The organism is Mameliella sp. MMSF_3455 (assembly GCF_030733205.1).
Classification (GTDB): Bacteria; Pseudomonadota; Alphaproteobacteria; order Rhodobacterales; family Rhodobacteraceae; genus Antarctobacter.
The window spans coordinates 1-41,202 of sequence record NZ_JASHJL010000046.1 but is presented as its reverse complement, the minus strand read 5'-3'; the positions used below and the strand labels follow the sequence as shown (position 1 = coordinate 41,202).

Below are 41,202 nucleotides of genomic sequence, written 5' to 3'. Positions count from 1 at the left end.
CTCATCCAGTGGGCCCCGGGCCTGCCCAAGACCCGCTCCGGCAAGATCATGCGCCGCATCCTGCGCAAGATCGCCGAGAACGACTACGGCGCCCTCGGCGACACATCCACACTCGCCGACCCTTCCGTCGTCGACGACCTCATCCAAAACAGAATGAACAAGGGCTGATCCGATGATGGACGGAGCAAACACACCCGCCACTGCGCCCGTGCTGATCCTGCTTGGCCCCCCGGGGGCCGGCAAGGGCACCCAGGCGCGCATGCTGGAAGAGAAATTCGGCCTCGTGCAGCTATCGACCGGAGACCTGCTGCGGGCCGCGGTGGCTGCGGGCACCGAGGCCGGGCTGCGCGCCAAGGCGGTCATGGAGGCCGGCGAGCTGGTCAGCGATGACATCGTCATCGCGATCCTGCGCGACCGGCTTGCGGAACCCGACTGCGCCAAGGGCGTGATCCTCGACGGCTTTCCCCGCACCACGGTGCAGGCCGAGGCCCTGGACAGCCTGCTGGCCGAGAGCGGGCAGAAGATCAACGCCGCCGTCAGCCTGGAGGTGGACGATGCGGCGATGGTGACCCGGATTTCGGGCCGCTACACCTGCGGTGCCTGCGGCGAGGGCTATCACGACAGCTTCAAGCAGCCCGCCGAGGCCGGGACCTGCGACAAATGCGGAGGCACCGAGTTCAAGCGCCGGGCCGACGACAACGCCGAGACCGTCGCTGCACGGCTCGAGGCCTACCACGCCCAGACCGCACCGCTGATCGACTACTACGCCGCGCAGCATGCGCTGATCGGAATCGATGCGATGGGCGAGATCGAGGACATCGCGGGGAAACTCGCCGCGATCGTGAAGACGGCCACCGCCTGAGGCGGCGGCCAAAGGAACCGCCCGCCGCGGCCCCAGCGCGGCGGGTTCATGGAGGAAAGAGGAGGACCCGCATCATGGCGGATCAAACAAATCACGGCGCAGAGGCGACCCAGAAGTCCGACGCGGCTTACTGGGCCGCGAACGTGCGCATCATTGTCATCAGCCTCATCGTCTGGGCGCTGGTGTCATTCGGCTTTGGCATCCTGCTGCGCCCTGCCCTGTCGGGCATCAGCGTCGGCGGCACCGACCTTGGCTTCTGGTTTGCGCAGCAGGGATCGATCCTGGTCTTTTTGGCCCTGATCTTTTTCTACGCGATCCGGATGAACAAGCTCGACAAAGAATTTGGCGTCGAGGAGTAACGTCATGGACCAGTTTACCATCAACCTGCTGTTCGTGGGCGCGAGTTTCGCGCTTTACATCGGCATCGCGATCTGGGCCCGCGCGGGCTCCACATCTGAATTCTACGCCGCCGGTCGCGGCGTCCACCCGGTCACCAACGGTATGGCCACAGCAGCCGACTGGATGTCGGCGGCCTCGTTCATCTCGATGGCGGGCCTCATCGCCTTTACCGGCTATGACAACTCGTCCTTCCTGATGGGCTGGACCGGTGGTTACGTGCTGCTGGCGTTGCTTCTGGCGCCCTACCTGCGCAAGTTCGGCAAATACACGGTGTCCGAATTCATCGGCGACCGGTTCTACAGCCCGACCGCGCGCGTCGTGGCGGTGATCTGCCTGATCGTGGCCTCGACCACCTACGTCATCGGCCAGATGACGGGCGTCGGCGTGGCCTTCGGCCGCTTTCTCGAGGTCTCCAACACCGCCGGCCTGCTGATCGGTGCCTGTGTGGTCTTTGCCTACGCCGTTTTCGGCGGCATGAAGGGCGTGACCTACACCCAGGTCGCCCAGTACTGCGTTCTGATCATGGCCTACACCATTCCGGCCATCTTCATCTCGCTGCAACTGACCGGAACGCCGATCCCGGCGCTGGGTCTCTTTGGTGAGCATACCGCCTCGGGTGAACCGCTGCTGGCAAAGCTGGACGCGATCGTGGCCGAGCTCGGGTTTGCCGAATACACCGCGCATCACGCCGACACCTTCAACATGGTGCTCTTCACCCTGTCGCTGATGATCGGTACCGCGGGTCTGCCCCACGTCATCATGCGCTTCTTCACCGTGCCCAAGGTGTCCGACGCCCGCTGGTCGGCCGGCTGGACGCTGGTCTTCATCGCCCTGCTGTACCTGACGGCCCCCGCCGTGGGTGCGATGGCCCGCCTGAACATCACCGAGATGATGTGGCCCGGCGGCACGTCCGGCGATCCGGTCTCGGTCGAAATGATCGAAGGCGACGAGCGGTACAACTGGATGGCCACCTGGGAAAAGACCGGCCTGCTGGGCTGGGAAGACAAGAACGGTGACGGCAAGATCGCCTACTTCAACGATCAGGACGCGGACACCGTGGCCAAGATGGAAGCAGCCGGCTGGGGCGCGGAAAACGAGCTGACCAAGTTCAACCGTGACATCCTTGTCCTGGCCAACCCGGAAATCGCCAACCTGCCCGCATGGGTCATCGGCCTGGTCGCCGCCGGCGGTCTTGCGGCTGCACTCTCCACCGCGGCCGGCCTGTTGCTGGCGATCTCCTCGGCGGTGTCGCACGACCTGATCAAGGGCTCGATCAACCCCTCCATCTCGGAAAAGGGTGAGCTTTTGTCGGCGCGTGTCGCCATGGCGGTTGCCATCGCGGTCGCCACCTACCTGGGCCTCAACCCTCCGGGTTTCGCGGCGCAAACCGTGGCACTGGCCTTCGGCCTCGCCGCCGCCTCGATCTTCCCGGCACTGATGATGGGCATCTTTACCAAGGTGAACAACAAGGGTGCGGTTGCGGGCATGGTCTCCGGCCTCGTGGTCACGCTGATCTACATCTTCCTGCACAAGGGCTGGTTCTTCATCCCGGACACCAATTCCTTCACGGATGCGGACCCGCTGCTGGGCACCATCAAGTCGACCTCCTTCGGGGCCGTCGGTGCGCTGATCAACTTCGCGGTGGCCTTCACCGTGTCGAAGATGACCCAGCCGATCCCGCAAGAAATCGAAGACCTGGTGGAATCGGTCCGCGTGCCGCGCGGTGCCGGGGCTGCCGTGGACGGTCACTGATATGGGGCGGGCTGTCGAAACGGCAGCCCCTCCCTTGCGCATTCGTCCCGTCCGGTGTCATGCCGGGCGGGACCTTTCATTTGCCGATTGTGCTCGACACACCGGTCTGAACGCCGGACCCGGCGCGCCGCCGCGGAACAAGCCCGTGGGGTGCCGCACGACAGACGGGAAATCCCCCCTGAGACCGCCCGCCCCATGTCCTTCCCCCGCGTCCGGCGGTATGCGTTGCGAAACGCGGCGCCGCCTCTTGATCGGAGGACTCGACCAATGACCACCGGGCATGTCTTCATCGCCATGAGCCTCGACGGCTATATCGCCCGCGAGGACGACAGCCTGGACTGGCTGACGCCCTATCATGCCCCGGACGAGAACCACGGGTTCGACGCCTTCATGGACTCGGTTGACGGGCTGGTCATGGGCAGCGGAACCTTTCGCACGGTGCTGGGGTTCGGCGGCGATTGGCCCTATGCTAAGCCGGTCATCGTCCTCAGCCACAGCCTGACCCCGGACGACATTCCCGAGGCCCTGCGCAGGCGCGTCACGCTCAGCCGTGAGACCCCCACAGCCCTGATGCACAGGCTGGACGCGGAAGGCTGGCGGCGCGCCTATGTCGACGGCGGCGCCGTCATCCGGTCCTTCCTGCGCGAAGGGCTGATCACGGACATGGACATCACCCTGGTCCCCGTCCTGATCGGCCGGGGCCGCAAGCTCTTTGGCGAGATGGACCTGAAAGCCGACATCCGACTCGATCAGATCCGGGTGCGCCGGTTCCCGTCCGGCCTGGTCTTGACCCGCTACGCCGTTTCTTCCCATCCTGCCAGCAAGGACGCCTGATGCCCATCGACCACGCCGACCTGCTTCGCTTTCTTTCTGCAGTTCACCCCTATGACGCGCTGGACGCACAGGTACTGGAAGAACTGCTGCCCGCCTTTCGCCCCCAGTCGATGGCAGCCGGAGAGACGATCTACACTCTGGGCGAGAAGCTGGATGGCCTCTACCTGATCCACAAGGGCGCGGTGGAGGTTCGCGATCAGAACGGGGTGCAGATCTCTCTGCTGGGACCCCGCAACTCCTTTGGGGAACGCGGGCTGATGCGGGACGGGCTGGCGGCCACCAGCGCCAGCACGCGCGAGGACACGCTGCTGCTGGTCCTGCCTGCGGACCGGTTCCAGGAACTGCTGGAAACCCAGCCCGCCGCGCGCAAGTTCTTTGATCGCCAGCGCGCCCCGAAACCCCGGCGCGCCGACCTGGCCACCAGCCGGGTCGAGACATTGATGGCCCCGGCGCCGCTGACCTGCCCGCCGGACACCCCTGTGCAGCACGCGGCGCAGCTGATGCATTCCCGTCATATCTCCTCGGTCTGCATCACCGAGGGCAAGCAACTGCGCGGCATCGCCACGATCCGCGACCTCTCGGGCAAGGTCGTGGGTGGCGCCCTGCCCTATGACACCCCCCTGTCCGAGATCATGAGCGCCGATCCCGTCAGCCTGCCGCCTTCGGCCATCGGCTCTGACGTGCTGCACATGATGATGGAACGCCGCATCGGCCATGTCCCCGTGACCGAAAACGGTGAACTGGTGGGGATCGTCACGCAGACCGACCTGACCCGATTTCAGGCGATGACCTCTGCGGAACTGGTCTCGGAGATCGCCCGCGCGAGAGACGCGCAGGACATGGCCCGTATCACGGCCCGCATTCCGCAACTGCTGGTCCAGCTTGTCGCCGCCGGCAACCGTCATGAGGTTGTCACGCGCTTGATCACCGACATCGCCGACACCGCCACTCGCCGCCTCCTGGCGCTGGCCGAGGATCAGCTTGGCAATCCTCCCGTGCCTTATCTCTGGGCCGCCTGCGGCAGCCAGGGACGGCAGGAACAGACCGGCGTGTCCGACCAGGACAACGTGCTGATCCTTTCCGACGATGTAACCGATGACCAGATGCCCTATTTCGAGGCGCTGGCCAATTTCGTCTGCGACGGGTTGAACACCTGCGGCTACGTCTATTGCCCCGGGGACATGATGGCCACCAACGCGCGCTGGCGGCAGCCCCTCCGCGTCTGGCGCCAGTATTTCGACAACTGGATCGCCAAACCCTCGCCCGAGGCGCAGATGCTGGCCAGTGTCATGTTCGACCTGCGCGCCATTGGCGGCACCGCGGCACTGTTCGAGGACCTGCAGGAAACAACGCTTGCAAGGGCGTCCAAGAATTCGATCTTCGTGGCGCACATGATCTCGAACTCGCTGAAACATACACCGCCCCTGGGCCTGTTGCGCGGGTTCGCCACGATCCGCTCGGGCGAGCACAAGAACCAGCTGGACATGAAACACAACGGCGTGGTGCCGGTGGTCGATCTGGGCCGCGTCTACGCGCTACAGGGTAGGTTGACCCCGGTGAACACGCGCGCGAGGCTCGAAGCGGCCATTCCCGCCGGTGTGCTCAGCCAGTCCGGCGGGCAGGATCTGCTGGACGCCTATGACCTGATCGCCGAAACCCGGCTGGAACAGCAGGCCCGCCAGATCAAATCCGGCAACGCGCCGGACAACTATCTGGCCCCCGCCGATCTGTCGGATTTCGAACGTAGCCATTTGCGCGACGCCTTTGTCGTGGTCAAATCGCTGCAATCGGCGGTGGGCCACGGCAAGGGGATGCTGTCGTAACAGCGGCCCGCGCTCCGAAGAGAGCACGGGGGAGGAGGAGAGACTATGTTTCTGGAACTGATCGCCGTCTTTGTCGCGGGGTTCTTCGGCGCCGGCATCATCATGCTGCTGAACTGGCTCTCGGGGCGTCGACTGCCGCGCTGGTTGGTGCCGCTGGGTGCAGGCAGCGCCATGCTGATCGCTGCCATCGCCAGCGAATACAGCTGGTACGGGCGCACGGTGAACAACCTGAGCGACGAGTTGAGCGTGGCGCAAAAGGTCGAAAGCCGCGCGTTCTGGCGGCCCTGGACCTATCTCTATCCGCTGACCGACCGTTTCGTCGCCGCCGATACCGCCAACCCGCTCAGGAACACAGAGCAGGACGGCCTTTACCTGGTGAACCTTTATTTCTACGGGCGTTGGCGGACCAACCAAATCGTGCAGGTCATGGTGGATTGCCGGACGCATAGGCGCGCCGACCCGGTGCTGGGGGACGGGTCAGAGCCGCTGTGGCGCGACGTCGGCCCCGAGGATCCCATCGTCAAGACCGTCTGCGCAGAGGTCTGATCCCATGAGCAAGCTCAGCCTGCGCCTGCGTATCTTCCTCTTCTTCTGCCTGTTGGCCCTCGGCGGCACCGTCCTGACGCTGGGCGCGCTATACGCGGGGCATTCCCGCGCCCTGACGAGCACGCCTGCGAACGGCTTTGTCTTTGCCGGAATCCTGGCCAGTTTCGGGCTGGTGGCGCTGACCACCGGCGTCTGGCTGCTGTTCGACGAAAATGTCGCCAAGCCGATCGAGCGCCTCTCGGGGCAACTGCGTGCCCGTGCCCATGCCGGGGCCGACCTGCAGGTGGACACGGATGCCGCGCGCTACCTGGGCGACCTTGCCCCGGCGGCCAGCGCGATCACCGCCGCCCTGTCGGACAGCACGGTCAGCACCGCAGAGCGTATCGCCGCCGAGACCGAGCGCCTGTCTGCAGAGAAGGCCCGGCTGACCGCGCTCTTGACCGAAATCCCGGTGGCCACCCTGCTGGTCAACGCTGACGATCAGATCGTGCTGTATGACGGACAGGCGGCCGAAGTGCTGGCCCAGCAGGCCCTGCCGCGCCTGAATGCACCGCTGGCCGACTATTTCGACCCCGCCAGTCTGCGCGCCGCCCGCAGCGCGCTGATGAAATGCGGCAAGGAAATCGACCGCACGCTGAAAGGGCTGGACGGCCAGCAAACCTACGAGGCCCGGATGAAACCGACCGAGGGCGGCGGATACATGATGATCATCGACGCCGCCCATATCGAGATTTCTCCCGAGGCCGCGCGCCCGCTGGTTTATGATTTCGACCTGATGCAGGGGCGCGGCGGCGCCAAACTGGACGAAACACCACTGTCCGCTTTGACCTTCACTGTCTTTGACACGGAAACCACCGGGCTGTTGCCGCACAAGGACGAGATCGTACAGATCGGCGCGGTGCGCGTGGTCAACGGCCGGATCGTCGAAGGCGAACAGATCGACCAGTTGGTCGATCCGGGACGCCCGATCCCGCACGTCTCGACCAAGGTGCACAAGGTGACGGATGCGATGGTGGCGGGCCAGCCCAACATCGCGCGCGCCGGTCGGATGTTCCACAGTTTTGCCCGGGATTCCGTGATCGTGGCGCATAACGCACCATTCGACATGGCCTTTCTGCAACGTCACAAGTCACGCATGGGCGTGGTCTGGGATCACCCGGTCCTCGACACGGTGCTGCTGTCGGCGGTGCTGTTCGGCGCCTCGGAAACGCATACGCTGGACGCGCTGTGTGAGCGGTTGGGCGTCACCATCCCCGAACCGCAGCGCCACACGGCCCTGGGCGATGCACGCGCCACGGCAGAAGTGCTGGTGCGGATGCTGCCCATGCTCAATGCGCGGGGGCTAGACACATTCGGAGAGGTCATCGCCGAGACGCGCCGTCACGGCCGCCTGCTGGAAGACCTGAACTAGCGGCCTTGCCCCATGGTCGGCCTCAAGGGCACCTTGCCCTCGTCCTGAACGGCCCTTGTCATCGCGGCCAGACCCGCGGGATCCCTGGCCGCCCAGGACAACACACCACCCTTGTCAGACGGGAACCCCAGCGCCTCGATCGAAACCGCGTCGATGTCACGGGCTGCAACCCCCGCAGCCTGCAATTCACGGGCCGCCGCGACAAGAGCCACCAACAGCCGTTCGCGGATCTCTTCCGGAGTGTAATCCCCCCGCTCCAGCCGATGAAAATGCGCCTCCTCCAACGCCAGGTCCGCGACGATGGGATCGTCCACCTTGCCGTTGCCGCCGGGGTAACGATACCACCCTGCCCCGGTCTTGCGCCCGAGCTTGCCCAGTTCCATCATCCGCACCAGGATCGGCAGGCCCTCGGGCGCCTTCCCGGCCTTGCGCCGCTCCCAGGCCAGGTCCAGCCCGATCCGGTCCTCGATCTCGAAGGGACCGGCCACAAAGCCGAAACCCTCCATCGCCTCGTCCACTTCCCAAGGGGTAGAACCATGCAGGAACACGGCCTCCGCCGCGTCCCGAAAGGGCATCCGCAACCGTTCCGCCAAGGTGCCTTCAGCCAAGGAAACGCTCCTGCGCAATAAGGGCCAGCAGGCGTTCCAGCGTCTCTTCCAGCGTCGCGCCCGAGGTGTCGAGCAGCGCGTGGGCACGTTCGTAAAGCGCCTCTCGCGCCTGGAGGATGGACTTGAGCTGCGCCATCGCCTCGGGCTGACCCGCCATCGGACGTTCGTCGCCCTGGGCGCGCACCCGGGCCATGTGTTCCTCGGGCGCTGCCTTGAGCCATATGGTGTGGAAATGCGCCAGAAGGCGGTTGTAGGTGCCCGGTTCCGCCACGATGCCGCCACCCACGGCCAGGATCACCTGGTCATGGGTTGCAATCACGCGGTCCAGCGCATCCGCCTCCAGCTTGCGATAGCCCTCTTGTCCGTAAAGCGCCATGATTTCGCCCACCGGCATCCCGCCGACCTCGGCGATCTCTCGGTTCAGTTCTACAAAGGGCACGTCGAGCGCCGCGCCCGCCAACCGCCCCAGCGTCGACTTGCCCGCGCCGCGCAGGCCGACAAGGCAGATCCGCTGCGACCGGCGCCCGCCGGGTGCGGCCTCCATCAGTAGTTCGCGCACCTGCGCCTGAACCGGTCCCTCTGCCTGGCGGTACATTTCGGCCATGTGCAACGCCTCCGAGGTCCAGGGGTCGTCTTCGCCCACAAGCCATTCGATCCGCAGGTCCAGCGCATCGGCCACCTTGCACAACAGACCGATCGAGATGTTGCCCGCCCCGCTTTCAAGCTGGGCCAGGTAACGCGGCGATACGCCGGAAGACTCCGACAGAACCCGGCGCGATATATTCCGTTGTTCGCGTGCCTGGCGCACGCGTTGGCCGACACGGGTCAAGAGGTCCGCGACCGTGCCATTTTCCGCCGGTTCCGTTTCCAGGGCCACCCGATCCGACACCTCTGGTCCTTCCGATTGCGCGATCAGTATTGTGAACTATAGTGCATAGCTCAATTCGGATGCGCGGGAAAGAAGCGCATTGATGCGGTGGGACGCAACGTCACGAACGGGACAGGACGGGGATCAGTCGCCGCGACCCAGAACACTGTCGGGAACGACAAGCGCCTCGATCAGCGCGTGACACAGGCCGGTGCATTCCTTGCAGCCGATGCAGGTGCCCCCGGTCTCGTAGAATTTCTCTCCGAAGGCACGGGCGCGCGGGGCATGGCCGATCAGGCGGTCGCTTTGCATGGCATCACTTTTTGTTCGCGGCAGAAGATTCGATTCCCAACCCTAGCGCCTCCGCCCGGGTTCACCTTGTTCCAGATCAAACTAGGGCCGGGTGTGCAGTGCAATCCCGGCCCACATCCCATCATCCGGGCGTTTTCCTACAGGCAGACCACCGCCGGGTCCTCGTCGCTGTAAAGCCGGTCCAGCAAGGATGCCCGGCGCGCCAGGACCTTGCGGTAGTTCAGGTTGCCCTTGGCAGTGATCTCTCCATCACCCAGCGAGGGCGGTTCCGCCAGGACCATCACACGGTTGACCCGGGCCGCAGATCCATGGTCGGTGCGCAGCGCCAGTTTCTCGGCCAAGGCCTTGCGCAGGGCATCGCTCATCAGGGCCCCATCATGGTTGCCCCCCTCCCCGGCAAGGGCAATCGCCTCTGCCGAAGGAAAGATCATCAGTCCCACCTGCGATTTGTCCGCGCCGCAGATCACCATGTCCTGCGCCAGGCTGCCGTATTCCTGCAGAAGTTCCAGCCGCAACGTCGCCGCCCGAACCCAGGTTCCGGTCAACAGCTTGAAGTCCTCGGAAATCCGGCCATCAAACCGCATCCCCTTGTTCAGGTCCGTGTCGTCGACGAATTTCACCGCGTCCCCGGTCCGGAAGAAGCCCTCTTCGTCGAAGGCCTCGGCGGTCTTTTCCGGATCGTGCAGGTATCCGGGCATGATGTTGGGGCCACGCACGCGAATTTCGCAGCGCATGTCCTCGTCCGGGATCAGCTTGACCTCGACCCCGGTCATCGGCACCCCGATGATGCCCGACATATGCGTCGGTTCATGCTGGATCAGGCAAGCGGGCCCGGTCTCGGTCAACCCCCAGGAGGAGTTCATCAGCGGCACCTCGCCGCGCACCTCGCGCGCCATGTCCTCGAGATCGTCCCAGACATCCTGCGGCAGCGAGGCCCCGGCGTAAAACAGCATGTCGAGATCCTTGAAATAGCTCTCGCGCAGTTCCGGGTCCGATTTCATCGCGTTGCGGATCATCGAAAAGCCCACCGGCACATTGAAGGCCAGCGTGCCATTCTTCATCCGGTTGTTCTCGATCGTTTCGGCGATCTTGGCCGGGATCGGTTTTCCGCCGTCGATATACAGCGTGCCGCCGTTGGCCAGCATCATGTTGAAGTTGTGCGACCCGCCAAAGACATGGTTCCACGGCAGCCAGTCGACGATACGGGGTGGGCGTTCGCGCAAAAAGGGCAAGGCGTCGGCAAGCTGGGCCTGGTTGGCACACATCATGCGCTGCGTGGTGATCACCGCCTTCGGGTGCGAGGTAGAGCCGGAGGTCATCAGGTACTTGGCCACCGTGTCGGGCCCGACCTCCGCCGCTGCCGCAGCCACTGCCAGGCCGTCACCGTCGCGCAAAAGATTCGTCAGTTCGGTTTCACCCGCCTGCGGGTTGCGCGCCACGACACGTTCCATGCCGTCGAAAAGCTCATGCGCCAGGGCCGTGGCGAACTTCTTGCCATCGTCGGCAAAGACCATCGTCGGTTTGACCAGGTGCGCGCAGTGTTCAAGTTGTGGCCAGGCGCCGGGGATCAAGGCGTATTGCTCCGCCAGCGGCACCGTGGGAACACCCACGTATTGCGCGGCCAGCGACAGGAGCGCGTGTTCCACACCGTTGCCAGAGATGATCAGGATGGGCGTATCGGCGTTCATGCCCCGCGCCAGAAGGTTGGATGCGATCCGGCGGACAGCGACGCGCGCCTCGGCGTAGGTCACCTCGCGCCAGCCCTCGCCATCGCGTTCCGCGAGAAAAACCGCCTCGGGCGTCTTGCTGGCCCAGTGATCGAGCCAGTCGCCAGTCTTTTTGGCAGGCTCGGTCATCTGATAGCCGGAGCGCAGGATGATGGTGCCGTCGGCCCGGTCCTCGCGGGTGACGGAATGGGCGCGGTACTTGCTCATCTCGATCTCCTCAGCGTTGCGGCATACGCACCGCCGCATCGAGACGGATGGTGGTACCGTTGAGATAAGGGTTCGCGACGATCTGGGTGACCATCTGGGCGTATTCCGCCGGATCGCCCAGACGGTGCGGGAAGGGAATGTTGGCGACGATGCCCGCTGTCACGTCCTCGGGCAGGCTCTCCATCATCGGCGTGTTGAACAACCCCGGTGCGATCGCCATGACGCGTACACCCTGTTTCGCCATCTCGCGCGCGGCGGGGAGGCACATGGCGGCAATCGCCCCCTTGGAGGCCGAATAGGCTGCCTGTCCGAACTGGCCGTCCTGGTAGGCGATGGACGCGGTGTTGATGATCACGCCGCGTTCGCCCGTGTCCAGCGGGTCCAGCGCCATCATCTCGCGCGCGGCATAGGACATGACGAAATAGGTGCCCATCAGGTTCACCCGGATCGTCCGTTCGAACAGATCGGTCGAGAGCTTGCCCTCGCGCCCGACAATCCGCGCGGCCGGTCCGATACCCGCACAGTTGACGGCGATGCGGGGGGCACCCAGCTTGTCCACGATCTCACCCATCGCCGACTCGACCGAGGCCTCGTCGCCCACGTCCGTCTTGACGGCGTGGCCGCCGATCTCGGCAGCGACCGCTGCGCCGCGCTCGGCATCGAAATCGAGGATGCCGACCCGTGCGCCCTCGCTGGCCAGCCGCCGCGCCGTTGCTGCCCCCAATCCGCTGGCGCCGCCGGACACGACCGCAACATGATCCTTGATGTGCATAGCTTACTCCTCCCGCATGACGGGTTGTGTTGGGTTGGAAATTCCGACCGGGGGCCACGGCCCGGCAGGGCCGCGACCGGGGCAATGCCCTAGCCCGGTATGAGGAACAGTGTGATCGCCGGGAACGCCACGAGAATGACGACGCGGATCAGGTCGGAGACGACGTAGTAGAGCACCGCCTTGTAGGTCTCGACCATCGGCGTTTCCGGGTCCATCGCATTGATGACAAAGAGGTTCATGCCCACAGGTGGAGTGATCAGCCCGACCTCGACCACGATCAGCACCAGGATACCGAACCAGATTGCCGCGTGTTCCGGGCTCATGCCGAAATCGAGGGCCATGATCACCGGAAAGAAGATCGGGATCGTCAGCAGGATCATCGACAGGCTGTCCATGAAACAGCCCAGCAGCAGGTAGATGACGAGGATGATCGCCAGCACGGCGATCGGCGACATGCCCAGTTCGACCACCCAGTTCGACAGTTCCTGCGGCACCCGCGTGCGCGCCAGGAACAGGTTGTAGAAGGCCGCGCCGAAGACGATGAAGAAGATCATGGCCGAGGACCGGGCCGTATCGGTAAAGCTGTCCAGCAGGGTCCGCCAGGTCAGCCCGCCGTTGAAAAGCGCGATGACACCCGTGCCCAGTGCGCCCACAGCCGCGCCCTCTGTCGGGGTGAAGATACCACCGTAGATACCACCGACAACGGCGATGAAGACCAGCAACACGGGCCAGACATCCAGGATCGCGCGAATGCGGTCAGCGTATGGAACGGGCTCTCGGACGCCGGCGGCCTCGGGGTTCACCCGAACATAGATCGACACCGCGATCATGTAGCCGATGGCCGCCAGCACACCAGGAATGAAGGCTGCGAGGAATAGCTTGGCGATGTTCTGTTCCGTCAGGATGGCATAGATCACCAGCACCACGGAGGGCGGGATCAGGATGCCCAGAGTACCGCCCGCCGCCAGTGTCGCGGTCGAGAAACCGCCCTGGTAGCCGTAGCGTTTCAGTTCCGGCAAGGCCACACGGCTCATGGTGGCGGCGGTGGCCAGCGAAGACCCGCAGATCGCGCCGAAACCCGCGCAGGCCCCGATGGCCGCCATCGCCACGCCGCCGCGGCGGTGACCCAGCCAGCTTTCCGCGGCCTTGAACAGCGACTGGCTCATCCCGCCGAGGGTCGCGAAGTATCCCATCAGCAGGAACATCGGCACGATCGACAGCGAGTAGCTGGAGAAGGTCGAATAGGAGAGGTCCTTGAGCTGAGCCAACGGCAGCCGCGTGCTGCCCATGACCAGCCAGAACCCGGCAAAACCGGTGCCGAACATGGCCAGCCCGATCGGCACGCGCAGGAATATCAGCAGCAGCAGGGCCGGAAAGGAATAGATCCCGATCTCGAGGTTGCTCAATGATCCGCTCCCACGGCATTCGGCACGATCACGCGCCCGGTCACAAGTTCATACAGCCGCACGATGGCGACATAGACGGAGGTTATGGCCGCAAGGACTGCCCCGAACAGACTGGCCGCATAGGCCCACCAGATCGGGAACTCGAGCAGCAGCGAGGTCTGGGCAGCGCCAAACCCGTTCGGCATCTTGCGCAGCATCCCCTCGTAGAGCTGGAGCGCGATCGTCACCAGCGCGACGGCGAACAGCACCGCAATCAGGAAATCCAAGACGCGGTTCACACCGCGTGACATCATGTTGGTGAAGACATCGACAGAGGCGTGCCCCATCGTCACCTGGCAGAAGGGCAGGAAGGCGAAGATGCAAAAGGCCATGCCTGCCTCGACCAGCTCGTAAGAACCCCGAATGGCCCCGACGCCGACGTCATTGACCAGCCACTCGGCGAGGCCCGGGGCAATCCCCATGACAATATCGGAGTGCAGCCCGGAATTCACGGCGCGCCCGACGATCGAAATGCAGGTGATCAGGATCAGCGTGGTCAGGACAACCCCGCCCAAGAGCGCCATGAAGCGCGCAATTCCCACCACGATGCGGTGCAAACCGGCCATCGCTGACGTCCCCCCTTTGTGTCGCGAAGGGCCGCAGATTTTTCCGCGGCCCAGGGTTTCAAAGGCTTACTTGCCCCAAGTGTCCATATCGGACGTGTATTCCGCCATCAGGGCGCGGGCCTGGTCGATCAGCGCCTGGCCGTCGATGCCCTTTTCCTGCATGTCGGCGACCCAGGTCTCGTAGATCGGGTTCACCAGGGCGTCCCACTTCTTGGCTTCTTCCTCGGTCACGGTGATGATGTTGTTGCCAAGATCCACGGCGATCTGGCGCGCAGGGCCGTCGGCATCCGCCTGTGTACCACCTGCGAAGATCGAGAAGGCGAGGCCGGAGTTGTCGTCGATCACCTTCTGCAGGTCTTCGGGCATGCTCTCGTAGATGTCCTTGTTCATGGCCAGGACAAAGGTCAGGTTGTAGAGAGCGGGACCGTCGAACTCGGTGTGGTTGGTGACCAGTTCCGGCACCTTGAGGGCCGACGTCACTTCCCAGGGGATCGTGGTGCCGTCGAGGACACCCTTGGACAGCGCCTCGGAGACCGCCGGAACCGGCATGCCGATCGGCTCTGCGCCGACACGGGTCAGCAGGTCGTTCACCAGCCGCGACCCGCCGCGGATCTTCATGCCTTCAAGATCGGACGGCACGCGCACCGGCTCGTTGGTGTGGAACATGCCTGGACCGTGCACCCAGGTGCCCAGGATCTTGAGATCGGCAAATTCGCCGTCTTCCATGTGCTCTTCGAACATCTTCCAGTAGGCGTAGGAGGCCGCGCGGGCATCCGATACCATGAAGGGCAGTTCAAAGACCTCGGTCGAGGGATAGCGGCCGGGCGTGTAGCCGACCACGGTCCAGACGATATCGGCAATGCCGTCGATGGCCTGGTCCATGAGTTCCGGCGGGGTGCCGCCCAACTGCATCGAGGGATAACGCTCGATCTGGATGCGGCCGTTCGAATCCGCCTCGACCTTGTCTGCCCAGACGTCCAGCACCTGCTTCGGCACATTGGCCTGCGCCGGCAGGAACTGGTGCAGCGTCAGCGTGACCTCCTGTGCCATGGCCGAAGTGGTGGTCATCATCGCGGCCAATGCGGCCCCGGCAATGCCAAGAACGGTTCTGCGTGTGGTCATGTCTTACCTCCCTGATGACCTCCGCTTTCCTTTTGGGAAGCGGTTTACTTTGCGTATTCCTGCATGAGCGCCTTTGCCTGGTCGATCAGCGCCCGCCCGTCGATGCCCTTGTCCGCCACGTCGGCGATCCACGCATCGTAGACAGGGCGCGCAAGCTCCTCCCAGCGGGCGGCGTCCTCTGCACTGATGGTGATGATATTGTTGCCCCTGTCCACAGCGATCTGACGCGCCGGACCGTCGGCGGCGGCCATCGTCCCACCCGCAAACACCGAGAATTCCAGCCCCGAATTGTCGTCTATGACCTTTTTCAGGTCCGCGGGCAGGCTGTCATAGCGCTCTTGGTTCATGGCCAGCACGAAGGTCAGGTTATAGATCGCCGGGCCGTCGAATTCAGTGTGGTTGTCCACCAGCTCCGAGACCTTCAGTGCCGCGGTCACCTCCCAAGGGATGGTGGTGCCGTTGATCACGCCCTTGGACAGGGCTTCGGGGATGGCCGTCACCGGCAGACCGATCGGCTCTGCTCCCAGCAGTTCCAGCAACTGGTTGACCATGCGCGAGCCGCCGCGGATCTTCATCCCTTCAAGGTCGGCGGGTTCGTCCACCGGGTCCGATGTGTGCAACATGCCCGGGCCGTGCACCCATGTGCCCAGGATCTTGACCTGCGCGAAATCCGTGTCCGCCATGTGTTCTTCGAACATCTTCCAGTAGGCGTAGGATGTCGCTTCGGCGTCATAGGTCATGAAAGGCAGTTCAAAGACCTCGGTGTGCGGAAACCGTCCGGGGGTAAACCCGTTCACCGCCCAGACAATGTCGGCCACGCCGTCGATGGCCTGGTCGATCAGTTCGGGCGGGGTGCCGCCCAGCTGCATGGCGGGATAGCGTTCGATCTCGATCCGGCCGTTCGAGTCCGCCTCGACCTTGTCGGCCCAGACATCCAGGATCAGCTTGGGCACGTTGGCCTGAGCCGGCAGGAACTGGTGCAGGACCAGGGTCACGTCCTGGGCCGCCAAGGGCGTCGCCGACGTGGCCGCAACGAGTGCTCCGAAAATCGCCCCAAGGGCCGCTCTGCGCGTCTTCATCCTGACCTCCCCTTCAGAATGTACCCGGCTCTCGCCAAGGCTGTGCACAATTTTGCACGCGGTGCATTATATCGCAACACATTTCCCGCCCGTGCGGTCGGTTTACGACGTCCAAAGCCTTGTGTCCACAGCCTTGAATGCCGCCCCTACAAGGGAGCAGCTTCGACGTGAATTGTCCAGAATAATCCACTAGGAAACAAATTCTGCCGCACTGAGAGCGCTCACACCTGCGTGAGATCCGGGATTTGGAGAGGAATTATGACCGGTTTCGCAGATGTGCACGGCGGTGGCGCGCCCGGGATTTCCGGACGCGCAAGCAGAATCACGTCAAGGTCACGGCCTTGCCGGACTGGGCCGATTCCAGTGCCGCATCCGCCAGTTGCAGGGCTTTCAGCCCGTCCTCGCCGGTCGTGGGCAGGGCCGTTCCCTCGTTGACCGCCGCGACGAAGGCGGCGATCTCGTTGGCATAGGCAGCTGCGTAGCGATCCATGAAGAAGTTGAGCAGCGGCGGCCGACCGAAACCGCCAGCTCCCGCCACCTCGACAGTGCTTTCGTGCCGGTTCGCCGCGGCGGCCATGCCATCGGACCCGTGAACCTCGATTCGCTGATCGTAACCGTAGGTTGCGCGACGCGAGTTGGTGATCACGCACTGCTTGCCACTGACGGTCTTCAGGATCACGTTGACGCTGTCGTAGTCGCCTAGTTCGCCGATCTCGGGATCGACCAGGACCGAGCCCTGCGCCATGACCGTCACCGGTTCTTCTCCCAGCAGCCAGCGCGCCATGTCGAAATCATGGATCGTCATGTCACGGAAGATGCCGCCCGAAACCTTGATGTAGGAGGCCGGCGGCGGGCCGGGGTCGCGCGAGGTGATGACCACCATCTCGACAACGCCGATGGTGCCATTTTCGATCGCCGCCTTGACCGACAGGAAATCCGGATCAAACCGGCGGTTGAACCCGACCATCAGCTTGGCACCTGTTTCCTCGACCGTGGCCAGCGCCTGTTTCACACGCTCTGCCGACAGGTCCACCGGCTTTTCGCAGAAGATCGCCTTGCCCGCGCGGGCGAATTTCTCGATCAGGTCGGCATGGGTGTCGGTGGGCGTACAAATGGCCACCGCCTGCACGTCGTCGCTGCTGGCGATCTCGTCGATGGTTCGCAGGTCGCAGCCATAGCGCGCCGCCATGTCATCGGCGGCCTGCTGAAACGGTTCGGCCAGCGCGACGAACGTGGCCCCCGGCGTGGCCGAGATCGCACGGGCATGGGCCTGGCCGATGCGGCCGGCGCCCAGAATGGCAAATCCAAGTGTCATGTCTCTCTCCCTAGAAGGGCCGCCGCGGCACAGTCTTCGTGCCCGTGCGGACGAACCGATATGCCGCCGCAGCCCCCCTGTTGGTCAAGCGGTCCGCCTCATGGATGTGCGATTTTCTATCAAACCTGAGACGCGGTGAGCCAAGGCACCTCACCCGCCTGCCACCCTCAAGTCACGACCGCGGTCAGCGCAGGACCTTGGCGAAGGTCTGTACCGACTTGGACAGGACCAGCGGATCGCTTGCCGCATCGAAGCTGATGAAATGAGAGGTGGTCATATGCGCCTCGAAGGACGCCCGGTCGTCGTAAATCTCGTAAAGGAACACCTCTTGCGGGCGATCCGGGTCAATGCAGACATCGAACTGCCGGCAGCCGGGCTCATCCCGCACCGAGGCATGGGCGTTCTGGCTGATCAGATCCAGAAAGGCCGTCTCGGCCCCGGGCTTGATCTCGAAACGGACGGTGACTGCGTACATGGGCGCTCCTCTCTCCGGATCGCAGGTTAGCCGCCCTGCCCGTCTCGGTCCATCTCGCAGGCCAACAGGCAGGAACGACCTGACCATGCGACTGTCAGCGATGCCTTTCATCCGCATGTCCCAAATACGACAAGCGGGCCCCGGAGACATCCAGGACCCGCCAGCCGCCTCAACGCGAGGCCCCCCCTTTACAGGCTGACCCGCTGCGCGCTGCCCCCCTCATCGGCCAGGCGCGCTGCGACAGATGCCACGGCAAGATCCTGCAGACCGACGCCGGTGCCATCGAACAGGGTGATCTCGTCATCCGAGGACCGGCCCGGATGATCACCGTTGATGACCGCGCCGATGGGCGTGATCCGATCCTCGGTCAGCCTGCCCTCCGCGATGGCGTGCTGCGCCTCGCCGATGGTGATCGACTGCGCCACTTCATCGGTAAAGACCGTGGCCGCGGCAACCAGCGCGGTATCGACCTCCTGCTTGCCCTTGGTGTCGGTGCCCATGCAGGCGATATGCGTACCCGGCTTGATCCAGTCCTTCATCAACAGCGGTTCAAAGGCCGAGGTGATCGTGATGATGACATCTGCCTGAGCCCCAAGCTCTTCTTGAGTGACCGCCTCGAAGGGCAGACCCAGTTCCTCGGCCACGGCCCCAAGTTTCGGCAGCATCTCTGGATGCGGGTTCCAGGCGACAACCTTTTCAAAGTCGCGCTGTTCGGCAGCAGCGCGGAGCTGGAACTGAGACTGGTGGCCTGCGCCCACCATGCCCAGAACCTTTGCATCCTTGCGCGCCAGATGCGCGATCGACACGGCCGAAGAGGCCGCCGTGCGCACCGCCGTCAGGTAGTTGCCGCCCACCAGCGCCGCCAGTTGTCCGGTGTCCGGATCGAACAGGAAGACCGTGGACTGGTGATTGGTCAGCCCCTTGTCCATGTTGCCGGGCCAGTAGCCGCCGGATTTCACGCCCAGCACCTTGCCCGCCTTGTCGAACCCCGACTTGAAACCGTAGAGGGCGTCGGCATACCCGATTGCCTCGCGCACGACCGGGAAGTTGTAGGCATCCCCCTTGGCCATTGCACCAAACACGGCCTCGACGGCATCAAAGGCGTCCTTGCGGCCCACCAGCCGTTCGCATTCCGCCTCGCCCACGATGACAAGGCCCTGTGTCTCGGGCATATCCTTCATCTTTCCTGTCCTTCCAGATCGGGTATGAGGCGCCGGGCCTGGGCCCCGCGCTCTTGTCGTTGCATCGTGCCGGGCCCCTGCCCGGCCGCTGCCTCAATAGGCCCGGCCGCGCGCCGAGACCGGCCAGAGCGCCTCGACCTTGCCGTTCCGCACGCCGACGTACCAGTCGTGCACATTGGCGGTGGGATCGCAGTGGCCCGGCACCAGCTTCAGCTTGTCTCCGACGTTCAACACGCCCTTCGGATCTGCGATCACGCCGTGTTCATCCGAACATTTGACGTATTCCACGTCGTCGCGGCCAAAGATCACCGGCAACCCGCTGTCGACCGATTGCGCCTTCAGACCCGCGTCGCAGATCGCCTTGTCCGCCTTGGCGTGGCTCATGACCTGGGTCAGGATGAAAAAGGCATTCTCCCATTCGCCTTGGTCTATGCGCTTGCCATCCTTGTCGAGGATGCGGCCATAGTCGGCGTCCATGAAGGCGTAGGAGCCACACTGAAGCTCGTTGTAGACGCCCGAATTGGACTCGAAATAGTAGGAGCCGGTGCCGCCGCCGGAGACCAGTTCGCATTCGATGCCCTCGGCCTTCAGGCCCTCGACCGCGTCCTTGACCATCGCGATGGCGGTATCGAGCTTTTCCTTGCGGGCCTCGTAGCTGTCGAGGTGCTGCATCGCGCCCTGGTAAGCCTGGATGCCGGTGAATTTCAGCCCACCAGCGGCTTCGATGGCCTTGGCGATCTTCACCACGTCCGCGGTCGAGGTCACGCCGCAACGACCGGCGCCACAGTCGATTTCCACGAAACATTCGATCTGGGTGCCGTGCTTCTGCGCGGCTTCGGACAGTTCCGCCACGTTGGCGATGTCATCGACGCAGACAATGGTGCGGGCGCCCAGCTTGGGCAGGCGGGCCAGGCGGTCGATCTTTTGCGGGTCGCGCACCTGGTTCGACACCAGCACGTCCTTGATCCCGCCACGGGCAAAGACCTCGGCCTCGCTGACCTTCTGACAGCAAACGCCTATGGCGCCGCCCAATTGCTCTTGCAGCTTTGCCACGTCGACGGACTTGTGCATCTTGCCGTGCACCCGGTGGCGCATGCCGTGGGCCTTGGCGTAATCGCCCATCTTCTTGATGTTGCGCTCCAGCGCGTCCAGATCCAGCACGAGGCAGGGCGTCTGAATATCGCCCTCGTCCATGCCGATGGCTGCGGGAATATCAAAGCCGACTTCGTAGTCGTCGAGGTTGGTCGCGTCTTTCATGAAACTCTCCGTTGTCTTGGGGGTGGCGGGGCATTCCCCGCCCCAGATGCGGTCCACGGCGGGCCCCGGCGTCAGGTCTTCATCCACGGCAACCGGTCCAGGTCGACGTTGCCACCGGTGATGACGATGCCCACACGCTGGCCGGCGTAGACCTCGGGGTTCTTCAGGATCACCGCCAGCGGCACGGCGCAGCTGGGTTCCATGACGATGCGCAGATGCTTCCAGATGATCTTCATCGCGTCGATGATTTCCTGCTCGGATACGGTCTGGATATCGGTCACGAAATGCGACACGAAATGCCAGGTGTTCTCCTTCAGCGGCACCTTCAGCCCGTCGGCGATGGTGTCCGGCGCGTCATCCGCGATGATGTGCCCGGCCTTGAAACTGCGGTATGCGTCATCGGCCTGTTCCGGCTCGGCGGCGTAGATCTTCACCTCTGGCGCCAGGTTCGACAGGGTCAGACAGGTACCAGAGATCATGCCGCCGCCGCCGATGGGGGCCACGACCGCGTCCAACCCGTCCACCTGCTCCAGCATCTCGGCCGAGCAGGTCGCCTGCCCGCAGATCACGCGCGGGTCGTTGTAGGGATGGACAAATTCGCCACCTGTCCGTTCCTGCACCTGTGCAAAAACCTGTTCGCGAGAGGTCGTCGAAGGCTCACACTCGGTGATGATCCCGCCATATCGGCGCACCGCGTCCTTCTTGGCCTGCGGCGCAGTGCGCGGCATGACCACGTTACAGGGGATGCCCCGCCGACCCGCGGCATAGCTGAGGGACAAGGCGTGGTTGCCCGAACTGTGGGTGCAGACGCCGCGCTCCGCTGCCTCGTCCGAGAGACCGAACACCGCGTTGCAGGCCCCCCGCACCTTGAAGGCGCCGGCTTCTTGAAAGTTCTCGCATTTGAAGAACAGCTCTGCGCCGGTCAGATCGTTCAGGTACTGAGACTGCAGAACCGGCGTGCGGTTGATATGCGGCCGGATGCGCTCATGCGCGGCGCGCATGTCCTCGATGGTCAGCGCCTCGGCCAGGGTCATCGCGTCAAGCATCTTTGCCTCCTCAGGCTGCGGATTTCAGCGCCGCAACGCGGCTGCTCCGATAATATTCCTGTGCCGCGGCGACACCGCTGCCCAGGGTGATCGGGTAGTTCAGATCAGCCATCGCCATCTCGATCGTGGCAAGACCGGACAGGACCATGACATCGGTCAGGCTGCCCAGGTGCCCGATGCGAAAGGCCTTGCCGTCCAACTGACCCAGGCCCACGCCAAAGGACACCTTGTAAGCGCGGTAGGCGTGATCGGTCAGCGCATTGCTGTCGAACCCCTCGGGGACATAGACCGCGCTGACAGTGTCAGAATACAGGTCCGGCGACTTGGCGACCAGCTTCAGGCCCCAGGCATCAACCGCGCGGCGCACGCCCTCGGCCAGGCGGAAATGGCGCGCATAGACGTTCTCCAGCCCTTCTTCAAAGAGCATGTCCAGGCTTTCGCGCAGGCCATAGATCAACTGCAGCGGCGGCGTATAAGGGAAGCCTCCTGTCGCATTGGCCTTCATCATGTCGCGGAAGTCGAAAAAGGTGCGCGACAGACCGGCGTTTTCGATCGCCGCCAGCGCCTTGGGCGAAACGCAGAGGATCGCCATGCCGGTCGGCAGCATGAAGCCCTTTTGCGAGCCGCTGACAGCGATATCCACGCCCCAGGCCTCAAACTCGAAGGGCATCGAGGCCAGCGAGCTGACACAGTCGACAAAGAGCATGGCCGGATGATCGGTCCCGTCCAGCGCGCGGCGAACGGCGGCAATGTCCGAACGGACGCCTGTCGCGGTCTCGTTGTGCGTGGTCAGGACGGCCTTGATCTCATGCGCCTTGTCGGCGGCCAGGATCTCGGCGAATTTTCCGGCGGGAACACCTTCGCCCCAGGGCGTTTCGACAATCTGAACGTCAAGTCCGTGGCGTTGGCAGAGGTCGATCCACTTGTTCGAAAAGACGCCATAGCGACCGACCAGGATCTTGTCGCCGGGGCTCAGCGTGTTGGTGACCGCCGCTTCCCAGCCGCCCGTGCCGCTGGCCGGAAAGGTGATGATCTTGCCCTCTGTCGACCCGAAGACCTTCTTCGTGTCTTCCAGCACCGGGGCAAAGGTGTCGCCGAAATCCGGCGCGCGGTGGTCGCGGGTCTGGATCTGGATCGCGCGACGCAGGCGGTCGGGCATGTTGGTCGGGCCGGGGATGAAAACCGGGTTCTGGTCGGTCATGGCGAGGTCTCCTTCTTGCCACCCAATATCCGCCAAGTTCTCGAGTCGTTCAATTTTCTTGAAAAGCTTTTTCATTTCTGCAATGATGGAGCCAAATATATGAAAATGAACAACAATACGTTTTTCATTTTTCATCCTCGCAAATGCAGCGAAAAACTTTTTCGAAAGGTACACGCACATGAACAGCCCAAAACGCCCGCGCGGCCGCCCCAAGTCCGCCTTCAAGGAAAGCTCTGCCGGAACGCTGCAGGCGCTGGACCGCGCGCTTGGCGTGCTAACCGCCTTGGCACGGGATGAGGGCACGACGCTGTCCGACCTCTCGCGCGAGATCGACATTCCCACCGCCACCACCCATCGCATCCTGACGACGCTGGAAAACCACCGTTTCGTGACCTTCGACGAGGAACGCCAGGAATGGGCTGTGGGGATAGAGGCCTGGCGCACCGGCACCGCCTTTCTGAAACGCAACAGCGTGGTCGAGGTCGGCCGCCCCGTCATGCGCCGCCTGATGCAGGAAACCGGAGAGACCGCCAACCTCGCGGTTCCCGACGGGCGCGAGGTGGTCTTTGTCGGCCAGGTCGAGACCCCCAACCCGATCCGGGCCTTCTTTCCGCCCGGCACACGGACGGCCATGCATGCCTCTGGCATCGGCAAGGCGATACTGGCTGCGTTGCGCCCACAGGCACAGCAGCGGTTGATCGAGGACATGGACCTGACGCCCTTTACCGCCAGCACCCATGTCACTCTGTCGGGGCTGACCGTCGACCTGCACAACATCGCCGCGCGGGGCTGGTCGCATGACCGCGAGGAACGGCACGCCGGCATGTCCTGCATCGGGGCCGCCATCCTGAACGACCAGGGAGAGCCCTGCGCGGGGATTTCCGTCTCGGGTCCCACCGCGCGCTTCGACGGGGAACGCATCGCCGATCTGGGACGCCGCGTGGCCGATGCCGCGCAAGAGATCACCGACCTCTCCGGCGGGGCGATGCGCGACGTCTGATCCTTCGGGGGCTGGCTATCTTATGCCGCTTGCGCGGACCGTCGCAGCCAGAGCGTCTCAGGTCACGCGGGACTTGACCTGGTATTTCGGATCGCGCCAGATTTCGTTGCCCAGCACATCTTCCATCACGTCGACCGCGGCCACCACGTCGCTTTCGTCGATGTAGAGCGGGGTAAAGCCGAAGCGCATGATGTCGGGTGCGCGAAAGTCGCCGATGACGCCCCGGTCGATCAGCGCCTGCATTGCCGCGTAACCATGTTCGAAGGCAAAGGACACCTGGCTGCCGCGCTGCCCGGCCTCGCGCGGCGAGGCGAGCTTCAGCATCGGACAGCGCGCCTCGACCTCGGCGATGAACCTCTCGCAAAGCGCGACAGAGGCCGAGCGCAACTCTCCCATCTCGACCCCGTCCCAGGCATCCAGCGCCGCGTCCAGCACCGCCAGTTGCAGGATCGGCGGCGTGCCAACGCGCAAGCGTTCGGTGGACATGGCCGGGCGATAGCCCGGTTCCATCGCGAATGGCGCCGCGTGGCCAAGCCACCCTGACAACGCCGGCTCGACCTTCTCGACGATGTCGGGGCGGGCATAGATGAAGGCCGGCGCCCCCGGCCCGCCGTTGAGGTACTTGTAGCTGCAGCCCACGGCGAATTCGGCATTGCAGGCGGTCACGTCCACCGGCACCGCCCCGGCGCTATGGGCCAGGTCCCAGATCATCACGGCACCTACCGCATGGGCGCGCTCCGTGATCGCCTTCATGTCGTGCATCCGGCCAGAGCGGTAGTCGACCTGGGTCAGCAGGACCACCGCCACGTCGTCGGTGATCGCCTCGGCCACGTCCTCGGGCGCGGGCGTGCGCAGTTCATAGCCCTTGTCGATCGTACCGATCAGGCCCTGCGCCATGTAGAGATCGCTTGGAAAGTTGCCCGCGTCCGACAGGATCACCCGTCGGTCCGGGTTCATCTTCAACGCCGCGGCCAGGGCCTGGTAGACCTTGATCGACAACGTGTCGCCGGTGGCCACCGATCCGGCAGGCGCCCCGATCAGGCCTGCGATGCGGTCACCCACTTTCGCCGGCAGTTCCATCCAGTTCGCCGTGTTCCAGGCGCGGATCAGCTCTTGCCCCCATTCGCGGTTCATGACGTCCTGTACGCGTTCGGTCGCGCCTTTCGGCAGCGGCCCAAGCGAATTGCCGTCGAGATAGATCACCCCTTCGGGCAGGTCGAACAGGTCCTTGCGCGGCAAAGTGGTCATAGCTCTCCTCTCAGGTGCCAGAGTTCCGGGAACAGCTCGACGCTCAGCATCCGGCGCAGGTAGGCCACGCCAGAGGTGCCGCCGGTGCCGCGCTTGAACCCGATCACCCGTTCCACCGTGGTGACATGGTTGAACCGCCAACGGCGGAAGTAATCCTCGAGATCGACCAGCTTTTCCGCCAGTTCATAAAGCGTCCAGTAGCGGTCGATATCCTCGTACACGATCTTCCAGCGCGCCTGGATCTCGTCGCGTGCTGAATGGGGACTGTCGAGTTGCGGTGCCGGCATGGCGCCTTCGCCCCCGTCGACAGTGCGAAAGAGCAGCGCGACCACCTCGTCGTAAAAGCTTGGCCGGGCCAGTTCCGCCTCCAGCGCGGCACGCACCTGCGGAAGGTGTTCATGCGGCTTCATCATATGGGTGTTCCGGTTGCCCAGGATGTATTCGATCATCCGGTACTGATAGGACTGGAACCCCGAAGACGGGCCCAGCGCCTCGCGGAACCGGGTATAATCGGCCGGCGTCATCGTGCGCAGCACGTCCCACTGGTTGTTCAGCTGCTCGAAGATCCGGCTGACCCGCGCCAGCATCTTGAACATCTTGGGCGTGTCGCCCGTCAGCAAGGCATCCCGCGCCGCGCCCAGTTCATGGATCGCCAGTTTCATCCAGAGTTCAGATGTCTGGTGCTGGATGATGAACAGCAACTCGTCATGCGCGCCGCTGAGGCAATGCTGCTGGTCCAGCAGGCTGTCAATGTGCAGGTAATCGCCATAGGACATGGCGTCGGCAAATCCCATCTTGGCGCCATCGCTGGACGGGTCAAAGGCGGTATCGGGGTCTTGATCGCTGGATGTGCTCATTTCCGCGCCACCTTTCGCCAGATCGCGGATCTTGGCAAGACCGCGTAATGTCGGATCACGGCCCCACGGGATCGGCACCGGACGAAACGCTGCCCCGGCGAAGTGCCGCGATTACCCATAAAGATTGAATTTCCTTCGATCCAAGCGACGCATTTTCGTCCAAATTCAGACACCGCCCGGCCCGCAACGACTGGTGATTTCGGGTCCGAACGCACCCTGCACCGCACCCGGCCCCGCCCGCAGCCTGTCCCGTTCGAACAGGAGTATCGAGGTATGACATACCAGTCGCAGATTCCGGTTTCCGAACCCGCCGAGACCCTTGGTGACGGGCTGCCGCCGGGCACGACCCTGTGCAACGGGCAATACACGGTCGAAACCTACCTGAATTCGGGCGGCTTCGGCATCACCTACCTTGCCCGCGACAGCCTTGGACGCCGGGTCGTCATCAAGGAATGTTTCCCCAACGCCATCTGCTGCCGCCGCGGCGAGGACGTTCGCCTGCGGTCAAGAAGCTACGACATGGACTTTACCCGCGCGGTCGAGCTGTTCCAGAAAGAGGCGCGCGCGCTGGCACAACTGCAACACCCCAACATCGTCGGCGTGCACCAGATCTTCGAGGCCAACGGCACCGCGTACATGGCGCTGGATTTCGTCGAGGGCACCGATCTCTTCGACCTGCTGGACCAGCATCCCGACGCGCTCACGCCCGAGGCGGTGCGCGAACTGGCAGTCCTGCTTTTGCAGGCGCTGAGCTATGTGCACCGTAACGGCATTCTCCATCGCGACATTTCCCCGGACAACATCCTGCTGGACACGATGGGCACGCCGGTCCTGATCGATTTCGGCGCCGCGCGGCAAAGCGCGACACAGGCCAGCCGCGTGCTGTCGCGGGTCCACACTGTCAAGGACGGCTATTCCCCGCAGGAATTCTACATCACCGGCAGCGCGCAATCGCGGTCAAGCGATCTCTATGCCCTGGCCGCTACCTTCGTGCACCTGATCGAGGGCAGCCCGCCGCCGAACAGCAGCCTGCGGCTGGCAGCGGTCGCCGAACAGCGGCCCGATCCCTTCCGTCCTCTGTCGGGCAGGTTCCCGCAGCACGACCCGCGCCTTCTGGCTGCCATCGACCGCTGTCTGAACCTCTTTTCCAAGGACCGGCTGCAAAGCGCCGACGAATGGCTGGATGTGCTGGCGGGGCGGCGCCCGTCGCTGTTGGCCCCGGACCCTGTCCCCGTTGACCCGGAGATCGAGACCAAGATCGCCGAGATGGTGGCCATCAACCGCGCCGCCATCGCGGAAGACGATGTCGAGCGTGTCGCGCCCGTCAAGCGCGCGCCCCGTCCCGATCCCGAAGAGGCGAAACGCGCCGCCGAGCGCGAATACTGGGCGATCCTGAACGAGGATCCCGCCGACTGGGTCCGCGATGCCGCAACGGAGCAGCCGACAGAAGAAACCGCAAGCGAAGAGCAGGCCCCGCCACCACCGCGCCGCCGCCGTTTCCTGCTGAGCGCGCTTCTGCCCTGGTCGGGCCGTGGCCAGCGGCGGGCGCTGGAAACAAACCTTTGAGGAAAGAGTGAAGGACATGCAGGGTATCAAGAACCTGATCGCGCGGAGACGCCCGGTTTCCGACCCGGCGCTGGACGCGCCTTTGCAAGACGCGCCCGCGCGCGATCCCTGGGACGATCTTGCCGAGCGCTTCGAGGGAGGACAAGACCCGCGAAACTGCGACATCGACAGCGCCCGCGCCGCGCGCAACCATGTGCCCCGCCCGGAACGGCCACAACCGTCGCCGCGGCAGGAATGGGCCGCGCCCGCAGCGCCCGATCCGGTGGATCTGCCATCGCTCGATCCGGAGGCGGACGCCCTTCCCAACCCAAGGATCTGGGACCTGGACCCGGACAGCCCCGAAGACCCCGCTGCGCCGTCACCCGCCAGCCCGGCCCCCTCGGCGCTGGCGCGCAGCGCCTCCGAAATGGGGTCGGATCCTTCCGAGGCGCCCAGGCCCGGTTCGCAGCGGGTCAAGACACGGCTGCTGGGGTTTCATTCCGACCCCGCCGGCCCGGATCCGCTGGCCGCACCCGCCGCAAGCGCGCCCAGCGCCGAACCCTTCTTCCCGATCGGCTGGATCGTCGTGGTCGACGGACCGGGCCGCGGGGCCAGTTTCACGCTGACCGCTGGCCTGTCGACCTTGGGACGCGACCCGGATCAGACCGTGACGCTGGATTTTGGTGATACCGCCATTTCTCGCGACCGCCATGTGGCCATCGCCTACGACGAGGACGACAACCGCAGCTATATCGGCCACGGCGGCAAGGCCAATATCGTGCGCCTCAACGACAAGCCCCTGCTCAGCACCGAGGAACTGCATGATGGCGACACGATCCGCATCGGCAAGACCGTGCTGCGCTTCGTGGCCTTCTGCGGTGACGGCATGTCCTGGACCGCTCCCGACGGCGGGGCGCAGGACAATGGATGAGCTGGCCACCGACGCGGCCTCGGGCCAACACCTGGGGCGCCGCAGCCGACAAGAGGATGCGCTGATCGCACAGTTCCCAGAGGGCGGCTTGCCCGGACTGGCCGTGTTGTCGGACGGCATGGGTGGTCATGATGACGGCGACCTCGCCAGTCGCATCCTGGTGAGCGAGATGTTCGCCGAGATGTACCTGGCGGCGGCCCGTGCACCCGACGGCGGCGACCCCGGTTTTCACGCCGCGCTGGACAGCGCCAATGCCCGCCTGAAACAGCATATCGACGCAGATTGCATCAGTGCCGACACCGGCGGGACGCTTGTGGCGCTGCGCGTGGACGGCGGCTGGCTCCGCTGGCTGTCCGTCGGGGACAGCCCGCTGTACCTGTTTCGAGACGGCGCGTTGCGGCGGCTGAACGTATTGCATTCGATGGGGGCACAACTGGATCTCATGGCGGCACGCGGCGCGATTGCGCCTGAGGCCGCCCGCGAGCATCCGCAACGCCATTGCCTTACCTCCGCTGTCACCGGTCAGAGCGTGCCCTTGGTCGATTGCCCGGCAGAAGCCTTGGCGCTGGAACCCGGGGATATCGTCCTGTTGGCCAGTGACGGGTTGAACGTGCTCGATCCGACCGAGATCGCGCGAATCCTGCGAGGGCGCCCACAGGCGGGCAGCACCGCCTTGACCCGCGCCCTGCTCGCGGCGGTCCGGGACAAACAGGCCGCCCACCAGGACAATGTCTCTTTGGTGGTGATCCGTATGATCCCCGCTCCTGACAGCGCAACCGCCCGCCGAATAGCGCGCCACGCCGGACAATTGGCCGCGCGTCTGCCACTGCTTGGGATCGCAGGATTGACCGGCCGGATCCCCGTCAAACGGAGGGCCGGATCGTGACTCCCCTGCCCTCCGATCATGCGGACACAGTGGCCGGACTGCAGGCGCTCTGCGCTGACGCGCGCCTTTCGGCCAAGGCCCAGGCCAATTGCGCCGCGCTGGCCCGGAAGCTGGCGGCGCCGGTGCGCATCGGCCTGCTGGGTTTGCCCGGCGCCGGGAAACGGGCCGTCCTGGCAGCGCTTGGCGGACTGCCACCCGATCTCGTGGCGCAGCCGCTGCCAACGCTGGAGCTGTCGCAAGGGCCCGCGGCCCGGACCAGTGCCATGCTGCCTGACGGCAGCAGGATCGGGGGCGAGGGCCTGCCAACGCCGGACCTGCTTGCTCAGGGCCCTGTCTTCCTGCAGATCACAACGCCCGAACCTGCCCTGTCGGGCCGTCAGCTATTGTTGCTCGTCACCGATACCAGCGCCTCGGACCTGCGCGCCGGCCTGTCCTGGGCAGCTTCGCGCGTCGACCTTGCGCTCTGGTGTTCCCGCGATTGGAACGATTTCGAACGCGACCTCTGGCAGGCGGCGCCGGATCGCCTGCACAACCACGCGCTGCTGGTCCAGACCGGCGACCGTCCTTCCAAGTCGCCCGGCGCGGGGTTTGACGGACAGTTCCACGTAAACCCCGTCGCCGCAAGGGGACTGGCCCCGCTGGTCGCCCATCTGGACCAGGTGATCGAGGACGCCAGCCTGCAAGACATTCACGCCGCCCAGATGCTGCTGCACCGCTATGGCACGCCCGCGCAGCGTGCCCCCTCCGAAGAGCAGGCGCGGACCGCAGAGGTCATCCCGCATCCCGCCACGCTGCCACCCGAGGCCGCGCGCGACCTTGCCCGCGTCTTTCATGCGGTGCGCGACGCGGCAGACGGCCTCGCCGCGACCCTTGGGGGCGGTTGCGACGACGATACCCTGTTTGGCGCCTTCGATGAGACATTCGCCAATCTGGCCGAAAGAGCCGCCGGGGCCGAAAGCCTGCAGGAACATCTGCCCGACCTCGTGGCGCGGTTCGACGAGGCTCAGGACCTGGCTCTGCTGCTGCGGATCGAGGGCGGGACCGAGCAATTGGCCGATGCGGCGCAGTTGTTGCTGCAGGTCCGGCAGGATGTCGAGCAGCACATGGCCGCCTGACGGCCTCCGAAGATCCCGCAAGAGGATATCCAGGTGAGACAAGACGCATGACACAGGTTTCGACGGATCCGATCGCAACGCCCCCCAAGGCCTTCGACGGCTTTTCCGCCCTTGCGGAACGGTTGGCCGATCTCGACATGCGTTTTGCAGAAATGGCGCAATGCAGCGAGGAGAGCATCGCCCACCAGGCTCGCGAGCACCGCCGCCAGATCCGTGCCTTCGAACCTTCGGTGACCTTCATCGGGCAGGTCAAGGCGGGCAAGACCACGCTGGTCAACGCGCTCACCGGCTGGCCGGACCTCTTGCCCGCGGACGTGAATCCCTGGACCTCCGTCGTGACGTCGCTGCACATGTCGCCGCAGTTGAAACCGCAGGATCGCCGCGCTGCTTTTCGGTTTTTTACCAACGAGGAATGGGACCACCTGATCCGCCAGGGGGGCCGGGTCGGCGAAATCGCCGCGCGGGCCGGGGCGGACACGGAACTGGAAAAGGTCCGCGCGCAACTGGACGAGATGCGCGAGAAATCCAAGGCAAGGCTGGGGCGCAAGTTCCAGATGCTGCTGGGGCAGACCCATGACTACGACACTTTCGACCAGGAGTTGATCCAGCGCTACGTCTGCCTGGGCGACGATTTCTGGGAAGAGGCGGACGGCAGCCCCGACCAGGGCCGGTTCGCCGATATCACCAAGTCGGCGGATCTCTGGTTCGCAGGACCGGACCTGCCTCTTGGCCTGTGCATCCGTGACACGCCAGGTGTCAACGACACCTTCATGATCCGCGAACAGATTACCATCAACGCGCTGCGCGGCAGCCGGCTTTGCGTGATGGTCCTGTCCGCGCAACAGGCCCTGTCCTCGGTGGATCTTGGCCTGATCCGGCTGATCTCGAACGTGAAATCGCGCGACGTCATCATCTTCGTGAACCGTATCGACGAACTGGCGGACCCGGTGAGCGCCGTATCCGAGATCCGCGCCAGCATCCTTGCCACCCTGCGCCGCTTCGATGGTCCGCAGGAGGCAGAGATCATCTTCGGTTCTGGCTACTGGGGCCATCACGCCGTGGCGGGCCGCCTGGACGACCTGGGCACCGACAGTGCCGCGGCGCTGGTCAGCTGGGCCGAAGCACATGTCACCAGCAAACTGGCCCACCTGCCCGCGCAGGAGATTATCTGGCAGCTTTCCGGCCTGCCCACCCTTGGCGATGCCATTGCCCAGCGGGTCGAACAGGGGATGGGCGCACGCCTGGAACAGACCCTGGATGTGGCACTGGACAACCTGCAAACGGGCAAGACGGCCATTGGGTCCCGCAATGGGTGCGATACGTTCGAACCTCGGCAATTGACAATGACCCCGCCGGACATCGCCCACCAGCTCGACCGGATCGAAGATCGCGCCTGTGCGGCGCTGGAGGCCCACCTGGCCCGGATGCACGAGGCCTTTGCCAACCGGTCCGACAATGCCCGCCGCGCCTTCCTCGGGCGGGCAACCGCATCCCTGGTCAAGCACCTCGAACATTATGGCGAAGGCGAGGTCTGGACCTACGACCCCTCGGGCCTGCGAATGCTCTTGCGCAGCGCCTACAAGGTCTTTGTCCAGGGCGCCGGGAAGGCCGGAACAGAGGTCCTGTCCGGGGCGGCCGAGGACATCGGCGCACTCTACCGAACGGCCTTCGCACTGGAGCCGGAGGGGCCCGCGATCAAGCCGCCGCCACTGCCCTCGGCCCCCGCACCGATCAGCCTTGGCCAGACCATCGCGCTGGACCTTAGGGGCAGCTGGTGGGCGCGGTTCTGGCGGCGTCAACGCGGCTATCACGCCTTTGCTGACGACTTTTCGCGCCTGATCCACGAAGAAACCAAGCCGGTGGTCGAAGCCCTGCACCACCAATGCGCCGCGCCCTTCTCGCAAGAGCTGCGCAAGACGCTGAGCGGGTTCATCCAGGGCCAGCGCGAGATCCTGACCGGCCTGGCCCAGGACAGCGCCTCCCATGCCCCAGCCCCCCGAAACCAACAGCAGAGGTCCGCATCATGACAGACGATCGTCCCACCGACCCGAGCGCCCGAAAGCCACGCGTCGCCCTGATGGGAGAATTCAGCGCGGGCAAGAGCACCCTGGCCAACCTGCTCCTGGGTCAGAACAGCTCTCCGGTACAGGTCACGGCCACGCAGCTGCCGCCGGTCTGGTATCAACTGGGCACCCCAGGTGCGCGACGCATCGGCCAGGACGGCAGTGCGACGCCCCTGCCCGCCGATGACTGGTCGGCGGTATCGCCCGAGGATACCCGGATGATCCAGGCCCAGCTGGACGCGGATATCCTGCAAGCCTGCGACCTGATCGACCTGCCCGGGACCTCGGATCCGAACATGGCACCGGATTTCTGGGATGCCTTCCTGCCCAAGGTCGACCTGGCGATCTGGTGCACGCCGGCCAACCAGGCCTGGCGCCAGTCCGAGGCCGCCCTCTGGGAACAGGTTCCGCCACAACTCTGGACAAAGAGCCTGCTTCTGATCACCCGCATCGACAAGATGCAGGCAGAACGGGACCGGGCGCGGGTCTTTGCACGGGTCCGGGCCGAGGCCGGGGCGCTGTTCCGCGACGTGCTGCCGATCTCGCTGACCGGCGCGCTGGCGGGTCGTGACAACGACGACGTGCTGGAGGCAACCGGCGCCGCCGCCCTGGTCCGTTTTCTGTGCCATGCTCTCGAAGGATTGGAGCCGCCTGCCCCGGTGGAGACACCGCGCGCCACCGCCCCAACGCCACCGGCCAGCCGGTCCCGGCCCGCGGCACCTTCCGCCGGCAGCGGCACCGAGCCGAGGATCGTGCCCCGCCGTATCACGCGCAGCAAGTCGCAGGGCGCCCGATCAAGGCCCGAACACCGTCACGCCTGATCACCGGAAGACGTCCCGAGGTAAGGCGACCTTAACCCGCCGCGGGTCATGACAGGGCCAGCAGAGGCTACCCGATGACCCGTGACGATCTTGCCCGGTTCCGTGCCGGTTTCGCTCATTGCGAACTGGTGATGCTCGCCGACACCGCGGCGCGCACCGTCCTGACTTTCGACAGCGCCATCCACCAGGGACAGGAACGCCTAGACGATCTCTGTGCAACGGCCTGCGCCCTGTTCCGTGCGGACCTGCCCGTCAGCGGCATGGCCCTTCTGAGCGGCCCCCGTGGCAGCCGATTGTTCCTGCAAATGCCCCAAGAGCCGAGTGAGGTGATCTGTGCGGTGCTCGGCCCCCGGGCCGACCTGCCCGCGATTTGCGCTGCTGCGGGGCAACTTGGCGATCCGGAAAGCATGACATGACCGACCATCCCTCGATTGCAACCATTCTGGCGCGGGCGGCGGCCCTGGGCACCGACAGCGATTCCCTGGCCGCCGCTTCGGCAGAAGAGGCGCAGGGCTTTGTCCTCGACGCCATCGCGGCCTGCATTGCGCCGCGCGAACTGACAATCCTCGACGGCGGGATCCCCTTGTTGCGGCTGGAGGCGGCGTCTGGACAGTTGTCGCGCATCGTCGAACTGCCGGACAACGCCCCGGCAGAGGCGCAGGCTCTGTCCTGCAAACCGCTGAAATTCTCGGAAGTGGAGGCCGTGGCCCGGACCTTGGCCCGGTTGCTGCCCGGCGACCAAAGGTTGCAATGCAGGTCCACCCCGCCCCTGCGCCCCCCGGATCCCGCGCACTCCGGCATTGCCAGCGATGCGCTTTGCCGGCAGCTTGGGCTGGCTTTGCCGGACGCAGTGATCCCGGACCGTTGGGCCTATCTCCTTGCCGCCGCCGAAGAGGTGTTGGTCGCTGTCATCGAACCGGGACACCCGACCCGGCAGTTCCGTCCGAGCCACCCCATTCCCGGCACCTTGGAAAGGCAGCTACAGACCCTTCTGGAACCCCCGTCCCCAGCCGCCAACATCCTGAACGGAAATGAAATACTCTTCTTCATTCTTGCCAGCGATCCGGATCTGGCCATCGGGTTGGCGCGGGACGGGTCCCACCCTCGCGCCCTTGTCATAGAGGCCGAGGCAATGGCGGATGTTGCTGCTTTCTGGGCCAGTCTTCCGCATGTTCCAATCGCCTGCGCCCCTGACTGACACGTCTGAAGCAACGGCTGGGCATGGCCGTGGCGTCAAACCGCCACCTCGCTGCCTGATCGCCCCTTGACCTTCCACCACGTTTCACCCCACGGTTGTCCGGCCGACGGGCCTGCGGGCAGCCAGAAAAAGCCTTTGCAAGGTCCTGCAACTCGGGCACGCTTTGCCGCGAGAACATCCAACCCTGGGGAGAACCATGAAGTATCGTTCCGCGATTGTTCCATTTCTTTTGTCGACCACTCTGATGACGGCCGGTTTTGCCGCCGATGTCCCCGAGGGCACCCAACTGGCAGCCGACCAGACCTTCACCTACCGCGTGCTCGACGAATTCTCCTCTTTCGACCCGCAGGTGGTCGAGGATGTGAACGGCTCCGAAGTGGTGCGTGATCTCTTCGAAGGGCTCTACAACCAGAACGCCGACGGCGAGATCGTGCCGGGCGTCGCCCTCAGCCACACGGTCAGCGAAGACAACATGACCTATACCTTCACCCTGCGCGACGATGCCAAGTGGTCGGATGGCAAACCCGTCACCGCCGGCGATTTCGTCTATGCCTGGCAGCGCGCGGTGGATCCCGAACTGGCCTCGCCCTACGCCTGGTACATGGAACTGATGTCGATCCAGAACGGCGCCGCGATCATCGCGGGCGAAAAGCCGATCACCGACCTCGGCGTCTCGGCCCCCGACGACCACACGCTGGTGGTGCAGTTGAGCCAGCCGCTGCCCTATTTTGCCAAGATGGTCACGCACGCCACCACCTTCCCGGCGCCGAAATGGGCGATCGAGGAACACGGCCAGGAATGGACCCGCCCAGAGAACATCGTTTCGAACGGCGCCTATGTCCTGACCGAACATGTCCCCAAGGAACGGTCGGTGCGCGAGCGCAACGAGATGTACTGGGACAATGACAAGACCGTGCTGGAACGGGTCGTGACGCTGGTCATCGGCGACGAAGCGCAGGGCCTGACCCGCTGGCGCGCGGGAGAGGTCGACAAGACGGACATTCCCTCCGGCCAGTATCCGGCCCTGAAGGAAGAGTTCCCCGACCAGGCCTATGCCGTGCCGCGGCTGTGCAACTATTACATGACCTTCAATCTCAAGGACGGGCCCGAGCCGTTTCAGGACGTGCGCGTCCGCCAGGCGCTGTCCTACGCGCTGGACCGTGACGTGATCGTCGACGGCGTGCTGCAGGGCGGCCAATTCCCGGCCTATAACTTCACCCCCGGCGCCACCGAAGGTTTCGAGGTGCCCGAGATCGACTATGCCAACATGACCCAGGCAGAGCGCGACGCGAAAGCCAAGGAATTGCTGGCAGAAGCGGGGTACGGTCCGGACGGCGACACGTTGTCCTTCACCTATCTCTACAACACCTCCGAAAGCCACCAGCAGATCGGCATCGTGGCCAGCCAGATGTGGAAGCAAAAACTGGGTGTCGAGGTGACGCTGGAAAACCAGGAATGGAAAGTCTTCCTGGAAACCCGCGGCAACCAGAACTTCGAACTTGCCCGCGGTGCATGGTGCGGCGACTACAACGAGGCCTCCACCTTCCTCGATCTGCTGACATCGCAGTCGGGCTACAACGACGGCAAGTATTCCAACGCCCGCGTCGACGAATTGATGGCAGAGGCCAAATCCTCGCAGGATGCCGGTCCTCTCTACTTCGAAGTCGAAGAGATCCTGTCCCAGGAAATGCCGGTGATCCCGATCTTTCACGCCTCGATCAACATGATGCTGAGCGACCAGATCAAGGGCTGGCCGGTCAACAATGTCGAGCAGAACTGGTACGCCAAGGACCTCTACAAGGTCGCCGAGTAAGCGCCGCGTCGCTTATCCGCACCCCCCGCCCCGGACCTATTCCGGGGCCTCTGCACGGTTCCACCGGCGCGGGGGTCCCGGGCCAGGCCCGGGACGGGGTCACATTGCTCGAACCCCGGATCCGGTTCCCCCATGTTCAACTACACCCTGCGCCGATTGCTGACGGTGATCCCGACGCTCCTGGTGCTGATCGTCTTTTCCTTCTACCTGATGCGGCTGGCGCCCGGTGGTCCGTTCACCTCTGAAAAGCCGCTGCCGCCTGCGGTCATGCAGAACGTGCTGGAACGCTACGGCATGGATCAGCCGCTTTATGTCCAGCTCTGGACCTATATCAAGAACATCGTCTTCCATTTCGACTTCGGGCCCAGTTTTGCCCAGAAGGATCGAACGGTGAATGACGTGATCGCCCAGGGGTTTCCGGTCACGCTGACCTACGGGTTCTGGTCGGCGGTCTTCGTGCTGGTGCTGGGCATCCCGCTGGGGATCATCGCCGCGCTGCGCCACAACAGCATCTGGGACTACACGATGACGGGGCTTGCCATCTTCTCGCAGATCTTTCCGAATTTCGTTCTCGCCCCGATCCTCGTGCTGCTCTTCACCCTGTCCTGGGGACTGTTGCCCGGGGGGGGCTGGAACGGCGGGCAATGGGAATACATCGTCATGCCCGCCATCGCGCTGGGGACATCCTACATGGCAGGTGTCGCCCGCCTGACACGCGGTTCCATGCTGGAGGTGCTGAACGCGCCCTTTATCCAGACTGCCCGCGCAAAGGGCCTGCCGGAACGAGTCATCATCTGGCGGCATGCGCTGAAACCGGCGCTCTTGCCGACGCTGACCTACATGGGCCCGGTTTTTGTCTACATGATCACCGGATCGGTCTTCATCGACGTCTTCTTTTCCACCGGCGGCATCGGGCAGGATTTCATCGACGGCGCCTATAGCCGCGATTACTCCATGCTGCTGGGGCTGGCGATCCTCTACAGCCTTCTGACCTTTGCCCTGAATCTCATGCTCGACCTGCTTTATGCCTGGATCGACCCCAAGGTGCGGAGCAGCCTGTGACGGACGCCCGTAAACACCTCAACTCCAGGGACTTCGCCGACACCGTCGCCGAAGAGATGATCGTCTCGCGGTCGTTCTGGGCGGATGCCCGGCGCCGCTTCCTGGGACACCGGCTGGCGGTCTTTTCCGTATTCATGCTGCTGGCGCTGGTACTCTTCGCGCTCTTCGGGCATCACCTTGCGCGCTGGAGCTTCGAGGAGATCGACTGGAACGTCCTGGGCAGGATCAAGACCGAAGGCGCCCCCAGCCTGGAAAACGGTCACTGGTTCGGTGTCGACGAACTGGGCCGCGACCTTTATGCCCGCGTCGTCCAGGGCACGCGCACCTCCTTGATGGTCGGCTTTGTCGCCGGTCCGCTGGCGGTGCTGCTGGGGGCCACGCTGGGGGCCCTGGCGGGCTACTTCGGCGGGCGCCTCGACCAGATTATCACCGGGCTCTACACGATCTGGATCTCGATCCCCTACATCATCTTCTTTGTCGTCTGGCAGGCTTTCTTTGGTCGCTCACTGACGCAGATGATCATTGTCATCATCATCGTGAACTGGACCGCCGGCCTCTTGATCGTGCGCGGGCAGGTCATGATGCTGAAACACCGCGAATTCGTCGATGCGGCGCGGATGCTGGGCACGTCCGACCTCGCCATCATCTTCAAGCACCTGGCGCCGAACATCCTCTGGGTGATCGTGATCTATACCTCGATCGTCATCCCCGAGGTCATCATGGCCGAAAGCCTCGTTTCCTTCCTGGGCGTCGGCATCCAGGAGCCGAACACAAGCTGGGGCGCGCTGATCTCTGAGGGCGCGCGGACCATGACCTTCGGCACGCTCTGGCAACTGGCCTTCCCCGCCGCCTTCTTCGTGATCGCCCAAGTCTCGCTGTATTACATCGGCGACGGGTTGCGCGACGCCCTCGACCCCAAGGACCGCCGATGACCCTGCTTTCGGTACAAAACCTCCGGATCCGCTTTCGCACCGGCGACGGGCTGGTGCACGCGGTCAACGATGTCAGTTTCGACATGGCCGAGGGTCAGAAACTTGCGCTTGTGGGCGAAAGCGGCTCTGGCAAGAGCCAGATCGCCCTCGCCATCATGGGTCTGCTGGCAAAAAACGCAGAGATCGACGGGCAGATCCGTTTCGACGAACGTGACCTGCTGACCCTGCCCGCCGCACAGATGAATGCCCTGCGGGCCGCGCAGATCGCGCTGATCTTCCAGGACCCCATGAGCTCGCTCAACCCCTACATGACCATCGAACGACAGCTCGGCGAGGTTGTGGAACTGCACGAGGGCGCCAGCCGGGCCGAGGCCCGCAAACGTGCGCTGGAGGTCATGGATGCCGTGCGCATCCCCGACGCCAGGAACCGACTGCGCGCCTATCCGCACGAATTCTCGGGCGGGATGCGCCAGCGTATCGTGATCGCGATGGCCCTGATCTGTCGCCCCCGGCTGATCCTCGCCGATGAACCGACCACGGCGCTGGACGTCACCGTGCAGGCGCAGATCATGGCCCTTCTGGACGAGATCCAGCGCGACATGGGCACTTCCGTTCTGCTGATCACCCACGACCTTGGCGTCGTCGCCGGGTTCTGCGATGACACGATGGTGCTCTATGGTGGCCGCGTGATGGAGGCCGCGCCGACCCCCGCGATCTTCGACGCGCCCGGGCATCCCTATACCCGGGGTTTGCTGCGCGCCGTGCCACGGATCACCGAAGGCGATGTCACGCTTTCGGCCATACCCGGAAGCCCGCCGAACCAGACCGCAGCCCCCCGGGCCTGCCCCTTTGCGCCACGCTGCGTCGATGCCATTCCCGCCTGCCACGACGGACTGCCCGAATTCCGCGAGGGCCGCGCCTGCATCCGCCCGGTGGAGGAACTGACATGAGCGATCCCATACTCTCGGTCAGCGACATGCGCGTGACCTTCCCGGTCCGCCAGGGCCAACGATTTCCCTGGTCGCCGCCTCGGCGCCTGCAGGCGGTCACTGGCGTCGGCTTTGATCTGATGCCGGGCCAGGTGCTGGGCATCGTCGGCGAATCCGGCTGCGGCAAGTCCACCCTGATCCGCGCCATCGCCGGGCTTGGCCCTCATGACAGCGGCTCCGTCTCGCTGGACGGCGAACCCATCGACTATGCCCGCCGGGCCGATCTGCAAAGACTGCGCCGGCGAATGCAGATGATCTTTCAGGATCCCATGGCCTCGCTCAACCCGCGCATGACCATCCGCGAGATCGTGGCCGAACCGCTGGTCTACTTCTGCCCCGAGCTGAACAGCCGACAGAGGCGGCAGAAAGTGATCGAGATGCTGGACCGCGTCGGCATCGCCGAGCGCAACATGAACCGGTTCCCGCATGAATTCTCGGGCGGACAATGCCAGCGCATCGGCATCGCCCGCGCTCTGATCGCCCGCCCGCAGATTCTACTCTGCGATGAACCGGTCTCGGCGCTCGACGTCTCGATCCAGGCGCAGGTCATCAACCTTCTCAAGGAGTTGCAGGCGGAGATGGGGCTGACGCTGATCTTTGTCGCCCATGACCTGGGCGTGGTGCGCCACATCTCCGACGATATCTTGGTAATGTACATGGGCGGCATGATGGAGTTGGCACCGGCGGCAGATCTGGTGGCGAACCCGCGCCACCCCTACACGCAGGCACTGCTTTCCGCGGTTCCGGTACCCGATCCCCGCGTGAAACAGCAACCTCAGATCCTGACCGGAGACCTGCCCAGCCCGACGGACCTGCCGCAGGGCTGCCTCTTTCAGTCGCGCTGTCCGAAACGCATCGATGCCTGCGCCCGCACCCGGCCCGACTTGCTGAACCGACAGGGGCGCCAGGTGGCCTGCCTGCTGGAGGACGAAGCGGAGCGGGCCTGACCAGCGGTCAGACCAGCCCCAAATCCGCGTCCGAGGCGCTGCCCGCGTATTTGTCGCGCGGCGGCATCGGCCGGTCGCGCCAATGCGGTTCGAAGGCAAAGCTGGACACGCTCCGCCCGTCGACCAGCGCCCCGTTGCCCGCCCCGAGCGCGTAGTCGTAGTAGAGTTTGACGATCTCCTCTTCGCAGACCTGATCGGTGCCGAGATGCGCCATGCAGGCGCTGCGCCAACGCCGGACACGGTCGTATTCCGGCCCCTCGGGCAGCGAGAAATCCTCGTAATAGTCGAGAAACCAGAAGCGTTTGAACATCGGCGTGAACACCGCCTCGGCCAGGCCGAATTCCCCGAAAAGGAATGGCCCTTCGGGGCTGTGCTCGGACAGGAAACCGTCGATGTCACGGTAAAGACCCAACAGCTTGTCGCGATGCGCTTCCCGCTGATCCCTGTCCTGGTTCAGGACGAACAGATATCCCGCCGTCGTGAAAGGGCCTTCAAGGGCAATCAGCATGGATTCCACTGCATGGTCGAACGGGTCTGCCCGGCGCAATGGGCCGCCCGGCAATACCTCGTCGAGGTAGCGCAGAATGACGAGGCTTTCCTTGAGGATACGCCCCTCGGCTGTTTCCAGCACCGGCAGGGCCGTTGTACCACGGGTCTTGCGCAGCAGCTCGGGATCGCGGGGCTTCGTGATGTCGACCACCCGGAATTCGACCGCATCCGGGGTGCCCCTCAGGGCCAGCAGGATTTCCAGCCGTTGGGAAAAGGGACAGACGGGGATGTGGTAGACGATCGGTCTTTCGGTCATGTTCGGTTCCTTTGGCGTTCTTCCGCCGCAGGATAGCCGTGATCATCTTTTCGAGCACCCCCCGGGGCCCTGCCGGCAATCGGTCAGGGCCCCGGGGCGCTTGATTTATCGCAGGTCGCCGGGCAGCAGGGCGTCGGGGAGGTTCTGGTAGCAGACCGGGCGCAGGAAGCGGCGGATGGCCA

General features: G+C 64.5%; 39 protein-coding genes and 1 pseudogene. 21 read left to right on the top strand and 19 right to left on the bottom strand.

The genetic code is table 11. From position 1 onward, the window contains the following. Positions 1 to 175: 175 nt before the first annotated feature. The 7 genes from RBB42_RS23500 to RBB42_RS23470 all read left to right on the top strand — a co-directional run bounded on the left by RBB42_RS23500 (position 176) and on the right by RBB42_RS23470 (position 7,627). On the top strand, positions 176 to 862 hold the full coding sequence (locus RBB42_RS23500; RefSeq protein ID WP_305971897.1) for an adenylate kinase: 687 nt from the start codon (positions 176 to 178) through the stop codon (positions 860 to 862). A gap of 74 nt (positions 863 to 936) precedes the next feature. Beyond that, the gene (locus tag RBB42_RS23495; RefSeq protein WP_305971895.1) at positions 937 to 1,221 is read left to right on the top strand and encodes a DUF4212 domain-containing protein; all 285 of its coding nucleotides are present in this window, start codon (positions 937 to 939) and stop codon (positions 1,219 to 1,221) included. Between the two features lie 4 nt (positions 1,222 to 1,225). Beyond that, complete coding sequence (locus tag RBB42_RS23490) at positions 1,226 to 3,013, top strand: sodium:solute symporter family protein (protein WP_305971894.1); 1,788 nt, start codon at positions 1,226 to 1,228, stop codon at positions 3,011 to 3,013. Positions 3,014 to 3,280: 267 nt separating this feature from the next. Beyond that, positions 3,281 to 3,847 (top strand): dihydrofolate reductase family protein, encoded by a 567-nt coding sequence (locus tag RBB42_RS23485; protein WP_305971893.1) that lies wholly within the window; start codon positions 3,281 to 3,283, stop codon positions 3,845 to 3,847. Next, positions 3,847 to 5,670 carry a DUF294 nucleotidyltransferase-like domain-containing protein gene (locus RBB42_RS23480; RefSeq protein ID WP_305971892.1) on the top strand — a complete coding sequence of 608 codons (1,824 nt, stop codon included), beginning with the start codon at positions 3,847 to 3,849 and terminating at the stop codon, positions 5,668 to 5,670. The genes RBB42_RS23485 and RBB42_RS23480 overlap by 1 nt, the downstream gene beginning before the upstream one ends. A 45-nt stretch (positions 5,671 to 5,715) precedes the next feature. Continuing rightward, positions 5,716 to 6,216 carry a hypothetical protein gene (locus tag RBB42_RS23475; RefSeq protein ID WP_305971891.1) on the top strand — a complete coding sequence of 167 codons (501 nt, stop codon included), beginning with the start codon at positions 5,716 to 5,718 and terminating at the stop codon, positions 6,214 to 6,216. 4 nt (positions 6,217 to 6,220) lie between these two features. Continuing rightward, positions 6,221 to 7,627 carry a 3'-5' exonuclease gene (locus tag RBB42_RS23470; protein WP_305971890.1) on the top strand — a complete coding sequence of 469 codons (1,407 nt, stop codon included), beginning with the start codon at positions 6,221 to 6,223 and terminating at the stop codon, positions 7,625 to 7,627. On the opposite strand, the gene RBB42_RS23465 is transcribed toward RBB42_RS23470, so the two are convergent. From RBB42_RS23465 to bhcA, 15 genes are all read right to left on the bottom strand, one after another. Beyond that, positions 7,624 to 8,235 (bottom strand): 3-hydroxyacyl-CoA dehydrogenase family protein, encoded by a 612-nt coding sequence (locus RBB42_RS23465; RefSeq protein ID WP_305971889.1) that lies wholly within the window; start codon positions 8,233 to 8,235, stop codon positions 7,624 to 7,626. The genes RBB42_RS23470 and RBB42_RS23465 overlap by 4 nt on opposite strands. After that, positions 8,228 to 9,124: a helix-turn-helix transcriptional regulator gene (locus RBB42_RS23460; protein ID WP_305971888.1), complete on the bottom strand. Its 897-nt coding sequence runs from the start codon at positions 9,122 to 9,124 to the stop codon at positions 8,228 to 8,230. The genes RBB42_RS23465 and RBB42_RS23460 overlap by 8 nt, the downstream gene beginning before the upstream one ends. Before the next feature lie 123 nt (positions 9,125 to 9,247). Further along, on the bottom strand, positions 9,248 to 9,415 hold the full coding sequence (locus RBB42_RS23455; protein WP_168246594.1) for a hypothetical protein: 168 nt from the start codon (positions 9,413 to 9,415) through the stop codon (positions 9,248 to 9,250). Positions 9,416 to 9,552: 137 nt separating this feature from the next. After that, on the bottom strand, positions 9,553 to 11,349 hold the full coding sequence (locus tag RBB42_RS23450; RefSeq protein ID WP_305971887.1) for a feruloyl-CoA synthase: 1,797 nt from the start codon (positions 11,347 to 11,349) through the stop codon (positions 9,553 to 9,555). 10 nt (positions 11,350 to 11,359) lie between these two features. Further along, on the bottom strand, positions 11,360 to 12,121 hold the full coding sequence (locus tag RBB42_RS23445) for an SDR family NAD(P)-dependent oxidoreductase (protein ID WP_305971886.1): 762 nt from the start codon (positions 12,119 to 12,121) through the stop codon (positions 11,360 to 11,362). Positions 12,122 to 12,210: 89 nt separating this feature from the next. Further along, a complete protein-coding gene (locus RBB42_RS23440) occupies positions 12,211 to 13,527 on the bottom strand; it encodes a TRAP transporter large permease (protein WP_305971885.1) in 1,317 nt (438 codons plus the stop codon). Continuing rightward, on the bottom strand, positions 13,524 to 14,132 hold the full coding sequence (locus tag RBB42_RS23435; RefSeq protein WP_305971884.1) for a TRAP transporter small permease: 609 nt from the start codon (positions 14,130 to 14,132) through the stop codon (positions 13,524 to 13,526). The genes RBB42_RS23440 and RBB42_RS23435 overlap by 4 nt, the downstream gene beginning before the upstream one ends. A 66-nt stretch (positions 14,133 to 14,198) precedes the next feature. Next, a complete protein-coding gene (locus tag RBB42_RS23430) occupies positions 14,199 to 15,254 on the bottom strand; it encodes a TRAP transporter substrate-binding protein (protein ID WP_306043844.1) in 1,056 nt (351 codons plus the stop codon). A gap of 44 nt (positions 15,255 to 15,298) precedes the next feature. Next, the gene (locus RBB42_RS23425) at positions 15,299 to 16,333 is read right to left on the bottom strand and encodes a TRAP transporter substrate-binding protein (RefSeq protein WP_305971882.1); all 1,035 of its coding nucleotides are present in this window, start codon (positions 16,331 to 16,333) and stop codon (positions 15,299 to 15,301) included. Positions 16,334 to 16,655: 322 nt separating this feature from the next. Beyond that, positions 16,656 to 17,648, bottom strand: coding sequence for an inositol 2-dehydrogenase (gene iolG, locus RBB42_RS23420; protein ID WP_305971881.1), 993 nt, complete (start codon positions 17,646 to 17,648; stop codon positions 16,656 to 16,658). A 184-nt stretch (positions 17,649 to 17,832) separates the two neighbouring features. Beyond that, on the bottom strand, positions 17,833 to 18,123 hold the full coding sequence (locus tag RBB42_RS23415) for a putative quinol monooxygenase (protein ID WP_305971880.1): 291 nt from the start codon (positions 18,121 to 18,123) through the stop codon (positions 17,833 to 17,835). Positions 18,124 to 18,311: 188 nt separating this feature from the next. After that, positions 18,312 to 19,304: an iminosuccinate reductase BhcD gene (gene bhcD, locus RBB42_RS23410; protein ID WP_305971879.1), complete on the bottom strand. Its 993-nt coding sequence runs from the start codon at positions 19,302 to 19,304 to the stop codon at positions 18,312 to 18,314. Between the two features lie 93 nt (positions 19,305 to 19,397). Next, on the bottom strand, positions 19,398 to 20,561 hold the full coding sequence (gene bhcC / locus RBB42_RS23405) for a 3-hydroxy-D-aspartate aldolase BhcC (protein WP_305971878.1): 1,164 nt from the start codon (positions 20,559 to 20,561) through the stop codon (positions 19,398 to 19,400). Between the two features lie 71 nt (positions 20,562 to 20,632). Beyond that, entirely contained in the window at positions 20,633 to 21,607 is a 975-nt protein-coding gene (gene bhcB / locus RBB42_RS23400; RefSeq protein WP_305971877.1) for a beta-hydroxyaspartate dehydratase BhcB, read from the bottom strand. Between the two features lie 10 nt (positions 21,608 to 21,617). Further along, the gene (bhcA, locus tag RBB42_RS23395; RefSeq protein WP_305971876.1) at positions 21,618 to 22,808 is read right to left on the bottom strand and encodes an L-aspartate--glyoxylate aminotransferase BhcA; all 1,191 of its coding nucleotides are present in this window, start codon (positions 22,806 to 22,808) and stop codon (positions 21,618 to 21,620) included. A gap of 178 nt (positions 22,809 to 22,986) precedes the next feature. On the opposite strand from bhcA, the gene bhcR reads away from it, so the two are divergent. Beyond that, complete coding sequence (gene bhcR, locus RBB42_RS23390) at positions 22,987 to 23,808, top strand: HTH-type transcriptional regulator BhcR (protein ID WP_305971875.1); 822 nt, start codon at positions 22,987 to 22,989, stop codon at positions 23,806 to 23,808. A 57-nt stretch (positions 23,809 to 23,865) separates the two neighbouring features. Here bhcR and kynU read toward each other — a convergent pair whose 3' ends face one another. Together kynU and RBB42_RS23380 are read right to left on the bottom strand one after the other, a co-directional pair. Then, positions 23,866 to 25,056 carry a kynureninase gene (kynU, locus tag RBB42_RS23385; RefSeq protein WP_305971874.1) on the bottom strand — a complete coding sequence of 397 codons (1,191 nt, stop codon included), beginning with the start codon at positions 25,054 to 25,056 and terminating at the stop codon, positions 23,866 to 23,868. Next, positions 25,053 to 25,913: a tryptophan 2,3-dioxygenase gene (locus tag RBB42_RS23380; RefSeq protein WP_305971873.1), complete on the bottom strand. Its 861-nt coding sequence runs from the start codon at positions 25,911 to 25,913 to the stop codon at positions 25,053 to 25,055. The genes kynU and RBB42_RS23380 overlap by 4 nt, the downstream gene beginning before the upstream one ends. Before the next feature lie 273 nt (positions 25,914 to 26,186). Here RBB42_RS23380 and RBB42_RS23375 point away from each other — a divergent pair, with 273 nt between their 5' ends. The 13 genes from RBB42_RS23375 (at position 26,187) to RBB42_RS23315 (ending at position 40,215) form a co-directional block, all read left to right on the top strand. Continuing rightward, complete coding sequence (locus RBB42_RS23375) at positions 26,187 to 27,479, top strand: serine/threonine-protein kinase (protein ID WP_305971872.1); 1,293 nt, start codon at positions 26,187 to 26,189, stop codon at positions 27,477 to 27,479. A gap of 16 nt (positions 27,480 to 27,495) precedes the next feature. Beyond that, positions 27,496 to 28,389, top strand: a complete 894-nt coding sequence (locus tag RBB42_RS23370; protein WP_305971871.1) for an FHA domain-containing protein — start codon at positions 27,496 to 27,498, stop codon at positions 28,387 to 28,389. Continuing rightward, complete coding sequence (locus tag RBB42_RS23365; RefSeq protein ID WP_305971870.1) at positions 28,382 to 29,275, top strand: PP2C family protein-serine/threonine phosphatase; 894 nt, start codon at positions 28,382 to 28,384, stop codon at positions 29,273 to 29,275. The genes RBB42_RS23370 and RBB42_RS23365 overlap by 8 nt, the downstream gene beginning before the upstream one ends. Then, the gene (locus RBB42_RS23360; RefSeq protein ID WP_305971869.1) at positions 29,272 to 30,390 is read left to right on the top strand and encodes a hypothetical protein; all 1,119 of its coding nucleotides are present in this window, start codon (positions 29,272 to 29,274) and stop codon (positions 30,388 to 30,390) included. The genes RBB42_RS23365 and RBB42_RS23360 overlap by 4 nt, the downstream gene beginning before the upstream one ends. Before the next feature lie 47 nt (positions 30,391 to 30,437). Then, complete coding sequence (locus RBB42_RS23355) at positions 30,438 to 32,417, top strand: dynamin family protein (RefSeq protein WP_305971868.1); 1,980 nt, start codon at positions 30,438 to 30,440, stop codon at positions 32,415 to 32,417. Next, positions 32,414 to 33,274: a P-loop NTPase family protein gene (locus RBB42_RS23350; RefSeq protein WP_305971867.1), complete on the top strand. Its 861-nt coding sequence runs from the start codon at positions 32,414 to 32,416 to the stop codon at positions 33,272 to 33,274. The genes RBB42_RS23355 and RBB42_RS23350 overlap by 4 nt, the downstream gene beginning before the upstream one ends. A gap of 74 nt (positions 33,275 to 33,348) precedes the next feature. Then, positions 33,349 to 33,690: a hypothetical protein gene (locus RBB42_RS23345; protein ID WP_305971866.1), complete on the top strand. Its 342-nt coding sequence runs from the start codon at positions 33,349 to 33,351 to the stop codon at positions 33,688 to 33,690. Further along, complete coding sequence (locus tag RBB42_RS23340) at positions 33,687 to 34,472, top strand: hypothetical protein (RefSeq protein WP_305971865.1); 786 nt, start codon at positions 33,687 to 33,689, stop codon at positions 34,470 to 34,472. The genes RBB42_RS23345 and RBB42_RS23340 overlap by 4 nt, the downstream gene beginning before the upstream one ends. A 196-nt stretch (positions 34,473 to 34,668) precedes the next feature. Next, entirely contained in the window at positions 34,669 to 36,285 is a 1,617-nt protein-coding gene (locus tag RBB42_RS23335) for a peptide ABC transporter substrate-binding protein (protein ID WP_371931816.1), read from the top strand. A 132-nt stretch (positions 36,286 to 36,417) separates the two neighbouring features. Further along, positions 36,418 to 37,347 carry an ABC transporter permease subunit gene (locus tag RBB42_RS23330; protein ID WP_305971864.1) on the top strand — a complete coding sequence of 310 codons (930 nt, stop codon included), beginning with the start codon at positions 36,418 to 36,420 and terminating at the stop codon, positions 37,345 to 37,347. Beyond that, positions 37,344 to 38,279: an ABC transporter permease gene (locus RBB42_RS23325; RefSeq protein WP_305971863.1), complete on the top strand. Its 936-nt coding sequence runs from the start codon at positions 37,344 to 37,346 to the stop codon at positions 38,277 to 38,279. The genes RBB42_RS23330 and RBB42_RS23325 overlap by 4 nt, the downstream gene beginning before the upstream one ends. After that, positions 38,276 to 39,229: an ABC transporter ATP-binding protein gene (locus RBB42_RS23320; RefSeq protein WP_305971862.1), complete on the top strand. Its 954-nt coding sequence runs from the start codon at positions 38,276 to 38,278 to the stop codon at positions 39,227 to 39,229. Before RBB42_RS23325 ends, RBB42_RS23320 begins: the two co-directional genes overlap by 4 nt. Beyond that, positions 39,226 to 40,215 carry an ABC transporter ATP-binding protein gene (locus RBB42_RS23315; protein ID WP_305971861.1) on the top strand — a complete coding sequence of 330 codons (990 nt, stop codon included), beginning with the start codon at positions 39,226 to 39,228 and terminating at the stop codon, positions 40,213 to 40,215. Before RBB42_RS23320 ends, RBB42_RS23315 begins: the two co-directional genes overlap by 4 nt. Before the next feature lie 7 nt (positions 40,216 to 40,222). On the opposite strand, the gene RBB42_RS23310 is transcribed toward RBB42_RS23315, so the two are convergent. Next, a complete protein-coding gene (locus tag RBB42_RS23310) occupies positions 40,223 to 41,020 on the bottom strand; it encodes a glutathione S-transferase family protein (RefSeq protein ID WP_305971860.1) in 798 nt (265 codons plus the stop codon). A gap of 105 nt (positions 41,021 to 41,125) precedes the next feature. Next, positions 41,126 to 41,202 (bottom strand): annotated as a pseudogene (locus tag RBB42_RS28170) (aldehyde dehydrogenase family protein); the annotation flags it as partial.

Bases quoted from the DNA above. Each gene is read 5' to 3' on its own strand.
- RBB42_RS23500 (WP_305971897.1), top strand. From the start codon at position 176: ATGGACGGAGCAAACACACCCGCCACTGCGCCCGTGCTGATCCTGCTT.
- RBB42_RS23495 (WP_305971895.1), top strand. From the start codon at position 937: ATGGCGGATCAAACAAATCACGGCGCAGAGGCGACCCAGAAGTCCGAC.
- RBB42_RS23490 (WP_305971894.1), top strand. From the start codon at position 1,226: ATGGACCAGTTTACCATCAACCTGCTGTTCGTGGGCGCGAGTTTCGCG.
- RBB42_RS23485 (WP_305971893.1), top strand. From the start codon at position 3,281: ATGACCACCGGGCATGTCTTCATCGCCATGAGCCTCGACGGCTATATC.
- RBB42_RS23480 (WP_305971892.1), top strand. From the start codon at position 3,847: ATGCCCATCGACCACGCCGACCTGCTTCGCTTTCTTTCTGCAGTTCAC.
- RBB42_RS23475 (WP_305971891.1), top strand. From the start codon at position 5,716: ATGTTTCTGGAACTGATCGCCGTCTTTGTCGCGGGGTTCTTCGGCGCC.
- RBB42_RS23470 (WP_305971890.1), top strand. From the start codon at position 6,221: ATGAGCAAGCTCAGCCTGCGCCTGCGTATCTTCCTCTTCTTCTGCCTG.
- RBB42_RS23455 (WP_168246594.1), bottom strand. From the start codon at position 9,415: ATGCAAAGCGACCGCCTGATCGGCCATGCCCCGCGCGCCCGTGCCTTC.
- RBB42_RS23450 (WP_305971887.1), bottom strand. From the start codon at position 11,349: ATGAGCAAGTACCGCGCCCATTCCGTCACCCGCGAGGACCGGGCCGAC.
- RBB42_RS23445 (WP_305971886.1), bottom strand. From the start codon at position 12,121: ATGCACATCAAGGATCATGTTGCGGTCGTGTCCGGCGGCGCCAGCGGA.
- RBB42_RS23435 (WP_305971884.1), bottom strand. From the start codon at position 14,132: ATGGCCGGTTTGCACCGCATCGTGGTGGGAATTGCGCGCTTCATGGCG.
- RBB42_RS23430 (WP_306043844.1), bottom strand. From the start codon at position 15,254: ATGACCACACGCAGAACCGTTCTTGGCATTGCCGGGGCCGCATTGGCC.
- RBB42_RS23425 (WP_305971882.1), bottom strand. From the start codon at position 16,333: ATGAAGACGCGCAGAGCGGCCCTTGGGGCGATTTTCGGAGCACTCGTT.
- iolG (WP_305971881.1), bottom strand. From the start codon at position 17,648: ATGACACTTGGATTTGCCATTCTGGGCGCCGGCCGCATCGGCCAGGCC.
- RBB42_RS23415 (WP_305971880.1), bottom strand. From the start codon at position 18,123: ATGTACGCAGTCACCGTCCGTTTCGAGATCAAGCCCGGGGCCGAGACG.
- bhcD (WP_305971879.1), bottom strand. From the start codon at position 19,304: ATGAAGGATATGCCCGAGACACAGGGCCTTGTCATCGTGGGCGAGGCG.
- bhcC (WP_305971878.1), bottom strand. From the start codon at position 20,561: ATGAAAGACGCGACCAACCTCGACGACTACGAAGTCGGCTTTGATATT.
- bhcB (WP_305971877.1), bottom strand. From the start codon at position 21,607: ATGCTTGACGCGATGACCCTGGCCGAGGCGCTGACCATCGAGGACATG.
- bhcA (WP_305971876.1), bottom strand. From the start codon at position 22,808: ATGACCGACCAGAACCCGGTTTTCATCCCCGGCCCGACCAACATGCCC.
- bhcR (WP_305971875.1), top strand. From the start codon at position 22,987: ATGAACAGCCCAAAACGCCCGCGCGGCCGCCCCAAGTCCGCCTTCAAG.
- kynU (WP_305971874.1), bottom strand. From the start codon at position 25,056: ATGACCACTTTGCCGCGCAAGGACCTGTTCGACCTGCCCGAAGGGGTG.
- RBB42_RS23380 (WP_305971873.1), bottom strand. From the start codon at position 25,913: ATGAGCACATCCAGCGATCAAGACCCCGATACCGCCTTTGACCCGTCC.
- RBB42_RS23375 (WP_305971872.1), top strand. From the start codon at position 26,187: ATGACATACCAGTCGCAGATTCCGGTTTCCGAACCCGCCGAGACCCTT.
- RBB42_RS23370 (WP_305971871.1), top strand. From the start codon at position 27,496: ATGCAGGGTATCAAGAACCTGATCGCGCGGAGACGCCCGGTTTCCGAC.
- RBB42_RS23365 (WP_305971870.1), top strand. From the start codon at position 28,382: ATGGATGAGCTGGCCACCGACGCGGCCTCGGGCCAACACCTGGGGCGC.
- RBB42_RS23355 (WP_305971868.1), top strand. From the start codon at position 30,438: ATGACACAGGTTTCGACGGATCCGATCGCAACGCCCCCCAAGGCCTTC.
- RBB42_RS23350 (WP_305971867.1), top strand. From the start codon at position 32,414: ATGACAGACGATCGTCCCACCGACCCGAGCGCCCGAAAGCCACGCGTC.
- RBB42_RS23345 (WP_305971866.1), top strand. From the start codon at position 33,349: ATGACCCGTGACGATCTTGCCCGGTTCCGTGCCGGTTTCGCTCATTGC.
- RBB42_RS23340 (WP_305971865.1), top strand. From the start codon at position 33,687: ATGACCGACCATCCCTCGATTGCAACCATTCTGGCGCGGGCGGCGGCC.
- RBB42_RS23335 (WP_371931816.1), top strand. From the start codon at position 34,669: ATGAAGTATCGTTCCGCGATTGTTCCATTTCTTTTGTCGACCACTCTG.
- RBB42_RS23330 (WP_305971864.1), top strand. From the start codon at position 36,418: ATGTTCAACTACACCCTGCGCCGATTGCTGACGGTGATCCCGACGCTC.
- RBB42_RS23320 (WP_305971862.1), top strand. From the start codon at position 38,276: ATGACCCTGCTTTCGGTACAAAACCTCCGGATCCGCTTTCGCACCGGC.
- RBB42_RS23315 (WP_305971861.1), top strand. From the start codon at position 39,226: ATGAGCGATCCCATACTCTCGGTCAGCGACATGCGCGTGACCTTCCCG.
- RBB42_RS23310 (WP_305971860.1), bottom strand. From the start codon at position 41,020: ATGACCGAAAGACCGATCGTCTACCACATCCCCGTCTGTCCCTTTTCC.